Raw genomic sequence first — 56,110 nt, forward strand, 5'->3', positions numbered from 1 at the left:
CTGCGCAGCACCGGTGATCATGTTTTTAACATAGTCGGCGTGGCCCGGGCAGTCTACGTGTGCGTAGTGGCGAGTCGGGGTGTCATACTCAACGTGAGAAGTGTTGATGGTGATACCACGAGCTTTTTCTTCTGGTGCGTTATCGATCTGGTCGAAAGCACGAGCAGCACCGCCGTAGGTTTTAGCCAGTACGGTAGTGATTGCAGCAGTCAGGGTAGTTTTACCATGGTCAACGTGGCCGATAGTACCAACGTTGACGTGCGGTTTTGTACGTTCAAATTTTTCTTTAGACACGGCTATATTCCTTACTATAGTGCTCTCCCCTTCGGAGAGAGCACGGGACTTAGGTTTTAATCCTGTGGATTACTTACCACGGGCTTCGATAACGGCCTGAGCAACGTTGTTCGGCGCATCATCATACTTCAGGAATTCCATAGTGTATGATGCACGACCTTTGGTCAGAGAACGCAGCTGAGTTGCATATCCGAACATTTCAGACAGCGGAACTTCAGCGTGGATCTTAACGCCAGTTACTTCGGATTCCTGACCACGCAGCATACCGCGACGACGGCTCAAGTCACCAATAACGTCACCGGTGTTCTCTTCAGGAGTTTCTACTTCAACCTTCATGATCGGCTCAAGCAGAACTGGTTTTGCTTTCTTAAAGCCTTCTTTAAAGGCAATAGACGCAGCCAGTTTAAACGCCAGTTCAGAGGAGTCAACGTCGTGGTAAGAACCGAAGTGCAGACGAACACCCATGTCTACAACCGGGTAACCAGCCAGAGGACCAGCTTTCAGCTGCTCCTGGATGCCTTTATCAACGGCAGGGATGTATTCACCAGGAATTACACCACCTTTGATGTCGTTGATGAACTCGTAACCTTTAGGGTTAGAGCCCGGCTCCAGTGGGTACATGTCGATCACAACGTGACCGTACTGACCGCGACCACCAGACTGCTTAGCGTGTTTACCTTCAACATCGGTAACTTTCGCGCGAATCGCTTCGCGGTAAGCAACCTGAGGTTTACCTACGTTCGCTTCAACGTTGAATTCACGCTTCATACGGTCAACGATGATGTCCAGGTGCAGTTCACCCATACCAGCGATGATGGTCTGGTTAGATTCTTCATCAGTCCATACGCGGAATGATGGGTCTTCTTTCGCCAGACGGCCCAGAGCCAGACCCATTTTTTCCTGGTCAGCTTTGGTTTTTGGTTCTACTGCGATGGAGATTACCGGCTCAGGGAATTCCATACGCTCCAGAATGATCGGGTGATCCGGGTCACACAGGGTGTCACCAGTGGTCACGTCTTTCAGACCGATAGCAGCAGCGATGTCGCCCGCACGAACTTCTTTGATCTCTTCACGTTTGTTAGCGTGCATCTGTACGATACGGCCAAAACGTTCACGCGCCGCTTTCACGGAGTTCAGGATGGTGTCACCGGAGTTAACCACACCAGAGTAAACGCGGAAGAAGGTCAGGTTACCCACGAATGGGTCGGTAGCAATTTTGAACGCCAGCGCAGAGAACGGCTCGTCATCACTTGCGTGACGCTCAGCCGGAGTATCTTTACCGTCGTCCAGGATGCCGTTGATCGCAGGAACGTCAACCGGGGATGGCAGGTAGTCAACTACCGCATCCAGCATCGCCTGAACACCTTTGTTCTTGAACGCAGAACCACAGGTTACCAGGATGATTTCGTTGTTCAGAACGCGCTGACGCAGAGCAGATTTAATCTCTTGTTCAGACAGTTCTTCACCACCCAGGTATTTCTCCATCAGCTCTTCAGAAGCTTCTGCTGCGGATTCGATCAGGTTCTGGTGCCATTCGTCAGCCAGATCCTGCATCTCTGCCGGGATATCTTCGTATTCGAAGGTAACGCCCGCATCTGCTTCGTTCCAGTTGATGGCTTTCATTTTCACCAGGTCGATAACGCCGGTGAAACCTTCTTCAGCACCAATTGCCAGCTGAAGCGGAACAGGGTTCGCGCCCAGACGGGTTTTGATCTGGCCAACAACTTTCAGGAAGTTAGCACCCATACGGTCCATTTTGTTAACGAACGCGATGCGTGGAACTTTATATTTGTTTGCCTGACGCCATACGGTTTCAGACTGTGGCTGAACACCACCAACTGCGCAATAAACCATTACCGCGCCGTCAAGAACACGCATGGAACGTTCTACTTCGATGGTGAAGTCAACGTGCCCTGGGGTGTCGATGATGTTTACGCGATGCGGTTCGTACTGCTTAGCCATACCTGACCAGAATGCAGTAGTCGCTGCGGAGGTGATAGTAATACCACGCTCCTGCTCCTGTTCCATCCAGTCCATGGTGGCTGCGCCGTCATGAACTTCACCGATTTTATGGTTTACACCGGTGTAGAACAGAATACGTTCGGTAGTAGTGGTTTTACCGGCGTCGATGTGCGCACTGATACCGATGTTACGGTAGCGTGCGATGGGTGTTGTACGAGCCATTTGATTCCTCGTTTATATCTTTAGGCGTTCAGTTAAGTTACCCAGAGCGGGCGGCTTCTCTGAAGCGCCCGCCTGGTGACTACGACTCCGAAGGGATTACCAACGGTAGTGTGCGAACGCCTTGTTGGCTTCTGCCATACGGTGAACGTCTTCACGTTTCTTAACTGCGGTACCTTTGTTTTCCGCAGCGTCAGAAAGTTCGTTCGCCAGACGCAGAGCCATGGATTTATCACCGCGTTTACGAGCAGCTTCAACGATCCAACGCATTGCCAGAGCATTACGACGAACCGGACGAACTTCAACTGGAACCTGATAAGTAGAACCACCAACGCGGCGAGACTTAACTTCTACAGTCGGGCGCACGTTGTCGAGAGCGACTTCGAAGGCTTCCAGTTCATTTTTACCAGAACGCTGAGCCAGGGTCTCCAGCGCGCTGTATACGATTGCTTCTGCGGTAGATTTTTTACCATCTACCATCAGGATATTTACAAATTTTGCCAGCAGTTCTGATCCGAATTTCGGATCTGGAAGAATTTTACGCTGACCAATGACGCGACGACGTGGCATGGGATTACTCCGTTGTTAATTCAGGATTGTCCAAAACTCTACGAGTTTAGTTTGACATTAAGATAAATCAGTTTGGCCTTACTTAACGGAGAACCATTAAGCCTTAGGACGCTTCACGCCGTACTTGGAGCGAGCCTGCTTACGGTCTTTAACACCTGAGCAGTCCAGCGCACCACGAACGGTGTGGTAACGAACACCCGGAAGGTCTTTAACACGACCGCCACGGATCAGGATCACGGAGTGCTCCTGAAGGTTGTGACCTTCACCACCGATGTAGGAAGTCACTTCGAAACCGTTAGTCAAACGCACACGGCATACTTTACGCAGTGCGGAGTTTGGTTTTTTAGGAGTGGTGGTATATACACGAGTACATACGCCACGTTTCTGCGGGCAGGCTTCCAGCGCAGGCACGTTGCTTTTTGCAACTTTGCGTGCACGTGGTTTGCGTACCAGCTGGTTAACTGTTGCCATTAAATAGCTCCTGGTTTTAGCTTTTGCTTCGTAAACACGTAATAAAACGCCCTCATACAATATGAGGACGCGAAATTTTAGGGCTACGTCGAAAAGGTGTCAAGAAATATACAGCGATCTCAAATCACCAGTTCATTTGACTGGCGTGCGTCACAGTAAGATTGACGAAATCAGTATAGCCAACCACGTCAATTTTGGCTGAAATTTGACCAGAAAGACCCCGCGCATCCAGATCCTCTTTCAGCGCAGAGACTGTTATGGGGGCATTACCGAGGATTTCAACAAAACGGCTGCCTTCAATCGCCGCAAGCACGCCATCCTGGATCAGCAGCAGATCATCACCTTCGCGCAGCATGCTCAGTAACGTGTCGATATCGCATTGCCACGGTGAACGGCTCAGGGTGTGGAGCATAACAGCCTCAGAAAGTCAGAACGGTATCGTAGTGAGAGAGTTGTTCGCGCAGCGCAGCAGATGTCAGGATCGTCACGTCCAGCACGAACGGTGTTTTCTCGTTTAACCCACGAGCGGTCAGCGAGTCGGCACACACATAGAAGGTTTCAATGTCATAGAGCGGCAGAACTTTAAAGGTCGCAATGTAATCGCGCGCAAGAATGGCCTGCGGTTGTTGGCCTGCCAGAAGTTGGAATACGCCATCGCCTAAAAAGAACACGCCGATGTCTTCGGTTAAAGCCGATGTCGCGAGCAATGCATCCAGCCCTTCCCGACCTGAAGCGCTGCCATGCGGCGCAGAAGTAAAAACAAACGCTACGCGCTTCATCAAAATTGTACCACTCTGTCGCAGGTCAATGCCGCCTGTGCCAGGGCACCTAGCCCGCTGAGCGAAAAGCCCGGTTGCAGGTTAGCCCCCGCCAGACCAAGGCGTTCAGCTTCGGACGCATCCGTCACGCCGCGACGCAGTGCCGCCGCGACGCAGATATGCAGGTCGACGCCCTGGGTTTCATTTAATTTTTGCCAGGCGCGCACAAGGTCAAACTCATCGCTCGCCGGAGACGTAAACTGGTTCGCGTTATATACGCCTTCGCGATAGAAGAAGACGCTTGCCAGTTCATGACCGGCATCAAGCAGCGCATGGGCAAACTGTAGCGCGCTGCTGGCCTGCTGAGTACCGTACGCCGGGCCCGTCACCATTAATGCATAACGCATTACTTATCTTGTCCCAGGAAGTCGCCGCTTTTGAACTGGCGAATATAAAGGTAAACCGTGTGTTTGGAGATATTCAGGCGATCGGCCACCTGGTTGATGGCATCTTTGATATCAAAAATCCCTTTCTCATAGAGGTTAAGGACGATCTGACGATTCTTGGCGTTGTTGGATACGTTGCGATCGGCATTCACCTCTTCAATGGTGAACTCCAGCGTCTGCGTCACGAGATCTTCAACCGAAGAAGCAAAGTTCACCGATGAGCCCACGTCCGGTGTTTCTGGCGGAATGAAGGTGCTCATGATTTGCGAAAATGGCACATCAAGGTTCATATTGATGCACAGCAAACCGATCACCCGGTGTTCACGGTTTCGTATCGCAATAGTTTCTGATTTCATTAGCACGCCGCTTTTGGCGCGGGTGAAATAGCATTTTGAGACGCTGCTGTCCGCGCCGGTCATGTCATGCAACATACGCAATGCAAGGTCGGTGATTGGCGAACCAATTTTACGGCCAGTGTGCTCACCATTCGCAATGCGGATAGCGGAACACTTAAGATCTTGCAGGGAATGCAATACGATTTCGCAGTGGGAACCAATGAGCATCGCTAACCCGTCCACTACCGCTTCGTAGGATTTCAGAATATCGAAGTCGGTCTGGTCAAATGGACGTTGATCCAGCAAATCAAGTTCACTGGTTTCGTTGGTTAAAAGCGACCTGGACATGAAAAAAACACTCCTTTTCAGGAGCCTGTCGTTAGGTTTTCAGGGCAGGCTCATTATCTACACGGACAACTAAATTAATACAGCGTGTATAACGCTTTCCAGTGTTAATTATATCTGCCCTGCAATAAAAAAAACCGCCGCCTGTAAAGGCGGCGGTTTTTTTCAGAATTACTTCTTAGCAGCTGCGGCTTTGTCGTCAGCCGGTGCGTCTGTTTTTGCATCCGCTTTTGGTGCCGGTTTGATGTCCAGCAGTTCTACATCAAATACCAGCGTGGAGTTAGCCGGGATACCCGGAACGCCGGTTTTGCCGTAAGCCAGATCCGGTGGGATGACCAGCTTGATTTTACCGCCTTTCTTAATGTTCTTCAGGCCTTCGGTCCAGCCCGGGATCACACCGTCCAGACGGAAGGAGAGAGGCTCACCACGAGTATAAGAGTTATCAAACTCTTTACCGTCGATCAGCGTACCTTTGTAGTTCACCACAACGGTGTCGCTGTCTTTAGGCGCGTCGCCGGTACCTTCTTTCTCAACTTTATAGATCAGGCCAGTAGAAGACGTTTTAACGCCTTTCTCTTTCGCAAACTTGTCGCGGTAGGCTTTGCCTTTCGCTTCGTTGTCTTTAGCGTCTGCTTCCATTTTGGTCTGAGCGGCGCCTTTCACGCGCGCTTCAAACGCTTGCAGAGTCTGCTCGATTTCCTGGTCAGACAGTTTGCTCTTGTCTGCGAACGCATCCTGAACCCCTGCGATCAGCTGGTTTTTGTCCAGTTTGATGCCCAGTTTCTCTTGTTCTTTCAGAGAGTTTTCCATGTAACGACCCAGAGACGCGCCAAGTGCGTAGGCGGATTTCTGGTCGTCATTTTTGAATGCCGCTTTGCTGTCTGTAGTCGCAGCAGGCTTCGCAGCAGTATCAGCAGCGAAAGACAGCGGCGCATTGAGCGCTACAGCCATGGTGGTCGCCAGCAGCGTAACTTTAAACAGTGATTTCATCCATATCTCCAGGACCTGAGGTCTCTCACCCCAGTGTTAAACGTAAATGAGTGACGTACTATAAAACGTTGTGGAAGAAATCTACAGACAGACTCCCCCGAATGTCGCTTCTTTTCAGACTATTTTTGTTTAAATAAGTTTCTTGTCAGGGAGATGGATACTGTACTTAAGGAAAAAGTCAGCTAAACTTCGCCGCCGCTGGTCCATTATGGCGAATGAGAGATTAACGAGGTGAATGATGAAGGATACAACGATCGAAGCGAGACTGGCTGAGCTGGAAAGCCGCCTGGCTTTTCAGGACATCACCATCGAAGAACTGAACCAGACCGTGACGGCCCATGAGCTTGAAATGGCAAAACTGCGCGATCACATGCGCCTGCTGACGGAAAAGCTGAAGGCCACGCAGTCGTCAAACATTGCCTCTCAGTCAGAAGAGACGCCACCACCTCATTATTGAGGCGTAAAAAAAGCGGGATTATCCCGCTTTTTTATTTTCCGGAGTACGGAATCAGTGGCAACCGCAGCCGCCGTTACCGCAACCACCTTTACCGTGGCCGTGATCATGACCATGGTCATGGCCGTGACCACCGCAGCAGCCGTCGTGGCCGTGATCGTGATCATGGTCGTGACCGTGCGCACCGTGAACGTGGCCATGAGCCAGCTCTTCTTCGGTCGCTTCACGGATCGCAACAACTTCTACGTTGAACTTCAGGTTCTGACCCGCCAGCATGTGGTTGCCGTCAACCACAACGTGGTCGTCTTCAACTTCTGTGATTTCAACCGGAACCGGACCCTGGTCAGTTTCCGCCAGGAAGCGCATGCCAACCTGCAACTCGTCAACGCCCATGAATACGTCTTTAGGAACGCGCTGAACCAGGTTGTCGTCATACTGACCGTAAGCGTCGTTCGCGCCGACAGCAACGTCGAATTTGTCGCCAACTTCATGGCCTTCCAGCGCCGTTTCCAGGCCGGAAATCAGGGAACCGTGACCATGCAGGTAGTCCAGCGGCGCACTCACCGGAGACTCATCAACCAACACACCGTCTTCTGTACGTACCTGATAGGCCAGGCTGACCACCAGGTCTTTTGCTACTTTCATGATATCTCCTGAGCGTGGGAAAATTGCTGGCGCAGATTGTAGCGGAAATCTGCACCCGTGTACCCTTAAGCTTAAAAAAACTCAGAGCATATCGCTAGTCTGGATGAAAAATGCCGATCACTTGCTCTTCTTTGCGAACGTGATCGCGGGCTTCTTTGTCGGCCTCACGCATCTGGTGACCGCACTTAACACATTCAACGATATCGATATTATTTTCACGCCACATGGCCAGCGTATCTTGCGCCTGGCAGGAAGGGCATTTTGCGCCCGCGATAAAGCGTTTACGTACAGCCATCTTTCGTTACCCTTTATTCAAATTCATCCCAGCCGTCGAGCTGGCGTCGTTCCTGTTGCATCTCACGCTGGAAGATCTCCTCCAGTTCGCGACGCGCTTCCCGCACGCGGGAGATCTGCGCCGTGTCGCTGTGCACGGGCATCAGTTCACGCAGCATGCGCATATCCAGCCGGCGGAAATGCATCTGAGCGCGTTGCGCCTGGTGGGGATGCATGCCCAGCGAAACCAGCGCTTTGCGTCCCAGCTCCAGCGCGCTGGAGAAGGTTTCTCGGGAGAAGTGTTTCACACCCGCCTGCAAAAGTTCGTGAGCTTCAACACGTCCACGCGCACGCGCCAGAATATGCAGATGCGGGAAATGCTGCTGGCACAGCTCCACCAGCTTCATTGTATCTTCCGGATCGTTGCAGGTGATGACGATGGACTCCGCAGCCTCTGCGCCCGCCGAGCGCAACAGCTCAAGCTGCGTCGCATCGCCGTAGTACACTTTATAACCATATTTGCGCATCAGGTTGACGGCGCTGATATCGCGCTCCAGCACCGTGATGCGCATTTTGTTCGCCATCAACAGGCGACCAATCACCTGTCCGAAGCGGCCGAAACCGACGACGATCACCTGCGGCTTATCGTCTTCCACCCACGGCGCTTCGTCTTGATCGTCAGCGGGATTCAGGCGGCGCGACAGCAGTTTGTCCACCAGCTTCATCAGCAGCGGCGTGGTCATCATCGACAGCGTGACCGTCACCAGCAGCAGCGCCATCTGGTCATCTTTGAACAGCTTCTGAGACGACGCCGTGGAAAACAGCACGAACGCAAACTCTCCGCCCTGGCTCAACACGCTGGAAAACTGCATTCGTTCCGAGCTGCGTAGCCCGTAAATCCTCGCGAGGACATACAGCACCAGCGTTTTCACCGCCACCAGCACGGCGACACTCGTAATAACCCACAGCAGATGGGTATAGAGCACGCCAAGATTAAGCGCCATGCCCACTGAGATAAAGAACAGCCCTAACAGCAGCCCCTTAAACGGATCGATAGCGGTCTCCAGCTCGTGGCGATACTCACTTTCTGCAAGCAGCACCCCGGCGATAAATGTCCCGAGCGCCATCGACAGCCCCAGCGCATCCATAAACAGCGCTGAGCCAAGCACCAATAGTAACGTTGCGGCGGTGAATACCTCACGCACGCCGGATGCCGCAATAAAGCGGAACACCGGACGCAGTAAAAACCGTCCGCCGATCAGCATCCCGGCGAAGGCCAGCACCTTCATGGAGATCTTCATCCAGTCGAAATGATCGTCTCCGGATCCTGCCAGCAGCGGCACCAGCGCCAGCGCCGGGATCACCGCTAAATCCTGGAACAGCAGCACCGAAAAACCCAGTTGCCCTGCCTCGTTGCGGTTCATCCCTTTGTCGCGCATCAGCTGTAGCGCCATCGCCGTCGACGACATCGCTAGACCGATCCCGCCAATCACCGCGGCCTGCCAGGAAAACTGCGTCAACATCAGCAGTCCCGCGAGAATGGCCGCGCTGAGTAACACCTGCGCCGCCCCGACGCCAAAAATAGATTGACGCAGCTGCCACAGCTTGGCGGGGTTCAGCTCAAGCCCGATGATAAACATCAGGAAGACCACGCCCAGTTCGGAGAAGTGGAGAATTTCATCCACATCGCTGATAAACCCAAGCCCCCAGGGGCCAATGGCTATCCCCGCCAGCAAATAACCCAGCACCGCGCCAATGCCGAGACGTGCGGCAAGCGGGACCGCGACGACGGCGGCAAACAAAAACAGCACCCCGGCAAGGAGTAAATTCGAACCGTCCATTAGCGTCCTCCCGCCGGAATCGGTGACGCCAGCCATTCTCCATAGGCCCTGGCATGGCTCGCCAGCGCTTTCGGATCCTGCCGCCGCGCCCAGTAGACAATTATCGGGCTCATCCAGTGCATACGGCACATCGCCGCCGTCAGCTCAAACGGTCGCAGGATATCGCTCATGGGGTAACGGTTCAGCCCGTCGTGACGGTAAGCGCTTTCCGGCTCACCGGTAGTAATGACACTCCGCCAGTACTTTCCCGCCAGCTGGTTGCCCCCCACCCCGCTGGAGAAGCCCCGGCTCAGCACGCGATCCAGCCACTCTTTCAGCAGCGCCGGACAGCTGTAGGTATAAAGCGGATGCTGGAACACGATCACGTCGTGCTGACGCAGCAGCTCCTGCTCGTAAGGAATATCGATAAAGAAATCGGGATAGTGCGCGTAGAGATCGTGCACCGTGACGTTACTGAGCTGTGTGGCCGGCTTAAGCAGCACCCGGTTTGCCACCGAGTCCTGTGATTCCGGATGGGCATACAGCAGCAGCACTTTCGCTGTCTGAGACATCACCCCCCTCCCGGTTCTGTTTTTGTGTATTGTTGTCGTTTTGGGCTACCATGGCGGCCCGGTGGGAAAAATGGCCCACACCTTACATTATCATAATGACAAATTAACATAGTCGGAACATACGGCGCTTCTATGATTGTTTTCTCCTCGTTACAAATTCGTCGCGGCGTGCGCGTCCTGCTCGATAACGCCACTGCTACCATCAACCCGGGCCAAAAAGTGGGCCTGGTCGGCAAAAACGGCTGTGGTAAATCCACGCTGCTGGCGTTGCTGAAAAACGAGATTAGCGCGGATGGCGGTAACTTCACCTTCCCGGGAAACTGGCAGCTCGCCTGGGTGAACCAGGAGACGCCCGCCCTAAGCGAACCGGCCCTCGACTATGTTATCGACGGCGACCGTGAGTACCGTAAGCTCGAGGCTGAACTCAACGCCGCTAACGAGCGCAACGACGGTCACGCCATCGCCACCGTTCACGGCAAGCTGGACGCCATCGACGCCTGGACCATCCGCTCCCGCGCCTCCAGCCTGCTGCACGGTCTGGGCTTCAGCAACGAACAGCTTGAACGCCCGGTCAGCGACTTCTCCGGCGGCTGGCGTATGCGCCTCAACCTGGCGCAGGCGCTAATCTGCCGCTCCGACCTCCTGCTGCTCGATGAACCGACCAACCACCTCGATCTTGATGCGGTTATTTGGCTGGAGAAGTGGCTTAAGAGCTATCAGGGCACTCTGATTCTCATCTCCCACGACCGCGACTTCCTCGATCCGGTGGTGGATAAAATCATTCATATCGAACAGCAAAGCCTGTTCGAGTACACCGGCAACTACAGCTCTTTCGAGCGCCAGCGCGCGACGCGCCTTGCCCAGCAGCAGGCGATGTATGAAAGCCAGCAGCAGCGCGTGGCGCACCTGCAAAGCTTTGTGGATCGCTTCAAGGCCAAGGCCTCAAAAGCCAAGCAGGCCCAGAGCCGCATCAAGATGCTGGAACGCATGGAGATGATCGCTCCCGCGCACGTGGATAACCCGTTCCACTTCAGCTTCCGCGAGCCGGAGAGCCTGCCGAACCCGCTGCTGAAAATGGAAAAAGTGAGCGCGGGATATGGCGATCGCATTATTCTCGACTCTATCAAGCTCAACCTGGTACCAGGTTCACGCATTGGTTTGCTGGGGCGTAACGGTGCCGGTAAATCGACGCTGATCAAGCTTCTGGCGGGTGAACTTAACCCGGTCAGCGGCGAAATCGGCCTGGCGAAAGGCATTAAGCTTGGCTACTTCGCCCAGCATCAGCTGGAATTTTTACGTGCGGATGAATCCCCTATTCAACACCTTGCGCGCCTGGCGCCGCAGGAGATGGAGCAGAAACTGCGCGACTACCTCGGCGGCTTCGGCTTCCAGGGTGATAAAGTCACCGAAAACACCGAGCGTTTCTCAGGCGGTGAAAAAGCCCGACTCGTGCTGGCGCTGATCGTCTGGCAGCGTCCAAACCTGCTGCTGCTTGATGAACCAACCAACCACCTCGATCTCGACATGCGTCAGGCACTAACCGAAGCGCTGATTGCGTTCGAAGGGGCGCTGGTTGTCGTTTCGCACGACCGCCACCTGATCCGCTCCACCACCGACGATCTCTACCTGGTGCACGACGGCAAGGTTGAACCGTTCGACGGCGATCTGGAGGACTACCAGCAGTGGCTGACGGACGTGCAGAAGCAGGAAAACCAGCCGGACGAGTCGGCGAAAGACAACGCCAACAGCGCCCAGGCGCGTAAAGACCAGAAGCGCCGTGAAGCGGAACTGCGCACCCAGACGCAGCCGCTGCGTAAAGAGATTGCCCGTCTCGAAAAAGAGATGGAAAAGCTCAACGCCACGCTTGCGGCCGTCGAAGAGAAGCTGGGCGACAGCGAACTGTACGATCAGAGCCGCAAAGCGGAGCTGACGGACTGCCTGCAAACTCAGGCGAAAACCAAATCCAGCCTCGAAGAGTGCGAAATGGCATGGCTGGACGCGCAGGAACAGCTGGAAGCGATGCTGCAAGCCGACTAACACGCCGGGAGGGTTATGGGTTTCGATACCACGAGCGAGATTACATTCCGTAAGCTCAGCATCTTCATGACGTTCATGGAGAAGGGCAATATCGCACGTACCGCCGAAACGCTCGGCCTGAGCGGTGTCAGCGTGCACCGCGCGCTGCATACCCTCGAAGAGAACGTCCGCTGCCCGCTCTTTGCTCACAAAGGGCGTAACCTGATTGCCCTCCCCTCCGCGTGGACGCTGCTGGAGTATTGTCAGGAGGTGATGCAGGTGATGGAGCGCGGGCTGGAAGAGTCGCGCAAGATTGCCGGTATCGGCCAGGGACGGTTGCGCGTCGGCACGCTCTACTCTCTGACGCTGGAAACCGTGCCGCGCCTGATTATGGGCATGAAGCTGCGCCGTCCGGATCTGGAGATGGATCTGACGATGGGCTCGAACGAAACCCTGCTCCATATGCTGGATGAGGGATCGCTGGATGCGATTTTAATCTCTATCTCCGAAAGCGACATTGACCGTAACAGCCTCGAAGTGCTGCCCCTGTTCCATGACGATATTTTCCTTGCCGCACCGGCCTCTGCCACGCTGAATACCCGCGCCCCCGCCGATCTGCGTGACTATAAAGATCAGAAGTTTGTCGCCCTCGCGGAAGGGTTCGCCACTTACGCCGGGTTTCAGGAAGCGTTTCATATTGCCGGTTTCGAGCCGGAGATTGTGACGCGCGTGAACGATATCTTCTCAATGCTGAGTCTGGTGCAGGCGGGGGTCGGGTTTACGCTGATGCCGGGCAGGATGAAGAAAGTGTACGAAAATTCGGTGCAGCTACTGAAGCTGGCACAGCCGTACCAGATGCAGCAGCTGATTGCGATCGTCTTTGCCCGCAACCGCGAGCAGGATCCGAGCCTGCGGGCCTTGGCCGCGGAAGGGCGGATGTATGCGCGTAGTTTGCAGGATAGTGCCTGAGGTTATTGCCCGGTAAGGCGCAGCCGCCACCGGGCAAAAAGTCACCGCTGAAGCCGCCCCGCCAGATGCACCGCCACGTCCACCCCGCTGCGCTCCAGCGAAATGGATTCGCCTTCCCACGCGGCCTGGCGCGTCAGGCAAGTTAATATACCTCCCGGCGGCATCTCAATCGCCAGCCGCGCTTCACGCTCGTTAGCGGAAATCACCGCCTCCTGCCAGCGCACGGTTCGCGCCATGTTCATCGCTAAATCATCAGCGATCCTTTCCGGCTGCCAGAGCACGCGCCCGGTACTGCCGCTCAGGTACGCGCAACGTGGGCGTGAAAGCGTGACCGATTCAAACGCTGCGGCCAGCTTCTTCGCCGGTTCCGCCAGCAGCGCGCAGTGCGACGGTACGCTGACCGCCAGTCGTTTGGCCTTGCTCGCCCCTTTCGCCAGCGCGCGCTCCGCCACCTGCGCCATGCCGTCATCGGTTCCGGCAATCACGATCTGCGTTTCGGCGTTCAGGTTAGCGATATAGGTTCCTGTCCCCTGAATAAGGTTTTCCACCTGCGCAAGAGTCAACCCCATTATCGCCGTCAGGCCGTAGCCATGGGGATACGCCTGCTCCATCAGATCGCCGCGCAGCGCCACCAGCTTCAGCGCGTCCGTAAAGTCCAGCGCACCGGCGACAACCGCCGCGGGATAAGCGCCAATGGACAGCCCGCTGACGATATCCGGCGACACGCCGCGACGTTCCAGCTCGCGCGCCCAGGCCACGCCGGCAATCAGCAGCGAAAGCTGAACCGCGCGGGTGTGGGTTAACGAGGATGCACTGTCCAAGGTCTCAACTTCCGCCCCCAGCACAGCACGGGCCTGCTCCAGCTCCGTTCCCGGCAGGTTTTGCAACATACCTTCATGCTGTGTGCCCTGCCCCGGAAAGGTAAACAGTATTTTCATTACTCCTCCCTGTGCCATGGATCCGCCACCAGACGTGGTCCACATTGCGTTTTTAGCAGCGTTTTGCCGTCGCGTAACCATTCCGCCAGCGCGAATCCGCCCACGGGCGTATCCACCTGCGTATCCGCCCGGCACAACGCGCGGCTGAGCTGAGCCTGCCAGCCAGTAAACGCCTCAGGGGAAACGGCGCGCGGGGCGCGGATGAGCAGATCGAGATCGCTGTCGGCGTGGATCAACGGAATGCCGGTCGCCAGCGCGTAACCCGTACTACCGGTTATTCCCCACGTCCACGGCCACGACTGCTGCGCAAGCTGAAGCGCCACCTGAACCGGCGGCTGGGTGATAAACGGCGAACGCAGCAGGTCGGCGGCAACGCTCAACTCTTCGGGCGACACCACGCGCAACACGTTCTCGGGCTTCACCCATCCGGCCGCCCGCTGGTCGCGACGTAAACCGCGCACGCCAACGGGAATACGGCCTTCATTATCATCATCACGCCGCACCACTACCGGCAGCCCGGTATGCCAGGCCGCGTCCACCCAGGATTCGGTAATCCCTTCCAGGGCGTCGCGCGCGGTAAGCCAGATGAGGTCGTGTGGGCGTAATGTTGTGGTCATGATTACATTCCTGAAGTCAGCGAGATAAACAGCGGCAGCGACAGGATACACAGTACGGAGCTTAACAGCAGCACGGCTTCAGCATCCGGCGACTGCACGCCAAAGCGGTTACCGAACACCACGCCGAAGAAGCCCGCAGACAGCGCAATCATCAGGATGGCGGTGATCGCCACGGAGCCGTGCAGACCGAAGATTAAAACGATACCCCAGGCGATCGCTGGCTGGATCAGCAGCTTGGCGATAGTGGAAGCGATCACCATGGTGTTGATCTGAAGTTTACGCGCGGAGAGGATCACCCCGGTCAGGAACAGCGCCGCTGCGGTCGCAGACAGTCCCAGCGGTTTAATCGCCGCCAGCACCAGCTCCGGCATGTTGATGCCGATAGCGGACAGGATCACACCCAGCAGCGGGCCCATTACGATCGGTTTTTTAATGGAGCGCCACATCAGCACCGGCAGCATGGAAAGCGTTGAACCCGAGTTATTGCCTTCGGCGCGCGCTTTCTCACGCTCCAGAATCAGCAGGCAGAACGGGGTCATCAGCACTGAACCACAGGCGATGGAGACCGCCACGGACAGTGACGTTGAAGAGCCTTCGCCCAGCACGCTGCCCAGAATCGGCAGGCCAAGCGCCGCATAGTTTGGCAGGGCGACGGTAAGCGTCAGCACGGCCGCATCCTGCGGGGATTTTTTAAACACTTTTGTCGCGAGGAAGTAGATAACCGCATAGGTGATCCACATCGCCAGGGTGAGCACCAGGATCAGCGGCGACTGCGCCACGATGCCGGTCCAAGGGGTTTGCACGGTGGCGCTGAACAGCGCAGCCGGGAGTGCAAAATCCATCACGAAGATATTCAGCAGGGAAACATTTTTGTTATCGACCATCTTTGCCTTACCGGCCAAGAATCCCAGCAGCATGATGACGAAAATCGGTGCAAGAGCATGAACAATTACGTAAGTCATAAATCACCTGTAGTAAAAAAGTTTAAGCACTGGCGCGATGTTTATTATTTTCAGGATGCAGGTCCCCGCGTGGACGCGACGGGTGCGCCCACGGGGTGATGCATCTGGCAGGTCTTTTTTTTACTTACCAGCTGGCTCGCATGCGTTCACGTACGAGCGCCGAGCTGCGGCGGTTGTCAGCACCCAGACGGTTTTTCAACGTGGTGTCCTGACGAGCGTCACTGATGGCCTGTTGCAGGGTGTTTTTCACCCGCGTCAGATCGCTTTCGGAAGGGGCATCCGGATTGCTGATATCCAGCAGGTCGGAAAGCAGCCCCAGCGTGGCGTAGTTGCTGATGTCGTACGCCATTGGTGGAATGGTTGCCGCCAGTTTTTCCAGCGCCTCAACGGTACGCAGCGTAATGCGCGCCGCAGACTCTTTGCCCATGGCGTGGATCAGCACGCCTTTATCGTTGAAGGCAATCAGACGGTTAGCCTGGTAGCCATGCGCCAGAAACGCGCCGGACATAGCCTTACCGACGATAAGACCAATCACCGGATGACCCGCCAGCCGCGCACTGGCATAGGCGGCAGCGGCGCCGGCCAGCGCCTGGTGGATGCCAAACGCCTCTTCGCGACGGCCATAGGCCTGGCTTGGGACGTCGATTACCGCCACAATCGGGCGCTTCACGGCTTTATCTGCATCAGCGGCGACGGTTTCGCTGACCACTTTTGCCAGCGTCCATCCTTCCAGCAGGCCGACTTCACCCTGCGCCGCGCGCGGGAAGTGGTTGTTGGCATCCGGCACCACGGCGACAAAACGCACCGTTTCACCGTGCAGGTCACCGTCTGCGGCCTGCACGGACGGGCATAACCCCTCCAGACGTTTGGCGTTCGGGGCGAGGGTTTCCAGCCAGAGTTCGCCACGGCTAATTGAGTTAGTCATCATTTCACCTCCCGGGCAAAAAGCGCTTTAATCTGTTCGGCATCGGCCTGTTTGCGGGTGTCGAAATTCGTCAGACGGTTCAGGTAATCGTCGTAATTATCGGTGCGATGTTTCGCCGGTACGCCTTTGGCGATGGCTTCGTTCATCGCGGCTTTCACCGCGTTCACGCCGTCGCCCACCAGCACATCCACCAGCCCGCTTTCATAGCGCACTTCGCCGCCGGTCATGCTCCAGATAAACGGACGGTCGCGGGAGTCATACTCTTCAATGCCCGCTTCCTGCTCAATAACCTGCGGGCCGTTGAGGCCAAGACGCGCTTCGCGGGTCACAATCAGGTAGCTGCACAGCGCCGCGGCGATAGACATCCCGCCGAAGCAGCCCACGGTCCCGGCGACAATCCCGACGACCGGGGTATAGCGACGCAGGTCAACGATCGCGGCGTGGATATCGGCAATCGCCGCCAGGCCAAGGTTGGCTTCCTGCAAACGTACGCCACCGGTTTCGAGGCACAGTACCGCCTGTGTCGGAATGCCGTTGCGGTTATCTTCCGCCGCCAGCTCCAGCGCCGCCGCCATTTTGGCGCCGGACACTTCGCCCATGCTGCCGCCCTGGAAGGTGCCTTCAATCGCCACCACCACCGCAGGCTGCCCGTTGATGGTCCCTTTCGCGACGACCATGCCGTCATCGGCCTGAGGAACAATCCCCTGTGGCCCAAGCCACGGAGAGATAATGCCTTCAAACGGATCCAGCAGTTCGCGGTAGCTGCCGTCGTCGAGCAGCGCCTGCGCGCGCTGGCGCGCTTTTAGTTCGATAAAGCTGCTGTCATCACGCATGGTTCACCCCTTCAAAAACCTGTTCGATACGAATGCGTGCCACGCCCGGCGTCGCGCCGAAGTCGTGGATGGTCAACTTACCTGCGGGCAGGCTGCTGACGGTTTGCAGGCGGTTGAATAACGCCTCCCAGCGCCCGCGGCTGTTGTCGACGGAGGTGGTGATATCAATGGTTAAGGTCTGGCCCGGTTCGGCGGTGAAAAGCACCTCCATATCCCCGGAACCGACTACCCCTGCCAGCGCCCTGCCGCTTACTTCGCGGCTGGCGGGCACGGTCAATGTGATTTTTTCCATAACATCCTCTTAATGCTTTGAATAGGGCGTTTCGACGCGGTCAAGAAACAGCGTGGCGGCAAGCAGGTCTGCGGCTCCGCCCGGCGAGGCGTTAAGCGACAGCATCTGACGGTCTAACCGCGCCAGCGCCTGCTGCCCCGCGAGCGTTGCGCATCCTCCGGCGTTCAGCACCGCACGGGCGCCGTTCTGCATGGCGTCCAGTCCCTCCATGCCGGCGCGCGACAGCACGCAGGTGTCGGTGAGCGAGGTCATGATCGCCATCAGCGCGTCGAGTCTGGCGTGCGTTTCGCTGCTGCCGTTGAGACGGCTGAGGCGAAGCTGCGGCAACGCGCGCTGCATGATGTGCGGAAACGCCTGCTGAGCCTCTTCACGCGCGCCCGGTACACGGTAGCGGTGCGTGACGCGTAACCCCTTACTGAACACTTTCGGCGCCGCGTCATCCGGCAGCTTCGCCAGCTGAGCGGCGGTGTTCGCGACGGTTTGCGCCCGGGCGTCGCCGCCCAGCATCGCCACCGCGCTCACCAGCAGTCCCAGCGCCCAGATCGCGCCACGGTGCGTGTTCACGCCGTCGGTAGCGGCCATCATCTGCCGTTCACCTTCGCGACCCAGGCGGCCAACGGTTTGCCGGAGGGCAATATCCGCCGGACGCTGCCAGCTCTGCTGCGCCAGCGCCTGAAACGTGGGGGTCAGGCTGTGAGCGGAGCGCTCCATCAGCGCAAGCGATAAATCGTGGTGCGCGCCGTTCCCCCGGCTGTCCACCAGACCGGGCTTCGGGCTTAAACGTGCTTCGTCAATCAGACACTGCGTGGCGGTTCGCGCCAGCCATTCGGCACCGCCTTCAACCTTAATCTGGGGCAGACGTTTCATTACCAGCTCCGGAATTTCGCAGGTGGGTTGTAAAGACCGCCGGACCATTCCACCAGGTCCGCGACGCTACCGGCCGCCAGCAGCGAACGGGTGGCGTCGGTACGGCGAATGCCCATATCTTCCGGATACATAACCTTGCCGCTCTGGCGCAGTTCCGCCACGCGTTTGGCGTCAACGCCCAGACCGATATCGGTGATACCCGCCACGGCGGCGACCATGGCGCGACGCTCTTCCAGATCTTTCGCCCGGTAGAGGTACGCAATGCCCTCTTCCGTCAGCACGTGGGTGACGTCATCGCCGTAAATCATGACCGGCGCCAGCGGCATACCGGAGGCTTTCGCGACGTCAACGGCGTCGAGTTTTTCCACGAAGGTTGGCTTCACGCCCGCCTGGAAGGTTTCCACCATCTGCACAACCAGCTTTTTACCGCGCTGCATCGGGTCAGGCTCGGTGATCATGTTCAGCCAGGCCGGTGTGGCGTGGCGACGACCGTGCGGATCGTGGCCCATGTTTGGCGCGCCGCCGAAGCCGGAAAGACGGCCGCGGGTCACGGTTGAGGAGTTAGCGTAACCATCAACCTGTAGCGTGGAGCCGATAAACATATCGACCGCGTACTGACCAGCCAGCTGACAGAAGGCGCGGTTAGAGCGCATGGAGCCGTCAGCACCGGTAAAGAACACGTCCGGACGGGCGCGGATGTACTCTTCCATCCCCAGCTCGCCGCCGAAGCAGTGGACGCTCTCTACCCAGCCGCTTTCGATGGCCGGGATCAGCGTTGGATGCGGGTTCAAAGTCCAGTGTTTACAGATTTTGCCTTTGAGTCCGAGCTGTTCGCCGTAGGTTGGCAGGAGGAGTTCAATTGCGGCGGTGTTAAAGCCAATTCCGTGATTCAGGGACTGCACCTGGTGTTCAGCGTAGATGCCTTTAATGGCCATCATCGCCATCAGGATATGCTCTTGTTTGATCAGGCGCGGGTCGCGCGTGAAGAGCGGTTCGATAAAGAACGGCCTGTCGGCAACCACCACGTAATCGATCCAGGAACCCGGAATATCCACACGCGGCAGGTCGCACTCATCGTCCACCAGCTCATTCACCTGTGCGATGACGATGCCGTCGCGGAACGCGGCGGCTTCTACCAGCGCCGGGGTATCTTCGGTACTTGCCCCAGTGTAGAGGTTACCTTTCCGGTCCGCTTTAAACCCGGCAATCAGCGCCACGTTTGGCGACAGATCGACGTAGAGACGTGAGTAAAGTTCGATGTAGGTGTGAATTGCCCCGATTTCGAGCTGGCCGTCTTCCAGCAGCTGCGAGATACGCAGGCTCTGCGTGCCCGAGAAAGAGAAGTCCAGCTTGCGGGCAATGCCTTTCTCAAAGATATCCAGATGTTCGCTGCGGCCCACGCTCGGCATGATCATATGCAGGTCGTGCACGATTTGCGGGTTCACTTCGGCCAACGAACGGGAAAGGAAATCCGCCTGCTTCTGGTTGTTGCCTTCCAGAACGACTTTGTCGCCTGGTGCGATCAGTTTTTCCAGCATGGCGACAAGGTCGCCGGTTGGCAGGACCTTGCCCTGCACCGGTACAGACGCCAGACGACGCGCTTTCTCACTGCGTCGGGTGTTCCATTGCCGGGTGGGTATTTGCCCAGATAACATTATTAACCTCCTGATTCAGCACATCATTCTGATTGCTTAACGTTGAGTAAAGTGTGCGCTCTGGTGAGAAAGGCATCAATTAAGCGTAGGATGTGATCATTAGCCTGAGAGTAATAATCACGGTAAGAAAATGTGATCGGGATCAGTTCATGTTTCGGAAAAACGGGCTAAACGGGGTACAATTCGGAAGGTATAGTTAATTACTGACAAGAATCAGCATCGCCCTTATGACCCAAATCATTCCCTCAGACTTCGACATTGCAGCCGAAGAGAGCGCAGAGTTCGTACCCATGCGCGGTGTGGCTAACCCTCACCTGCAAACCATGCTGCCGCGCCTGATCCGCCGCAAGGTACAGTTCACCCCGCACTGGCAACGCCTGGATTTGCCGGACGGCGATTTTCTGGATCTCGCCTGGAGCGAAGATCCGGATCGGGCCAGACACAAACCCCGTCTGGTGGTGTTTCACGGTCTGGAAGGCAGCCTGCACAGCCCTTACGCACACGGTCTCATTGAGGCGGCGAAAGCCCGCGGCTGGCTTGGGGTAGTGATGCATTTTCGCGGATGCAGCGGCGAGCCAAATCGTCAGAAACGCATTTATCACTCGGGTGAAACCGAGGACGGTACCTGGTTCCTGCGCTGGCTGAGAGACCATTTTGGCGAGGTGCCAACGGCCGCGGTGGGGTATTCGCTGGGGGGCAATATGTTGGCTTGCCTGCTGGCGAAGGAGAGCGACGCCGTACCGCTGGATGCGGCGGTCATTGTCTCTGCGCCATTTATGCTGGAGCAGTGCAGCTATCATATGGAAAAGGGATTTTCACGGGTCTATCAACGCTACCTGCTCAACCTGCTAAAAGCCAACGCCGCGCGCAAGCTGAAGGCCTATCCGGATACGCTGCCCGTGACGCTGCAACAGCTCAAACGCGTAAAGCGCCTGCGCGAGTTTGATGATTTGATCACCTCAAAAATTCACGGCTTTGCCGATGCGATTGACTATTACCGTCAGTGCAGCGCCATGCCTTTACTGAATCAAATCACAAAACCCACGCTGATTATCCACGCCAAAGATGATCCGTTTATGGATCATCACTCGATTCCGGCGCCCGATCGTCTGCCGGCCAACGTGGAGTATCAGCTCACCCAATTCGGCGGACACGTCGGCTTTGTTGGCGGCACGCTGCGTCGGCCTAAAATGTGGCTTGAGACGCGTATTCCCGACTGGTTAACGGCTTATCTGGACGGTAAAAAATGATTATTCCCTGGCAGGATCTCTCTCCCGACACGCTCGATAATCTGATTGAAAGCTTTGTCTTGCGCGAAGGCACCGATTATGGTGAACATGAACGTTCGCTTGAACAAAAGGTCAACGATGTTAAGCGCCAGCTTAAAAGCGGCGACGTGGTGCTGGTATGGTCCGAACTGCATGAGACGGTCAATATCATGCCCCGCAACGCGTTTCACGGCTGATCTTTACACTTTTCCAGTCAGGGAGTTGCTATGTCTGCCAGACATCCGGTTATTGCCGTTACGGGTTCGAGTGGGGCGGGAACCACTACCACCAGCCTCGCCTTCCGCAAGATCTTCGCCCAGCTGAATTTACGGGCGGCAGAGGTAGAGGGCGACAGCTTTCACCGCTACACGCGTCCGGAGATGGATATGGCCATCCGCAAGGCGCGCGATCTGGGTAAGCACATCAGCTACTTCGGCCCGGAGGCGAATGACTTCGGCCTGCTGGAGCAAACCTTCCGCGAATACGGGCAAAGCGGCACCGGACAGTCCCGCAAGTATCTCCACACCTACGATGAAGCTGTGCCCTGGAATCAGGTCCCCGGCACGTTCACGCCCTGGCAGCCGCTGCCGGAACCGACTGACGTGCTGTTTTACGAAGGATTGCACGGCGGCGTGGTGACGCCTCAGCATGACGTGGCCCGCCATGTGGATTTGCTCGTGGGAGTGGTGCCGATTGTTAACCTGGAGTGGATCCAGAAGCTGACGCGTGACATGAGCGAACGCGGTCATTCGCGAGAGGCAGTAATGGACTCGGTGGTGCGCTCCATGGAAGATTACATCAACTTCCTGACGCCTCAGTTCTCCCGAACCCACATTAACTTCCAGCGCGTCCCCACCGTGGACACCTCCAACCCGTTCGCCGCAAAAAGCATCCCTTCCCTGGACGAGAGCTTTGTGGTGATCCACTTCCGCAACCTGGATGGCATTGATTACCCCTGGCTGCTGGCGATGCTACAGGGTTCGTTTATTTCGCACATGAATACGTTAGTGGTGCCGGGCGGAAAAATGGGGCTGGCAATGGAGCTGATCATGACACCGCTGGTGCAGCGGCTAATGGAAGGAAAGCAGATCGCGTAACGCCTGTTGCCGGATGGCGCTTCGCTTATCCGGCCTACGTTCACGCAGTTGTAGGCCCGGTAAGCGCAGCGCCACCGGGCTTTGTTTTAAGCCTCGATCACTTCATACGAATGGGTGATGTTTACCGCTTTCTCCAGCATCAACGCCACAGAGCAGTACTTCTCCGCAGAGAGATCTACCGCGCGGGACACCGCAGCATCTTTCAGCGCTTTACCGGTGACAACAAAGTGCAGGTTGATATGCGTAAACAGGCGTGGCGCCTCTCCGCGACGTTCTGACGTCAGCTTCACTTCACAATCGGTCACGTCATGGCGGCCTTTTTGCAGGATCGATACCACGTCGATCGCGCTGCATCCCCCTGCCGCCATCAGCACCATTTCCATTGGGCTTGGGGCTTTATCGCCGGAGTTGCCATCCATCAAAACCTGGTGCCCGGAAGCAGACTCGCCCAGGAACGTTAACCCTTCAACCCATTTCACACGCGCTTGCATATTCACTCACTCCAACGTTGCATTTTTTATGACAGATTACGTGTACGTTACATTTCTCGCAACGGAAGGCGACCTGCATCATGCTGAAGCGAGACACCAGGAGACACGCGGCGAAAGCTATGCTAAAACACTCTGGATGCTACAGTAATACATTGACGTTACACATGTATGCAGAGGACATCAAACTTTACTGGCTGCGAAACGTTACGACAGCCGACTTCCCAGGTATGGGTAAGAATTCGATTGCAACCCCAGAGTCCGGATGCATCTTATGACTCTGGTGACAGCTTATAACAGAGGATAACAGCGCATGGTGCTTGGCAAACCGCAAACAGACCCGACTCTCGAATGGTTCTTGTCTCATTGCCACATTCATAAGTACCCATCAAAGAGCACGCTGATTCACCAGGGTGAAAAAGCGGAAACGTTGTATTACATCGTTAAAGGCTCGGTGGCCGTGCTGATCAAAGATGAAGAAGGGAAAGAGATGATCCTTTCTTATCTGAACCAGGGCGATTTTATCGGTGAACTGGGCCTGTTTGAAGAAGGCCAGGAACGTAGCGCCTGGGTTCGTGCAAAAACAGCATGTGAAGTGGCTGAAATTTCTTACAAGAAATTCCGTCAGTTGATTCAGGTGAACCCTGACATCCTGATGCGCCTTTCTTCCCAGATGGCACGCCGTCTGCAAGTGACCTCTGAGAAGGTGGGTAACCTCGCTTTCCTGGACGTGACCGGTCGTATCGCGCAGACGCTGCTGAATCTGGCGAAACAGCCAGATGCAATGACCCACCCTGACGGTATGCAAATTAAAATTACCCGTCAGGAAATCGGTCAGATCGTCGGCTGCTCCCGTGAAACAGTGGGCCGTATCCTGAAGATGCTGGAAGATCAGAACCTGATCTCTGCCCACGGTAAAACCATCGTGGTCTACGGAACCCGTTAATTTCGGTCAAACGGCGTGCCGCCGCAGGGTGGCACGCCGTTTTTGTCTCTACTTCCCATGTGGCGCAGGCTGATCTATCACCCGGAAGTTAACTACGCACTGCGACAAACGCTGGTGTTGTGCCTTCCCGTGGCCGTGGGCCTGATCCTCGGGCATCTTCAGCAAGGCCTGCTGTTTTCCCTCGTGCCCGCCTGCTGCAACATTGCCGGTCTGGATACGCCGCATAAACGCTTTTTCAAACGTCTGATTATTGGCGGCTGCCTGTTTGCCGGCTGTAGCCTTGCCGTGCAACTCTTACTGGCCCGCGACATACCTCTGCCGCTGATCCTGACCGTGCTGGCGATGACGCTCGGCGTCACCGCCGAAATCAGCTCGCTGCACGCCCGCCTGCTTCCCGCGTCGCTGATTGCCGCCATCTTTACCTTAAGCCTTGCGGGCAATATGCCGGTGTGGGAGCCATTGCTGATCTACGCCCTCGGCACGCTGTGGTACGGGCTATTTAGCTGGTTCTGGTTCTGGCTGTGGCGGGAACAGCCGCTGCGCGAATCCCTGAGCCTGCTCTACGTGCAGCTTGCTGAATACTGCGAAGCAAAATACACCCTGCTCACTCAACATACCGACCCGGAAAAATCCCTGCCGCCGCTGCTGGCGCGCCAGCAAAAGGTGGTGGATCTGATCAGCCAGTGCTATCAGCAGTTGCACATGCTTGCCGCCAATAAAAATCATGAATACAAGCGGCTGCTGCGAACCTTCCAGGTCGGGCTGGATTTGCAGGAGCATATCTCCGTCAGCCTTCATAATCCGGAAGAGGTGCAAAAGCTGGTGGAGCGCAGCCATGCGGAAGCGGTGATCCGCTGGAACGCGCAGACCGTCGCGGCGCGCCTGCGGGTACTGGCTGACGATATCCTCTATCACCGCTACCCGACGCGCTTTAACATGGACAAACAGCTCGGCGCGCTGGAAAAGATTGCGCGTCAGCACGCGGATAACCCTGTCGGGCAGTTTGCCGCCTGGCATTTCAGCCGCATCGCTCGCGTGTTGCGCACCCAGCGCCCGCTTTATGCCCGGGACCTGATGGCCGATAAGCAAAAACGGCTGCCGCTGCTGCCCGCCCTCAAAAGCTATCTTTCACTGAAGTCTTCCGCCCTGCGCAACGCCGCACGGATCAGTGTCATGCTGAGCATCGCCAGCCTGATGGGAATGGCCCTGCACCTGCCGAAGCCCTACTGGATCTTAATGACCGTGCTGTTTGTTACCCAGAACGGCTATGGGGCCACGCGGGTACGTATTCTGCATCGGGCGGGCGGCACGATGGCGGGGCTGATTATCGCGGGCGTGACGCTGCACTTCCACGTGCCGGAGGGCTATACCCTGGCCGGTATGCTGGCGATCACGCTGGTGAGCTATCTGATCATCCGCAAAAACTACGGCTGGGCGATGGTGGGCTTTACGGTGACGGCGGTATATACCCTGCAACTGCTCACGCTTAACGGGGAACAGTTTATTATTGCCCGGCTGGTCGATACGCTGATTGGCTGCCTGATCGCCTTTGGCGGCATGGTCTGGCTGTGGCCGCAGTGGCAGAGCGGACTGCTCAGGCAGAACGCCCACGACGCGCTGGAAGCGGACCAGCAGGCCATTCGCCTTATCCTGAGCGATGACCCACAGCCTTCTCCGCTGGCCTACGAGCGCATGAAGGTCAATCAGGCGCATAACGCCCTGTTCAACTCCCTTAACCAGGCCATGCAGGAGCCGGGCTTTAATGCGCACTACCTGGCCGATATGAAGCTGTGGGTAACCCACAGCCAGTTTATCGTCGAACACATCAATGCCATGACTACGCTGGCACGCGAGCACACGATGCTGACGCCGGATCTGGCGCAGCGCTATTTGCAGTCGTGTGAAATTGCGTTGCAGCGCTGTCAGCAGCGTCTGGAGTATGACGCGCCGGGCGAGTCAGGGGATTCGAACATTCTGGAAGCGCCGGAGACGCTGACCCACGGGCCGATGAGCACCCTTGAGCAGCATTTACAGCGCGTGCTGGGTCACCTGAACACCATGCATACCATTTCGTCGGTGGCATGGCGTCAGCGCCCGCATCACGGGATTTGGTTAACGCGTCGGTTAAAACGAACCGCGTATTAGCCGCTGACGATCTTCGCGACCGCCGCGGCAAAACGGGTTAACCCGTCTTCGATGTCTTTGTCCTCCACCACCAGCGATGGCGCAAAGCGCATCACGTCCGGCCCGGCGTTGAGCACCATGACGCCTTCGTGCGCGGCGGCGTGCAGGAAATCGCGCGCGCGGCCTTTGTACTGCGGCTTCAGCTCGGCGCCGATCAGCAGCCCCATCCCGCGGATGTCGCTGAAGACATCAAACTGTTCGTCAATCTGCTGGAGATGTTTCACAAACAGGTCGCGTTTCGTATTCACGCCATTCAGGACGTCCGGCGTATTAATGATGTCGAACGCCGCGCCCGCCACGGCGCACGCCAGCGGATTACCGCCGTAGGTGGAGCCGTGGGAGCCAACGTGGAATGCGGAAGCGATATCCTGGGTAGTGAGCACCGCACTGACCGGGAAACCGCCGCCGAGCGCTTTGGCACTGGTCAGAATATCCGGCGTTACGCCGTAGTGCATATAAGCGAACAGGTCTCCGGTACGCCCCATCCCACACTGCACTTCATCAAACACCAGCAGCGCCTGGTGCTCGTCGCACAGCTCGCGCAGCCCTTGCAGGAATTCCGGGGTTGCCGCGGTCACGCCGCCTTCCCCCTGAACAGGCTCCACCACCACTGCGCAGGTGTGATCGTCCATCACCGCTTTCACCGCGTGCAGATCGTTAAACGGCACGTGGATGATGTCGGCCGGTTTCGGGCCAAACCCGTCGGAATACTTCGGCTGGCCGCCCACGGAAACGGTAAAGAATGAACGACCGTGGAAGGCGTTATGGAAGGCGATGATTTTGGTTTTGTACGGGCTATGACGCGTGGTGGCGTAGTAGCGCGCCAGCTTAAAGGCGGTTTCGTTGGCTTCAGTGCCGGAGTTCATAAACAGCACGCGTTCGGCGAAGGTGGCATCGATGATCTTACGCCCCAGACGCAGCGCCGGTTCGTTGGTGAACACGTTGCTGGTGTGCCACAGCGTTTCGCCCTGCGTTTTCAGCGCGTCCACCAGCGCAGGATGGCAATGGCCCAGCGCCGTCACCGCAATACCGCCCGCGAAATCAACATACTCGTTGCCCTGCTGATCCCAGACGCGGCTGCCTCTCCCTTTCACCGGGATAAACTCAGCCGGTGCATAAATCGGCAGGATCACTTCGTCGAATGTCGCGCGGGTAATTGCTGGTTGTTCAGTTGCCATGTCATGACCATCCATTTTTATGTCACAGTTATTGTGAAAATATAATCACAAAATATGCATAAAAAATCACAACAAGGCAACAGATATTCAGCGATTAAGGAAATTGGCCAGCAGCGCGTGCCCCTGTTCGCTGAGAATGCTTTCCGGGTGGAACTGCACCCCTTCCAGATCGTACTCGCGATGGCGAATGCCCATGATCTCCTGCGTCTCGCTCCAGGCGGTGACCTCAAAGCAGGCCGGCAGGGTCGGCGGATCAATGATCAGAGAATGGTAGCGCGTCACGGTTAACGGATTGTTTAGCCCCAGGAATACGCCCTCACCGTTGTGCGTGACCGGAGAGGTTTTGCCGTGCATGACTTTCGCGGCACGGACAATGGTCGCGCCAAAGACCTGCGCAATGGCCTGATGGCCCAGGCAGACGCCCAGAATCGGCAGTTTGCCCGCATAGTGGCGGATCGCCTCCAGCGAGATACCGGACTCCGACGGGGTACACGGCCCCGGCGAAATCACGATTTTCTGGGGCGCCAGGGCGTTAATGTCAGCCAGCGCGATCTCATCGTTACGGCGGACAACCACCTCTGCCCCCAGCTCACAAAAATACTGGTAAAGGTTCCAGGTAAAGGAATCATAGTTATCAATCAGCAGAATCATGGCGGCTCCTGAAAAAATGGCCGCCCTATTTTACGCAGATTCCCGCGCTTCGCTCACAACTTTGGCAAAGATGGCGTTCAGGGCGGTCAAATCGCCCATCGCCCCGCTCTGATTGGCAGATGCCCAGTCGTCCGGGTTGATACCCTGCCAGTTCAGGACGTAGCCCGCATGGATAGCCAGTTGTTCAAAGAAGATCCGCTGGGCCACGCCATTACCGCTCATAAACGGGTGTAGCATGTTGATTTCACAGTAGTAATGACTAATCCTGTCTGTAAACTCCTCTTTCTCCAGGCCAACCAGATATTTATCGCTTTCCAGCGAAGCCATTAGCTCATTTCCCACCTTCTCGATGTATTCGAAATGGCAAAAAGGAATATCACCCTTGGAAATATCGGCGGTGCGCAGTTCCCCCGCCCCTTTCATTTCGTTGCGGAATAAATGGCGGTGAATAAGGCACAGCTGGGGTAAACCCGGTGCAGATGGCCCCAGATCCAGCGTCTCGATATCGGGTTCAGCGGGACCCTTGCCTTTTTCAAGGAGGCAACTGGCCTGAAAATTGACGTTACGTTGTTGCTCCCAGAGACGGGATTTTTGCTTGTCGGTGAGTTTTTTCACTTAACGCCTCCCTGAATAGTCCGTTTGCCACAAGTATAAGCAGCAAAACGCGCTTTCGCCGGGAGGGCGGAAAGACACGGGCAAGATATGCCCGTGTGAGGGAACGATTACGGCAGCACTTTCGCGGAAAGAATGACCACAGGCTTAGACGGCACATTTTGGTATGGACCGACATCGTGAGTCTGAACCTGAGAGATCTTATCCGCCACGTCCATGCCTTTCACCACTTTGCCGAACACCGCGTAGCCAAAGTCGCGCTGGCCATGGTCCAGGAAAGCGTTATCGGCCACGTTGAGGAAGAACTGGCTGGTGGCGCTGTCTTTATCCGCCGTACGCGCCATAGAGATGGTGCCGCGCTTGTTCAGCAGGCCATTATCCGCTTCGTTTTTGATTGGCGGGTTAGGCTGTTTCTGCTGCATCTGCTCATTAAAACCGCCACCCTGGATCATAAAGCCCGGGATTACACGGTGGAACGTGGTGTTGTTATAAAAACCACTGTTCACGTAGTCGAGGAAGTTTTTCACAGAAACAGGGGCTTTCTGACTATTCAGCTCCAGCTCAATGTTCCCCGCAGAGGTAGTCAGCAGGACGTGGGGGTCTCCTTTGGCTGCCAGCGCAGCAGGGGAAACGGCAGAAAGAGCAAACACAGCTGCGACAGCCGCCAGTGTTGATTTGAGCATGAGAATTCCTTAACAAAGCGCAGTATAAAAAGCGAATGGCTTGATTCTAAAGAGCAGTATGAACTCAGACCAGCCTTTTACCTAATTTTACCAAATTGAAACAATTATTACCGCGCAAACGATTGTTCGCCCCACAACGAAATGTGATCTGCATCACGTTAAAACCTGCAATTACGCTCAAATTTTTCTTAAAAGATTTAATTAGATCACTTTCGCGACTAAAATCTGCCCGCTCAAACGCAGTCATTGCGTTTTTCTTTACATTTAACAGGCCAGACATGACTAACAGCAATCGCATCAAGCTCACATGGATCAGCTTCTTCTCTTACGCCCTGACCGGCGCGTTGGTGATCGTCACCGGGATGGTGATGGGAAATATCGCAGACTACTTCCAGCTGCCCGTTTCCAGCATGAGCAACACCTTTACCTTCCTGAACGCGGGGATCCTGATCTCTATTTTCCTGAATGCCTGGCTGATGGAAATCGTGCCGCTGAAAACCCAGCTGCGGTTCGGCTTCGTGCTGATGGTTGCCGCCGTGGCGGGCCTGATGCTGAGCCATAGTATCGCCCTCTTCTCTGCCGCCATGTTCGTACTGGGTCTGGTGAGCGGGATCACCATGTCGATCGGTACGTTCCTGATCACCCATATGTATGAAGGCCGCCAGCGCGGCGCGCGCCTGCTGTTCACCGACTCCTTCTTCAGTATGGCCGGGATGATTTTCCCGATGGTCGCCGCGTATCTTCTGGCGCGCAGCATTGAATGGTACTGGGTGTATGCCTGTATTGGTCTGGTTTATGTTGCGATCTTTATCCTCACCTTCGGCTGCGAGTTCCCTGTGCTGGGCAAAAAAGCGCAGACTACGTCCGAACCAGTTGCGAAAGAAAAATGGGGTATCGGCGTACTGTTCCTCTCCATCGCCGCGCTGTGTTACATCCTCGGCCAGCTGGGCTTTATCTCCTGGGTTCCGGAATACGCAAAAGGTTTGGGCATGAGCCTGAACGACGCGGGTAAACTGGTGAGTGATTTCTGGATGTCTTACATGTTTGGCATGTGGGCGTTTAGCTTTATCCTGCGCTTCTTCGACCTGCAACGTATTCTGACCGTCCTGGCGGGTCTGGCAACCGTACTGATGTATCTGTTCATCAACGGTTCCCCGGAACATATGCCGTGGTTCATCCTGACCCTCGGCTTCTTCTCCAGCGCGATTTATACCTCGATCATCACCCTTGGCTCACTCCAGACCAAAGTGGCCTCGCCAAAGCTGGTGAACTTCGTGCTGACCTGCGGCACTATCGGCACCATGCTGACCTTCGTGGTCACGGGCCCGATTGTTGCGCACAGCGGCCCGCTGGCGGCGCTTCATACCGCTAACGGTCTTTACGCCGTCGTGTTCATCATGTGCTTCGTGCTGGGCTTTGTCACCCGTCACCGCCAGCACAACCCGGTAACCGCTACCCACTAATCGCCGTAACCCCTTTACCTGGTGTAAAGGGGTTTTTACCCTTCTCCTCCGCCCAGCCCGCCGATTCGCAAAAACCCCATAAAATTTGTGCAAAAAACAACCAAGCACAAAAATCGAACAATATCCGCCACTTATAAAAAACCTGACAAATCATAGATATACCCCCTAAGGGGTAGGTGAAGGCGTATTTGATTTGCATCAATAAGTGCCCCTGCTGAATCGTTAAGGTAGGCAGTAATAGAAAAGAAATCGAGGCAAAAATGAGCAAAGTCAGACTCGCTATCATCGGTAACGGCATGGTCGGCCACCGCTTTATTGAGGATCTTCTCGATAAAGCCGATGCTGAGCAGTTCGATATTACCGTGTTCTGTGAAGAACCCCGCAAGGCGTACGACCGTGTGCACCTGTCTTCCTACTTCTCTCACCATACCGCCGAAGAGCTCTCTCTGGTGCGTGAAGGGTTCTACGAGAAGCATGGCGTAAAAGTGCTTGTAGGCGAACGCGCTATCACCATCAACCGTCAGGAGAAAGTGATCCACTCCAGCGCCGGACGTACGGTTTTTTACGATAAGCTGATCATGGCGACGGGCTCGTATCCGTGGATCCCGCCTATTAAAGGTTCGGAAACCCAGGATTGCTTCGTTTACCGTACCATTGAAGACCTTAACGCTATTGAATCCTGCGCACGTCGAAGCAAACGCGGTGCAGTTGTCGGCGGCGGTCTGCTGGGTCTGGAAGCGGCAGGCGCACTGAAAAACCTCGGCGTTGAAACCCACGTCATCGAATTTGCCCCGATGCTGATGGCTGAACAGCTGGACCACATGGGTGGCGACCAGCTACGCCGTAAAATCGAAAGCATGGGCGTGAAGGTTCACACCAGCAAGAACACCAAAGAGATCGTACAGGAAGGCACCGAAGCGCGAAAAACCATGCGCTTTGCCGACGGCAGCGAGCTTGAAGTGGACTTCATTGTCTTCTCCACCGGTATTCGCCCGCGCGACAAGCTGGCCACCCAGTGCGGTCTGGCCGTTGCGCAGCGCGGCGGGATCATCATTAACGATACCTGCCAGACCTCCGATCCGGATATCTACGCCATCGGCGAGTGCGCCAGCTGGAATAACCGCGTCTACGGTCTGGTGGCGCCGGGGTACAAAATGGCGCAGGTCGCCGTTGACCATATCCTCGGCAGCGAAAACGCCTTTACCGGTGCAGACATGAGCGCCAAGCTGAAGCTGCTCGGCGTGGACGTGGGCGGTATTGGCGATGCGCATGGCCGCACCCCGAACTCCCGCAGCTATGTTTATCTGGACGAAAGCAAAGAAGTCTACAAACGTCTTATCGTCAGCCAGGACAACAAAACGCTGCTCGGTGCGGTGCTGGTGGGCGATACCAGCGACTTCGGTAACCTGCTCCAGCTGGTGCTGAACGCCATCGAGCTGCCGGAAAACCCGGACGCGCTGATCCTGCCAGCGCACGCCTCCAGCGGTAAGCCGTCCATCGGCGTGGATAAACTGCCGGACAGCGCGCAAATCTGCTCCTGCTTCGACGTGACCAAAGGCATGCTGATCTCCGCCATCAACAAAGGCTGCCACACCGTTGCGGCGCTGAAGGCGGAAACCAAAGCCGGGACCGGCTGCGGCGGCTGTATTCCTCTGGTCACCCAGGTGCTGAATGCAGAGCTGGCAAAACAGGGCATCGAAGTGAATAACAACCTGTGCGAGCATTTCGCTTACTCTCGCCAGGAGCTGTACCACCTGATCCGCGTGGAAGGCATTAAGTCTTTCGACGAACTGCTGGAGAAACATGGTCAGGGCTACGGCTGTGAAGTCTGTAAACCGACCGTTGGTTCCCTGCTGGCATCCTGCTGGAACGAATATGTGCTCAAACCAGAGCACACCCCGCTTCAGGACACCAACGATAACTTCCTGGCCAATATTCAGAAAGACGGAACCTACTCAGTGATCCCGCGCTCTGCCGGAGGGGAAATTACCCCGGAAGGGCTGGTCGCCGTGGGCCGTATCGCCCGCGAGTTTAACCTGTATACCAAGATCACCGGCTCCCAGCGTATCGGCCTGTTTGGTGCGCAGAAAGATGACCTGCCGGAGATCTGGCGTCAGTTGATTGAAGCAGGCTTCGAAACCGGCCACGCGTACGCCAAGGCGCTGCGTATGGCGAAAACCTGCGTAGGCAGCACCTGGTGCCGCTACGGCGTAGGCGACAGCGTGGGCTTCGGCGTAGAGCTGGAAAACCGCTACAAAGGCATCCGTACTCCGCACAAAATGAAGTTCGGCGTCTCAGGCTGTACCCGTGAATGTGCAGAAGCGCAGGGTAAAGATGTGGGTATCATCGCTACCGAAAAAGGCTGGAACCTCTACGTCTGTGGTAACGGTGGGATGAAACCTCGCCATGCCGATCTGCTGGCGGCGGATCTCGATCGCGATACGCTGATCAAATATCTCGACCGCTTCATGATGTTCTACATTCGTACCGCCGATAAGCTGACCCGTACCGCGTCCTGGCTGGATAATCTGGAAGGCGGTATCGACTACCTGAAGTCGGTCATTATTGACGACAAGCTGGGTCTGAATGAACAACTGGAATCAGAGATGACTCGCCTGCGCGAGGCGGTGATCTGCGAGTGGACCGAAACCGTGAACACGCCAGCGGCGCAGACGCGCTTCAAACACTTTATCAACAGCACCCAGCGCGATCCGAACGTGCAGGTGGTGCCGGAGCGCGAACAGCATCGTCCAGCGACCCCGTATGAACGTATTCCGGTAATGCTGGTGGAGGAAAACGCATGAGCCAGTGGGTAAACATCTGCAATATTAACGACATTCTGCCAGCAACCGGCGTCTGTGCTCTGCTGGGTGACGAGCAGGTGGCGATTTTCCGCCCTCGCCACGATGAACAGGTCTTTGCCATCAGCAATATCGACCCGTTCTTCGAGGCCAGCGTGCTCTCCCGTGGACTGATTGCGGAGCATCAGGGCGAGCTGTGGGTTGCCAGCCCGTTGAAAAAGCAGCGTTTCCGCTTAACCGACGGGCGCTGCATGGAAGATGAGAGCTTCTCGGTCAAACACTACGACGTCCGCGTGAAGGATGGCGAGGTGCAGCTCAAAGCGTAACCCCCCGCCTTTTCAATAGGAAAGGCTTATGACCCCTTATGGGTAACGGCAGGAAAACCGTATGTTCTGTACGATTCCTGCTGTTATCCTGACGTCAATTCTTTCCCCGCCATGAATGCTGTGAGGTAACGTCGTGGATCACCTGCCGATTTTTTGTCAATTACGCAACCGCGACTGCCTGCTCGTGGGCGGCGGCGATGTGGCTGAACGCAAGGCGCGCCTGCTGTTAGAGGCGGGCGCCCGACTGACCGTTAACGCTCTCAACTTCGCCCCACAGTTTGACGTCTGGGCGCAGGAAGGGATGCTCACGCGGATACAGGGCGAATTTGATGAATCCCTGCTGGATACCTGCTGGCTGACCATTGCCGCAACGGATAACGATGACGTTAACCAGCGCGTCAGCGACGCCTGCGAAGCGCGCCGCATCTTCTGTAATGTGGTGGATGCGCCGAAAGAGGCGAGCTTTATCATGCCGTCGATTATTGACCGTTCACCGCTGATGATTGCAGTGTCGTCCGGTGGCCGCTCGCCCGTTCTTGCTCGTCTCCTGCGGGAGAAACTGGAAGCCGTGCTGCCGCAGCATCTTGGTCAGATTGCCCATTACGCCGGGCAGCTGCGTTCCCGCGTGAAGCAAACCTTCGTAACCGTGGGCGAACGCCGTCGCTTCTGGGAGAAGTTCTTTGTCAACGACAGGCTGGCGCAGTCGCTGGCGAATCAGGATACGAAAGCGGTTGCAGAGACGACCGAACAACTCCTCTCTGAACCGCTGGATCATCGCGGTGAAGTGGTACTGGTGGGCGCTGGTCCCGGCGATGCGGGCTTGCTGACGCTGAAAGGTCTACAGCAGATCCAGCAGGCGGACATCGTTGTGTATGACCGTCTGGTCTCTGATGACATCATGAACCTGGTACGCCGCGATGCCGATCGCGTGTTCGTCGGCAAACGGGCTGGTTATCACTGCGTACCGCAGGAGGAGATCAATCAAATCCTGCTGCGGGAAGCGCAAAAAGGTAAGCGCGTCGTGCGCCTCAAAGGGGGCGATCCGTTTATCTTTGGTCGCGGCGGCGAAGAGCTGGAAACCCTGTGCAACGCGGGTATTCCGTTCTCCGTGGTCCCGGGCATTACGGCGGCGTCCGGCTGTTCTGCCTATTCCGGCATTCCGTTAACCCATCGCGACTATGCTCAGAGCGTACGCCTGGTGACGGGTCACCTGAAAACCGGCAGCGAGCTTGACTGGCATAATCTGGCCGCTGAAAAGCAGACGCTGGTCTTCTATATGGGGCTAAACCAGGCTGCCACGATTCAGGCGAAACTGCTGGAGCACGGCATGGAAGCAGATATGCCGGTTGCGCTGGTGGAAAACGGTACCGCCATTACACAGCGCGTAGTCGATGGCGTGTTGACGCAGCTTGGCGAGCTGGCACAACAGGTTGAAAGCCCGGCGCTGATCGTGGTGGGCCGCGTGGTAGCGCTGCGCGAAAAGCTGAACTGGTTCTCCAGCCACTAACGCATAAACTCCCTCCCGGGAGTAGTCTTTAAGCGGACTACTCCCTTCTTACCTCAGTCGATAACATACCGCCCGCAAAATGGAACTTTTCCATTTATTCCCTCGTTTTACATCCAATTTTCGATTTTTTGACAAGGAATACGTATGTTCAAACTGGCAAAAGCTGCCGTTCTGGTCGGTCTGTTAACAACTCTGACGGCCTGCACCGGTCACGTGCAAAATACTAAAAATAATTGCAGCTACGATTACCTGCTGCACCCGGCGATCTCCATTTCGAAGATCATTGGCGGTTGCGGCCCGGCGGCACAGCAGTAAGCGTTTTTCAGGCGTAAAAAAACCGGGGATGACCCGGTTTTTTCGTTTAGGGAAGTGTGGCCTGATGCCCTCACCCTGACCCTCTCCCACAGGGAGAGGGAACAAACCCTAAAAACGATAACGTGGTTACCATTTTGCTTTTACCTACGGTTTCGCCACAAACCCAATCGCGTCGTACACCGCTTTCAGGGTTTCCGACGCGCGCGCGCTGGCTTTTTCCGCGCCCTCTTTCATCACTTTTTGCAGGAAAGCTTCGTCGTTACGGTAACGGTGATAGCGCTCCTGCAACTCGGTCAGCATGCCGGAAACGGCGTCTGCCACTTCGCCTTTCAGGTGGCCGTACATCTTGCCTTCAAAGTGTTTTTCCAGCTCAGGGATGCTCTGTCCGGTCACACCGGAGAGAATGTCCAGCAGGTTAGACACGCCCGCTTTGTTCTGCACGTCGTAGCGCACCACTGGCGGCTCGTCAGAGTCGGTCACCGCACGCTTGAGTTTTTTCACCACCGATTTCGGATCTTCCAGCAGGCCGATAACGTTATTGCGGTTATCGTCAGACTTGGACATCTTTTTGGTCGGCTCCAGCAGCGACATCACGCGCGCGCCGGATTTCGGAATAAACGGCTCAGGCACTTTAAACACGTCACCGTAAAGCGCATTGAAGCGCTGGGCAATATCGCGGCTCAGCTCCAGGTGCTGTTTCTGGTCTTCACCCACCGGCACCTGGTTGGTCTGGTACAGCAGAATGTCGGCGGCCATCAGCACCGGATAATCAAACAGACCGGCGTTGATATTTTCAGAGTAGCGGGCAGACTTATCCTTGAACTGCGTCATGCGGCTCAGCTCACCGAAGTAGGTGTAGCAGTTCAGCGCCCAGCCCAGCTGCGCGTGCTCTGGCACGTGAGACTGAACGAAAATGGTGCTCTTCTCTGGGTCGATACCACAGGCCAGATATAACGCCAGCGTATCGAGCGTCGCTTTGCGCAGCTTCTCGGGATCCTGACGCGCGGTGATAGCATGCAAATCCACGATGCAATAAATGCAGTGGTAGTCATCCTGCATGCTTACCCACTGACGTAACGCACCCATGTAGTTACCAATGGTCAGTTCACCTGAAGGCTGTGCGCCACTAAAAACGATGGGCTTAGTCATTATTCAATTCCTGATGTTCACTGTGCGAGAGCCCGAGTGCGGGCAACAAATCTTTGAAGTGATCGAACACAACGTCCGGCTCACTCAGCGTAATGGCCTCACCGTAGTTGTAGCCGTAGGTCAACCCAACCGACGGACAGCCTGCCGCTCTGGCAGCCAGAATATCATTGCGGGAATCCCCGACAAAGAGCAGCTCCGCAGGCGCTAAGGATAATTTTCCTGCCACCAGCAACAGCGGTTCCGGATGCGGCTTTTTATTCTGCACGTCATCGCCGCCCACAATCACGGAGAAGTATTTCGCGATATCCAGCGCTTCCAGCAGAGGCGCAACGAACGGTGTCGGCTTGTTAGTCACCAGCCCCAGCGGGATGCCTTTCGCGTGAAGCGCATCCAGCGTCTCAGCGACCTCCGGGAACAGGAAACTACCCTCTTCGACGGTCTCTTCGTAGAAACGGTCAAACAGTTTGCGCAAAATACGCTGCTGCTCATCCTGGGGAATATCAGCATGGTCAACACTCGGTTTCCCTTGCGCGGAACGCTGCGAGGCGCGCTCCTGACGAGCCCAGGTCAGCGCGCGCTCCATTAGTACGTCCGCACCGTTACCAATCCACGTCACAACGCGCTCTTCGCCCGCAACGGGAAGCTCAAGGGCATACAGCGCCCGATCGACGGCGCGGGTTAATCCTGGCGCGCTGTCGACCAGCGTGCCGTCGAGGTCAAATGCTACACCCCGAATAGCCTGCAATTTATCCATGACTTACCTTCGCCAGTTCACGGCGCATTTCATCAATGACTTTTTTGTAATCCGGTTGATCGAAGATGGCGGAGCCTGCGACGAACATATCCGCCCCTGCCGCCGCAATCTCCCCGATGTTGTTGACCTTCACGCCGCCGTCCACTTCCAGGCGAATATCATAGCCAGACTCATCGATACGGCGGCGCACTTCACGCAGTTTCTCGAGGGTCTGCGGGATAAACGACTGACCACCAAAGCCCGGGTTGACGGACATCAGCAGGATCACGTCCAGCTTATCCATCACGTAATCGAGATAGCTTAGCGGGGTCGCCGGGTTAAAGACCAGCCCCGCCTTACAGCCGTTCTCTTTGATCAGCTGTAATGTGCGGTCAACGTGCTCGGAGGCTTCCGGGTGGAAAGTGATGATGCTGGCACCCGCCGCGGCGAAGTCAGGCACGATGCGGTCAACCGGTTTCACCATCAGATGCACATCTATAGGCGCGGTGATCCCGTAGTTACGCAGGGCTTTAAGCACCATTGGACCGATGGTCAGATTGGGAACGTAGTGGTTATCCATAACGTCGAAATGGACGACATCCGCGCCAGCCGCGAGAGCTTTGGCAGTGTCTTCACCCAGGCGGGCAAAATCGGCCGACAGAATTGAGGGGGCAATCAAAAACTGTTTCATCCGCATCTCCTTGAAATGTGTTTACCGGCGGGCATAGGCTCAGGGTCGATAAAGCGCCAGAAGTTCGTCCACCTTTTTACGTGTGCCGCCGTTGCTGCTAATGCTACGCCGCACTTTCACCTGAAAATGCTTCGCGGCTTTGTACCATTCGCGCGTATCAGGCGTGTCGTGATTCGAAATTAACACCGGAATTCTTTTACTGACCAGCTTTTCCGCCATTTCCGCCAGACGCGCCTGCTCGGCCGGGCTGAAGCTGTTGGTATGGTAGGCGGTGAAATTTGCCGTGGCGGACAGCGGCGCGTAAGGCGGGTCACAGTAGACCACCGAATTCACGCCCGCGAGCTCCATGCACTCTTCATAGGAGAGACAGTAGAACTCGGCATTCTGTGCTTTTTCAGCAAAGTGATACAGCTCGTCCAGCGGGAAATAGGGACGCTTATAGCGGCCAAACGGCACGTTAAACTCGCCACGCAGATTATACCGGCACAGACCGTTGTAGCCATGGCGGTTGAGATAAAGAAACAACAGCGCGCGACGGAACGGATCCTGGCTCTGATTAAACTCAGCGCGGAACTGATAGTAGACGTCCGGGTTGTTGTTCTCTGGCGTAAACAGCTTCCGCGCCTCTTCCACGTACTCATCGGTACGCAGTTTGACGATGTTATAGAGGCTGATGAGGTCGCTGTTAATATCCGCCAGGATATAACGAGAAAAATCGGTATTCAGGAACACCGACCCAGCCCCTACAAAGGGCTCGATTAGACACTCACCTTTCGGCAGGTGCTTTTTAATATCATCGAGCAGGGGGTATTTCCCCCCTGCCCATTTCAGAAAAGCGCGATTTTTTTTCATGCTGACTAACTGATTACACCTTCTCCGGCTGTGGAGAAAGCTCCGACAGCATCCTGCGCTTTAAACATTACTTCAGATCGGCCTGCACCTGATGAATCGGCTTCGCCCACGGGTTTTTCGCCTGCACATCGGCTGGCAGCGTGGAAACGGCACGTTTTGCTTCATCTTTGGAGGCATAAATACCACTCACCAGCACATACCACGGCTGACCGTTACGGGTCGTCTGATAAACCACGTAGTTTTTCAGATTCGATTTCTTCGCCCAGGCGTTGAGGTTGTCATAGTTAGACGAACTGCTCAGCTGAAGGGTGTAGTTGCTGGAAGAGGCCGACTGCAAAGAACCCACGTTACCCGTCGTTTTACCTGTTGCAGCGCCCGTTTTGGCTGCGGGAGCCGCAGGTGTTGTTGCAGCAGGTGCGGTTGTGGTCGCCGTTGCTTTCGGTGCAGTGGTGGCCGCAGGCGTTGGCGCTTTAACCGGCTGGCTTACCGCAGGTTTTGTCTGCGCTGGCGCTTTCGTTTCTGGCGCTTTTGCCACGGTCTGCGGTTTCGTCTCACGCTTTGGCTCAATCACAGCCTGCTTACGCTCCTGACGTGGCGCAGTCTGCGTCTGGCGAGGTTTGGTTTCCGTTGCCGCCGTTTGCTGCTGGGCATTGCTGCCATGCACTGGCGCAACGGTGGCGGGTTCAGTTGGCAGCGTGGAGTTCACCACGGCAGCGTTAACCTGCTCCTGATTCTGCGGCTGCATCAGCGCGTTGTTCAGATCGCCCTGAACTTCAACACGCTGTTGGCCTTCAGGCGTCGCAGGCGCCTGGCCCTGAGTCGGGGTAGCTGAGACCGGCGGCAGAGAGATATCCTGACCTGCGCTGGTGTTACCGGCGGTCTGCTCTGCGGAAGTGGTACCCGGCGCAGGCTGAGCGCCATTCGCCTGGTTGCTCGCATCATTACCAGACAGGTCGATGCTCTTCTCGGCAGACGCCGTCTGCTCGGTAGAATTGGTAGAAGGTGCTTTTAGCGCGGAACCAATGCCGACAATCAGCAAGACCAGCACCAGAACGCCAAGGCCCATCATGATGTACTGACGGGAGGCCGGTTTTGCCGCTGCCGCTTTTTTACGTTTGCGCGGACGACGTTCAACAGGCTGCTCAACCATTAACTCTTCTTCGGATTCATACTCCTCGTCTTCACGCTCATTTCGCGCGTTACGGCTACGCGAAGGGCGACGATCGTCTGCATCCAGATCGACATCGTCAAAGTTGATCTGCGGCTCGTTATCACGTTCTGAAGATTGACGAGAACGACCAGTACGACGATCGCTGGGATCGGGTTTCAGCTCGTCTTCTGGTTTGAATTCATCCATTTAACACCCCACTCAAAGGCTTCTGCCAACGACTCTGCATTTACCTGAAGCTAAAACGACCACCTGTTACAGCGGTCTGACCTTTCTAGTTGTTACGCCTGCTGACAATCAGCAATAGCGCCAAGTACGACTTCGTGCGGCACTCCGCCGCGCACTTCACTTTTCCCTATCGCAAGCGGGAGTACCAGACGCATCTCACCTGCCAATACTTTTTTATCGCGCATCATGTGGGGAAGGTACGCCTGCGCAGACATTTCCTGCGGACCACTCACCGGCAAGCCAGCACGTTTAAGCAACGCGATAATACGTGCTGTCTCTTCCGGCATGAACTGCCCCAGACGTTCAGAGGCACGTGCAGCCATGACCATACCGGCAGCGACAGCTTCACCGTGAAGCCAGTTACCGTAGCCCATTTCAGCTTCGATCGCGTGACCAAACGTATGCCCCAGATTCAGTAAAGCACGTAAGCCGTTTTCACGCTCATCTGCGGCAACGACTTCCGCTTTCAGCTCACAACAACGGCGAATACAGTAGGCCATTGCCTGCCCATCGAGGCGCAGCAGCGCATCCATATTCTCTTCCAGCCAGGAGAAGAACTCACCGTCAAGAATAATGCCGTATTTGATCACTTCTGCAAGGCCGGACGCCAGTTCACGCGCTGGCAAGGTTTTCAGACAGTCGAGATCCACCACCACCGAGGCAGGCTGGTAGAACGCGCCAATCATGTTTTTGCCGAGCGGATGGTTAACCGCCGTTTTACCGCCTACAGAAGAATCGACCTGTGACAGCAACGTGGTAGGAATTTGAATAAAGCGCACACCGCGCTGGTAGCTGGCGGCTGCAAAACCGGTCAGATCGCCCACAACGCCGCCGCCCAGGGCAAGCAGCGTTGTATCACGACCGTGCGGTTTTTGCAGAAGTGCGGTAAAGACGGTATCCAGTACCGTCAGGCTTTTGTACTGCTCGCCATCGGGCAGAATCACACTGTCGACCTTCACGCCGGCCTGCTCAAGCAGGTGACGTACACGGTCGAGATAAAGCGGAGCCAGCGTCTCGTTGGTGACCAGCATCGCCCGATCACCCGCTTTCAGTGGTAAGAAGGAAGCTGGGTCGTTAAACAAACCAGCCGCGATGGTGATAGGGTAACTACGTTCCCCGAGAGTAACTGTAATCCTCTCCATGACGCGACATCCACCTTAAATGCTTTTACCCGCAGGCGAGTGTATATAAAGCCAGAATCAGTTGCTTTCCAGCATATGAATAATCTGGTTTGCAACCACTTTAGCGCTTTGATCGTCAGTACGAATGGTCACATCAGCAATCTCTTCGTACAGAGGATTGCGTTCATCGGCCAAAGCTTCCAGAACTTCACGTGGCGGTGTTTCAACCTGCAACAACGGGCGCTTTTTATCACGCTGCGTGCGTGCCAGCTGTTTTTCGATGGTCGTCTCAAGATAGACCACTACGCCACGGGCGGAGAGACGGTTGCGGGTTTCGCGAGATTTTACAGAGCCGCCGCCAGTTGCCAGCACAATGCCCTGTTTTTCCGTGAGTTCGTTGATCACTTTTTCTTCTCGGTCACGGAAACCTTCTTCGCCTTCTACGTCGAAGACCCAGCCCACATCCGCTCCGGTTCGTTTCTCAATCTCTTGATCAGAATCGTAAAATTCCATATTGAGTTGTTGAGCTAACTGACGCCCAATAGTGCTTTTGCCGGCACCCATAGGCCCAACCAGAAAGATATTGCGTTTCTCTGCCATTTTTTCGGTACTACTAAGACTATTCGTTAATGGTAATCCCCGCTGCGCAGACACCTGGCGTAGCAGGACATGAACTGAAACCTCATTTGCAATAGAGCGAGAGTCAGACGAAAAATTATCTCAATACTCCGGCTTGTTTGGCAACTGATTAAATCATCGTTCCCGGCGCATAAGGAAATAAGACGTAAGTCCAACTCAAATCGGTACTCCTTGTATGCTAATTCATGCCCCACGTCAAACATCTGCAACAAACTGAATGCAAAATCATTGCGGGGATCGTTACCCATTAATGAATACTGACCAGACGTGGCGTGATAAACACCACTAACTCGCGCCGTTCGTTATCTTTTCCGTCATGGCGGAACAACTGTCCCAGCCACGGGATGTTGCCCAGCACAGGCACGCTATCGCGTCCGGTTTTATTCTTTTGCGAAAAGATCCCGCCCAGCGCGAGCGTTTCCCCACTTTTTACCTCAACCTGCGTTTCGATCTCCTGCTTATCGATCGCCAGCGTTTCGCCGTCTGCCTGTTGCAGCACCTGGCCGGGCATATTTTCACTGATATGCAGTTTCAGGCGCACGCGACCGCCCGGCAGAACCACCGGCGTGACCTCCATGCCTAATACCGCCTCTTTAAATTCAACGGATGTCGCCCCGCTCTCGCCGCTGGAAACCTGATACGGAATTTCGCTGCCCTGCTTGATGCTGGCCGGCTGCATGTGCGACGCCAGCAGCCGCGGGCTGGCGATGATATCCACCTGCTGCTTTTGCTCAAGCGCCGACAACTCAAGATCCAGCATCCTGCCGTTGATGCGCCCGATGTTAAACCCTGCGTGGGTGGTTGCACTGGCCACCGACAGGTCCGTACCCAGCGTCGTGACCTGGCCCACCTTACCGGCCTCCGTTGCGTCAGCGAGGTTCCATTTCACCCCCAGTTCACGCAGGCTTTTTTCACTGATGGTCACAATCTGCGCCGCCAGCTCCACCTGCTCGACGGGCAGATCCATCTGTGCTGCCCAGCGCTGAAGCATATCCACCACCGTCTGGTTATCCCTGACCAGAAAGCGGTTGGTTCGCTTATCGACGGAGAGACTGCCTTTCGGGCTTAAGAGTTTTTCCGCCGCTTTTTGCAATTCGGCCGCATCCGCATAAGCAAACGGAATGCTGTGAGAGTGCAGCGGGGCGTCGAGCAAACGCTGGGCCCGCTCCTGCTCTTTACGCGTCTGTTGCTCCCGTTGCCAGGCCGCCGTATGCACATAAAATATGCCGCCCTTTTCCTGCAATACCAGCCCGGCGCTGTTCACTACCGTCTGAAGCGCCTGCCTCCAGGGCACCCGCGTTAAATTCAGCGAAAGCGAGCCGCTGACATCCGGCGACACCACCAGATTGCGGTCCTCCTGCGCGACCAGCGCCTGTAAAACCTGCACCACCGGGACATCATCCACCAGCAGGGTGACCGGTTTTGGCGTCGCGGCCCACAGGGGATAGCTGAGTGCCGCCAGTAACAGCCCTGTCCTTATCTTCACTTTTTTTCGTTCCTTCTCGTTGCCATGTCCATTGCTTCGGCTCGCACATCTCGCCGACATCCACGGTCAGTTGTTGTTTGTCTATCGCGATAACGCGCCAGCCTGTCGGTAACCGCATCTGCGTTTTTACCCTGTACCAGCGTTTCTGTCCGTCCTGCATAAAGCCAATATCCCTGCTGCCGCTGACGACTCCCTGATATCGCCACTGGCTGAGCTGCCCGGCTGCGCAACGCTCTTCCGGCACAGAGAAGGGATCTCGCATCCCGGTCAGGAAAAGTGGAGAAAGCAGGATCAGCAACCGGGCTTTACTGCGCATGACCGATCTCCAGTTGCAGGTTGAGGCGTAGCCGTTTGCCCTGCGGGGTGATGGAAAACGCACTCACCCGCACGTTCTCAAGCGCCAGCCGGGAAAAGAGCGCCGGAACCTCGTCCCATGAGGCATCCAGCGCCAGCTCTCCCCCACTTTGCTGCGGCTTCCAGTACACCAGCCTTGCCTCCTCACGCTGGAATGCCAGGGGAGAAAAGGGCCGCGAGGGCGTCACTTGCGTAACCACAACTCGACGTCCGGCCTCTGGCCACAGCGAGGCGTTGAGTCGCTTCGCACTGCTGGCCTGCGCCTGAATATCGGCGTAATGCAGAGCAGCGGGCCTGAGCAGCAGTCCCCAAATTGCCAACGCAACAAGCCCCGACGCGATAAACCAACAAAGCACGCGCCGGGAAGGACGTGCATCACTCCAGCGTTGATACCAGATATCCACTGGCTACCTCCGGCTATGCAGCTGAAAAGAGAACATCCATCGCCCCTGACTATCCTGTTGCAGTTCGCCAGCCGGTCCGGGGTTAAACCCCGTCACCCTTTTCAGGGCATCGGTCATGGCGGCGAGCGCGGGCAGTGAGGTGGTATAACCGGTCAGCGTCAGCGAGGGGGGCTGATAACGCAGCGTCGTCAGCCAGGCCTGCCGGGGCATTGCGTCAGCAAGGGATTCCAGCGCGGGTTGCCATGCCACTGGCTCAGACGGCAGAGAAGGGGGGGTCAGCCCCGCAGATTGCGGCTGACGCGCTTTCAAGACCTTCTGCACCGCACGCATCCCCGCCAGTTCGCTCTGCAACGCCTGCAACGCGAGCGTTTTTGTCACCCGCAGACTGACGCCTCCCGCCAGCATTACCAGTAAAGCGGCGGTAAACAGCAAGCCCCAGAAACGCAGGTGCTGAATACGAAGTTGCCGACGCCAGGGTAAAAGATTGGGCATGCTCATTACGGCACCTCGCTCATGGCCAGCGCCAGGGCGACGGTGTAATCCGCACCGCATTCTGGAAGCGGCGGCTGACACAATTTCACTACTTCCCAGGGATCGCGAGCAGCATCAAACACGGCGATATCACAAGGAGAAAGCGCAAGCAGCGCCGCCAGCTCATTCACGTTCGCCGCTTCCGTGGTGTAACGCCGCCCCCACTGGTGACGCATCGCCCATAGCCACTGGTGTTCATCTCTCCAGGCCACGCACCGGGCGGGAGCAACAGCAGAGAGAAGATTAACCAGCGCACCGGCATCCGGGGCGATTGCGGCCAGACGCAAACGCAGCGCTTTCGCCAGCGACAACAGGGTATCGACCTCTCTGTTCTGCGCTGCGGTAACATGAAATGTGTTGCTGAACGTATCCTGCGCGTAGTCAAAGCAGAGCGTATCGGCAGGCATCTCCAGCTCTCGCGCTAATGTGGCGCCTACCCAGGTGAGTTGTTCACTGTCACGCAAGGTAACGGATGGACGAGGCAACGCGCGTTGCAGAACACGTGTTGACGGAAATGAGAGAAATACCCGATGCGAGTGCGGCAATGTTTTCCGCCAGCCGCGTAAGGCATTAACCAGTTGTTCTGGGTTAAGTATTTTTCCCTCCCCGATAATGGCATCTGACAGCGGCACCGCCCACCAGCGCCGTAAACGCCAGCCCGCCCGCTCTCTGGTCAGCGCGACAGCAACTACCTTATCCTGTTGAATATGAACGCCTGTTTGCCACGTTTTAAAAGCCATGCTTCACGATCTCCTTATCGCCCGTCAGAGTGACGGCTATATCAATGAATCAGGCTTGCCTTTATACTACCGCGCGATTGTTTAGAAACTGCCCAGGCTAAACCAAATGGGAAATCTCCGGTGAAGTTCGTAAAGTATTTATTGATCCTTGCAGTCTGTTGCATTCTGCTGGGAGCAGGCTCGATTATTGGTTTGTACAAATATGTCGAGCCGCAACTCCCTGATGTCGCCACACTTCGTGATGTGCGGCTTCAGATCCCTATGCAGGTCTATAGCGCCGACGGTGAACTGATGGCGCAATACGGCGAGAAACGTCGTATCCCACTGACCTTAAATCAAATTCCACCCGTGATGGTGAAGGCGTTTATCGCTACCGAGGATAGCCGTTTTTACGAGCACCACGGTGTCGATCCGGTCGGTATTTTCCGTGCGGCAAGCGTAGCGCTGTTCTCCGGTCATGCCTCTCAGGGGGCAAGTACCATTACCCAGCAGCTGGCGCGTAACTTCTTCCTCAGCCCGGAAAAGACGCTGATGCGTAAGATCAAAGAGGTGTTCCTCGCGATCCGCATTGAGCAACTGCTGAGCAAAGACGAGATCCTGGAGCTTTACCTCAACAAGATCTATCTGGGCTACCGCGCCTATGGCGTAGGGGCAGCGGCTCAGGTCTATTTTGGTAAGCCGATCGATCAGCTCACGCTAAGCGAAATGGCGACCATTGCCGGCCTGCCAAAAGCGCCATCTACGTTTAACCCGCTCTACTCGCTGGATCGCGCCACCGCGCGTCGTAACGTAGTGTTGTCGCGTATGTTGAGCGAAGGCTACATTAGCCAGTCTGATTACGATCGGGCGCGCAGTGACGTTATTGACGCCAATTACCATGCACCGGAAATCGCCTTCTCTGCACCGTATCTCACTGAAATGGTTCGCCAGGAGATGGTGAGTCGCTACGGTGATAAAGCGTATGAAGATGGCTATCGCGTCTATACCACCGTGACCCGCAAGGTGCAGCAGGCAGCCCAGCAGGCGGTGCGTAATAACGTGATGGATTACGATATGCGTCACGGCTATCGCGGCCCGTCCAACGTGCTGTGGAAAGTGGGCGAAGGGGCATGGGACAGCAAAAAAATCACTGACTCCCTGAAAGCGCTCCCGGCCTATGGGCCGCTGCGTCCGGCGGTCGTCACCCAGGCCGATCCCCAGGAAGCGGTGGCGATGATGGCCGATGGCACATCCGTATCGCTGCGCATGGAGGGTGTCCGCTGGGCGCGTCCGTACCGTTCTGACACCCTTCAGGGACCTACGCCGCGCAAAGTGACCGATGTGGTACAAACCGGACAACAAATCTGGGTACGTCAGGTAGGTGATGCCTGGTGGCTGGCGCAGGTGCCGGACGTCAACTCGGCTCTGGTCTCTATTAATCCGCAAAACGGTGCCGTGATGGCGCTGGTTGGCGGGTTCGATTTCAACCAGAGCAAGTTTAACCGCGCGACCCAGGCGCTGCGTCAGGTCGGTTCAAACATCAAACCGTTCCTGTATACCGCAGCGATGGATAAGGGACTGACGCTCGCCAGCATTCTCAACGACGTGCCAATCTCCCGCTGGGATGCCGGTGCGGGGTCTGACTGGCAGCCGAAGAACTCACCGGCGCAATACGCTGGCCCTATCCGTCTTCGTCAGGGGCTTGGTCAGTCTAAAAACGTGGTCATGGTTCGCGCGATGCGTGCGATGGGCGTTGATTATGCGGCAGAGTATCTGCAACGCTTCGGCTTCCCGGCGCAAAACATCGTACATACCGAATCTCTGGCACTCGGCTCCGCGTCCTTTACGCCGCTCCAGGTCGCGCGCGGCTATTCGGTGATGGCGAACGGCGGCTTCCTGGTCGATCCGTACTTCATCAGCAAAATCGAGAACGATCAGGGCGGCGTGCTGTTTGAAGCGAAACCGAAAATCGCCTGCCCTGACTGCGATATTCCCGTGATTTACGGCGACACGCCAAAATCCAATGTCCTGGAAAACAAGGATATGGAAGATGTGGCGATCTCGCAGGAACGTCAGAGTCTGACGGTACCGCAGCCTCAGCTGGAACAGGCCAATCAGGCGCTGGTCGCCCAGAGTGGCGCGCAGGAGTATGCCCCACACGTGATCAGCACGCCACTGTCGTTCCTGATTAAGAGCGCACTGAACACCAACATCTTTGGCGAACCGGGCTGGCAAGGCACCGGCTGGCGAGCGGGCCGCGATTTGCAGCGTCGCGACATCGGCGGTAAAACCGGGACAACCAACAGTTCAAAAGATGCCTGGTTCTCAGGTTATGGCCCGGGCGTTGTCACCTCCGTCTGGATTGGTTTTGACGATCACCGCCGCGATCTGGGACGCACCACCGCCTCTGGCGCGATTAAAGATCAGATTTCCGGTTACGAAGGCGGCGCGAAAAGTGCGCAACCAGCCTGGGATGCATACATGAAAGCCGTTCTCGAGGGCGTACCAGAGCAGCCGCTAACGCCTCCGCCGGGCGTTGTGACGGTGAATATCGACCGCAGCACCGGACAGCTCGCGAATGGCGGTAACAGCCGTGCCGAGTATTTCATCGAGGGTACGCAGCCAACCACGCAGGCAGTGCATGAGGTGGGGACAGAGATCATTGATAACGGCGAGACGCACGAGCTGTTCTGACGCCAACAAAAAAGCCGGGTGGCGACTACGCCTGACCCGGCCTGCAAAGTCCATGCAAAACGGCAACCTTCGGTTGCCGTTTTTAATGGTGACGCTACAAACGCCCCTGCCCCTTCAGCCACTCACGCACCAGGAACAGTGCGCTCACGTTGCGCGCCTCGTTAAAGTCAGGATCTTCCAGCAAATCCATCAGATGAGCCAGCGGCCAGCGAACCTGCGGCAGCGGTTCCGGCTCGTCTCCTTCCAGCGATTCAGGATAGAGATCTTCCGCGACAACAATGTTCATTTTGCTGGAGAAATAGGATGGCGCCATGCTCAGCTTTTTCAGGAACGTCAGCTCTTTCGCGCCAAAACCGACCTCTTCTTTCAGCTCCCGGTTTGCCGCTTCAAACACCGTTTCGCCCGGATCGATCAGTCCTTTGGAGAAGCCCAGCTCGTAGGATTCTGTGCCCACGGCGTATTCACGAATGAGGATCAGGTGCTCGTCAACGATGGGCACGATCATCACCGCTTCACGCGAGGAGGGGCGCATACGCTCATAAACACGACGCACACCGTTGCTGAACTCCAGATCCACGCTTTCGACATTAAACAGACGCGATTTTGCGACGGTTTCAACATTCAGAATGATGGGCTTTTGTAAGGGTTTGGTCATCTTGACGGGTCTTTGCTGGGTGAACTGGCTTTATTGTGCGATACGCCGCACGGTTTCGGCAATGTCAATTGCTCTTTATTTACATTTATGCAACGTAACTTTTGGTGATTCTCATTTCAAAACAAATGTCAAGAGGTTGAAATGTTTCCAGGAATTTGCTGATATCGCGCCGGAACAGGCTTTGTTATCATTATCGGTCACTGGGATGCGCGTCAACATGCTCAAGTTAGACTCCATACTTGCCGATAGCCGACCACAGAATCTCATTCATTGTATAAAGGTGCGACTGACAACACCTGTAAGAAGATAAGTAAGATGGGGAAAGCATGAGCACCATTTTGATTTTTCTCGCTGCTGTGCTGGCCTGCGCGTCGATTGCGGTGTGGGTATTCAGGCGCCGCGTACATCGCCGTTATCGGCTGCCCTTTTTAAACGCGTTCGCCGGGGCAAACACGCGTAAGCTTTCGCCAGAGGAACGCAACACCGTTGAGCATTATCTCGACACGCTTAACCGATCCCGGCTTTCGCCTGGCCCTACCGGCGCCAGCGCCGCCCCCGTATCGCTCAACCTGAACGCTCAAAGCGACACCGTTCTGTGCGTGACGCGCTCCATTACCCGCTACGGCATCACCACCGACGATCCCAACAAGTGGCGCTACTATCTCGATTCTGTTGAAGTGCACCTGCCTCCCTTCTGGGAGCAATATATCAACGATGAAAATAGCGTTGAGCTTATCCATACCGATACGCTGCCGCTGGTTATTTCTCTTAATGGTCATACCCTGAGCGAATATGTTCAGGAAGCGCCGCGCTTTGCGCTGGAACGCGCGAGCGGAACGCAGGCCTCTATTCGCGGTGAAGAGACAGAGCAGATTGAATTGCTGAACATCCGCCAGGAGACGCATGAAGAGTACGTACTGAGCCGCCCGGATGGCATTCGCGAAGCAGTGTTGATTGTTGCCTCATTCTTTCTCTTTTTCATCTGCCTGCTGACGCCGGACGTGTTTGTTCCGTGGCTCGCAGGTAGCGCAGTGCTGCTTCTTGCAGCCGGACTGTGGGGCATATTTGCTCCGCCGGCAAAAACATCGTTACGCGAGATTCACTGCCTGCGCGGAACCCCAAAACGCTGGGGGCTGTTTGGCGAGAACGATCAGGAACATATCAATAATATCTCGCTCGGGATCATCGATCTTATCTATCCGCGCCACTGGCAGCCGTGGATTGCGCAGGATTTAGGCCATAAAACCGATATCGATATTTATCTCGACCGCCACGTTGTACGCCAGGGACGTTACTTATCCCTGCACGACGAAGTGAAAAACTTTCCGCTACAGCACTGGCTCCGCAGCGCAGTAATTGCCGGTGGAGCGGCGTTAATCTTCGTCATGCTGCTGCTTTTCGTGCCGCTGGACATGCCAATTAAATTTACCCTGTCGTGGTTCAAAGGGGCGCAAACCGTGGAAGCCACCAGCGTGCAACAGCTCGAAGAAGCGGGTGTACGCGTGGGTGATACGTTGCGTCTGAAAGGCACCGGGATGTGTAATATCCACACGCCGGGCACCTGGAACACGCGTCAGAACTCACCGTTCTCGCCGTTCGACTGCTCTCAGATCATCTGGAATGATGCCTCCCCGCTGCCGCTGCCGGAATCGGATGTCGTCAATAAGGCCACCGCGCTTACCCAGACGATTAATCGCCAGCTCCATCCGAAACCGGATGAGGATTCTCGCGTCAGCCCTGCCCTGCGTTCAGCGATACAGAAGTCGGGTATGGTGCTGCTGGACGACTTTGGCGAAATCGTCCTGAAAACAGAGGATCTTTGCTCAGCTCAGGATGACTGTATCCGGCTGAAGAACGCGCTGGTCAACCTTGGCAACAGCAAAGACTGGGACACGCTGGTGAAACGCGCCGAAGCGGGACGCCTGGACGGTGTGAACGTACTTTTGCGTCCGGTCAGCGCAGAGTCGCTGGATAACCTGGTGGCGACCTCTACCGCCCCCTTCGTAATGCGTGAAACCACCCGTGCGGCTCAGGCGCTAAACAGCCCGGCGCCCGGCGGATTTGTGATTGCCAGCGATGAAGGCAGCGACCTGGTGGATCAACCCTATCCGCAGGTTTCGCTGTATGACTACCCTGCCCAGGAGCAGTGGAGTGAATTTCAGCGACTGGCGCAGATGCTGATGCGGACGCCATTCAGCGCGGAAGGCATCGTCACCACCCTCTTTACCGACGCCAACGGTACGCGTCATATCGGCCTGCACCGTATGCCGGATAGCGCTGGCCTGTGGCGCTATGTAGGGACATCCCTGCTGCTGATTGCGATGCTGGCGTGCATTGTCTGGAATGGTTATCAGGCCGTACGCCGCTATCAGCGTTCCCGCACGCGGCTGGCAGAAATCCAGGCCTACTACGAAAATTGCCTTAACCCGAAACTGATCTCCTCTTCCGAGAGCCTGATCGGATAACGTCCCTGCGCGACAAGTTGTGCTACCCTGTCGCGCACGTTTCTTCTGGCTGGAGTTCCCCCTTATGCATCTTGATATCGACTGGCAGGCGGTCGATACCGTCCTGCTTGATATGGACGGCACACTGCTCGATCTCGCCTTTGATAACTATTTCTGGCAAAAGCTGGTCCCGGAAACATACGGTGAACAGCAGGGGATCTCCCCGGCGGAAGCGCAGGAATTCATTCGTTCGCAATATAGCGCGGTGCAGCATACGCTAAACTGGTACTGTCTTGATTACTGGAGCGAGCGACTCGGTTTGGATATTTGTGCCATGACCACCGCCCAGGGCGCCCGCGCCGTATTGCGCGACGATACGGTTCCGTTCCTGGATGCGTTAAAAGCCTGCGGTAAGCGCCGCATTTTGCTGACGAATGCGCATCCCCATAATCTGGCCGTGAAGCTGGAACATACCGGTCTTGCTTCACACCTTGATTTATTGCTTTCCACCCACACATTTGGTTATCCGAAAGAGGATCAGCGCTTGTGGCATGCCGTGATGGAAGAGACCGGTTTACAGCCGGAACGGACGCTGTTCATTGACGACAGCGAACCAATTCTGGACTCTGCGGCTGCTTTTGGCATTCGCTATTGTCTGGGCGTGACCAATCCCGATTCCGGCCTGGCTGAGAAAAGCTATTTGCGACATCCGGGGCTGAACGACTATCGCCGGATGATCCCCTCACTCACCGTGAAGGAGACGCCATGAAAGAAAAACCCTCTGATGGGGTAAGACTGGATAAATGGCTGTGGGCCGCCCGTTTTTACAAAACGCGCGCCCTTGCCCGTGAAATGGTTGACGGCGGAAAAGTGCATTACAACGGCCAGCGCAGTAAACCAAGCAAGCTGGTTGAACTGAATGCCACATTGACGCTGCGCCAGGGCAACGATGAGAAAACGGTGGTGGTGAAAGCCATTACCGAACAGCGGCGGCCCGCAACCGAAGCCGTTTTGCTGTATGAAGAGACGGCTGAAAGCATAGAGAAGCGCGAGAAAACCGCGCTGGCGCGCAAAATGAATGCGCTTACGATGCCTCACCCGGACCGGCGACCGGATAAAAAAGAGCGCCGCGATCTGATGAAATTTAAACACGGTGAGAACGAGTAACCCTCACCCGCACGAGAGATGAAAATGGCCCAACACGACCAATTACACCGCTATCTGTTTGAACAATTCGCCGTGCGCGGCGAGCTGGTCACCGTTTCCGAAACCTGGAAACAGATTCTGGAAAATCACAACTACCCGCTGCCGGTGAAAACCCTGTTGGGCGAACTGCTGGTTGCCACCAGCTTGCTGACCGCCACGCTGAAATTTGCAGGCGATATTACCGTCCAGTTGCAGGGCGATGGTCCGATGTCGCTGGCGGTGATCAACGGCAATAACCAGCAGCAGATGCGCGGCGTGGCGCGCGTTCAGGGCGATATCCCTGAAAATGCCGATCTGAAAACACTGGTCGGTAATGGCTATCTGGTTATCACCATCTCGCCTGAAGAAGGTGAGCGCTATCAGGGCGTTGTCGGTCTGGAGGGCGATACGCTTGCCGCCTGCCTGGAAGATTACTTCATGCGTTCCGAACAGCTGCCAACCCGCCTGTTCATCCGCACCGGTGAAGTGGATGGCCAGCCAGCTGCCGGCGGTATGCTGCTCCAGGTTCTGCCTGCGCAGGATGCGCAGACTAATGATTTCGAGCATCTGGCAACGCTGACGGAAACCATCAAAGCGGAAGAGTTGTTCACCCTGTCGGCGACGGACGTGCTGTGGCGTCTGTACCACGAAGAAGAAGTGACGGTTTACGATCCGCAAGCGGTGGAATTCAAGTGCACCTGTTCCCGCGAGCGTTGCGCGGGCGCGCTGAAAACCCTGCCGGATGAAGAGATCGACAGCATCATGGCGGAAGACGGTGAAATCGATATGCACTGTGATTACTGCGGTACGCACTACGTGTTCAATTCGATGGATATTGCGGAGATCCGCAATAACGCCTCCCCGGCGGATCCGCAGGTTCACTAATACCCTTCCCTCACCCCATCCAGTTCCCTCTCCCTGTGGGAGAGGGTTAGGGTGAGGGCAAAAAACCTCGCTAAAGCTGAATCGTTTTCTCTATGTAACTCTTACGTAATTTTCTTACATGTATGCGATTACATTCACATTCCTTCCGATTAAACCACCAACCTTTAACCTTTTAAGAACATTTTCCCCAACCAAAAAGCGATTCCTGCGATAATCTGCCCGCCCTGTGACTGGAGTCGCAGCGTTTTCCGTTAGTAAGGGTTTTGACCAGATACGTAAATCTATGAGCCCCGTCGCGGTTAACATCCCCAGAAAAACCCTACAATTTCAGGCAGTACATATTGGCTAAGGAGCAGTGATATGCGTGTTAATGGTTTAACCCCGCAAGATCTCAAGGCTTATGGTATTCACGACGTCCAGGAAGTGGTCTACAACCCCGATTACGATACGCTGTATCAGGAAGAGCTCAATCCAGCACTGGAAGGTTACGAGCGAGGTGTGTTGACGAACCTTGGTGCTATCGCCGTCGATACGGGTATTTTTACAGGTCGTTCGCCGAAAGATAAGTATATCGTCCGAGACGACACCACCCGCGATACGCTGTGGTGGGCTGATAAAGGCAAAGGGAAGAACGATAACAAACCGCTCTCCCCGGAGACCTGGCAGCATCTGAAAGGGCTTGTCACCCATCAGCTTTCCGGCAAGCGCCTGTTTATTATCGATGCGTACTGCGGTGCGAACGCCGACACCCGCCTTTCCGTACGGTTTATCACTGAAGTGGCCTGGCAGGCGCATTTCGTGAAGAACATGTTCATTCGTCCGACCGATGAAGAGCTGCAAGACTTCACCCCTGACTTTATCGTAATGAACGGCGCGAAATGCACCAACCCGCAGTGGAAAGAGCAGGGTCTAAACTCCGAAAACTTCATTGCCTTCAACCTGACCGAACGTATCCAGCTGATCGGCGGTACCTGGTACGGCGGCGAAATGAAGAAAGGGATGTTCTCGGTTATGAACTACCTGCTGCCGCTGCGCGGTATCGCCTCTATGCACTGTTCGGCGAACGTCGGTGAAAAAGGTGACGTGGCGGTGTTCTTCGGGCTTTCCGGCACCGGTAAAACCACCCTGTCCACCGATCCAAAACGTCGTCTGATTGGCGATGACGAACACGGCTGGGACGATGACGGCGTATTTAACTTCGAAGGCGGCTGCTACGCGAAGACCATTCGTCTGTCTGAAGAGGCAGAGCCGGATATCTACCACGCGATTCGCCGCGATGCGCTGCTGGAAAACGTTACCGTACGTGCCGATGGCTCTATCGACTTCGACGATGCCTCGAAAACGGAAAACACCCGCGTCTCTTACCCGATCTACCACATCGAGAACATCGTGAAGCCGGTGTCGAAGGCGGGACATGCCACGAAGGTGATTTTCCTGACGGCGGATGCGTTCGGCGTGTTGCCACCGGTTTCCCGCCTGACGGCAAGCCAGACGCAGTACCACTTCCTCTCCGGCTTTACCGCTAAGCTGGCGGGTACCGAGCGCGGCGTGACCGAGCCAACCCCAACCTTCTCCGCCTGTTTCGGCGCGGCGTTCCTGTCGCTGCACCCAACGCAGTACGCTGAGGTGCTGGTGAAACGTATGCAGGCATCCGGCGCACAGGCGTACCTGGTAAACACGGGCTGGAACGGTACGGGCAAACGTATCTCCATCAAAGATACGCGCGCCATCATTGACGCGATTCTGGATGGTTCGCTGGATAACGCCGAGACCTTCACGCTGCCGATGTTCGATCTGGCGATCCCGACGGCGCTGCCGGGCGTGGATACGCGTATCCTGGATCCGCGCAACACCTATGGTTCACCGGAACAGTGGCGTGAGAAGGCAGAATCGCTGGCGAAACTGTTTATCGAAAACTTCGAGAAGTATACCGATACGCCGGCAGGTGCTGCGCTGGTGAGTGCAGGACCGAAGCTGTAGCTCTTCTCCCTCTCCCTGTGGGAGAGGGCCGGGGTGAGGGCATCAGGCCGCAGAGGTCGTATGTTGTCGGGTGGCGGCTTCGCCTTACCCGACCTACAAAAAAGGTGGCTTTTGCCACCTTTTTTTAACTCTCTTTCACCTGCCCTCGCAAAACCGGCACCGGCAACCACGCACGAATGCTCAAACCACCCCGCTCGCTGGTGCCAATTTCCAGCAGTCCGTTATGGTTATCAATAATACGCTGCACAATCGCCAGCCCTAAGCCGGTTCCGCTGGTGCTGCGCGCGCTGTCGCCGCGCACAAACGGTTGAAACAGGTGCTTACGCTGCTCAGGCTTAATGCCCGGGCCATCGTCTTCCACCTGGAACCAGGCGCGGTTGAGCTCCGTACCGCTGCTGACTTTGATCCAGCCGTTGCCGTAGCGCGCCGCGTTGACCACCATATT

At 56.1% G+C, this 56,110-nt stretch carries 59 protein-coding genes (1 of these 59 cut by a window edge); 19 read left to right on the plus strand and 40 right to left on the minus strand.

The window, feature by feature from the left end; genetic code table 11:
- The 9 genes from G6Q29_RS18005 to fkpA form a co-directional block, all read right to left on the minus strand.
- A partial coding sequence (locus G6Q29_RS18005) for a GTP-binding protein (RefSeq protein ID WP_000031685.1) occupies window positions 1-294 on the minus strand: 294 nt, incomplete at its 3' end.
- 69 nt (window positions 295-363) lie between these two features.
- Window positions 364-2,478 (minus strand): elongation factor G, encoded by a 2,115-nt coding sequence (gene fusA, locus G6Q29_RS18010; RefSeq protein WP_006812195.1) that lies wholly within the window; start codon window positions 2,476-2,478, stop codon window positions 364-366.
- 96 nt (window positions 2,479-2,574) lie between these two features.
- Window positions 2,575-3,045 carry a 30S ribosomal protein S7 gene (gene rpsG / locus G6Q29_RS18015; protein ID WP_003861706.1) on the minus strand — a complete coding sequence of 157 codons (471 nt, stop codon included), beginning with the start codon at window positions 3,043-3,045 and terminating at the stop codon, window positions 2,575-2,577.
- Between the two features lie 96 nt (window positions 3,046-3,141).
- Window positions 3,142-3,516 (minus strand): 30S ribosomal protein S12, encoded by a 375-nt coding sequence (rpsL, locus tag G6Q29_RS18020; protein WP_000246815.1) that lies wholly within the window; start codon window positions 3,514-3,516, stop codon window positions 3,142-3,144.
- Window positions 3,517-3,640: 124 nt separating this feature from the next.
- Window positions 3,641-3,928, minus strand: coding sequence for a sulfurtransferase complex subunit TusB (gene tusB / locus G6Q29_RS18025; protein ID WP_165466506.1), 288 nt, complete (start codon window positions 3,926-3,928; stop codon window positions 3,641-3,643).
- 7 nt (window positions 3,929-3,935) lie between these two features.
- Complete coding sequence (gene tusC, locus G6Q29_RS18030; protein ID WP_165466507.1) at window positions 3,936-4,295, minus strand: sulfurtransferase complex subunit TusC; 360 nt, start codon at window positions 4,293-4,295, stop codon at window positions 3,936-3,938.
- Window positions 4,295-4,681 (minus strand): sulfurtransferase complex subunit TusD, encoded by a 387-nt coding sequence (gene tusD, locus G6Q29_RS18035; protein ID WP_165466508.1) that lies wholly within the window; start codon window positions 4,679-4,681, stop codon window positions 4,295-4,297. The genes tusC and tusD overlap by 1 nt, the downstream gene beginning before the upstream one ends.
- Entirely contained in the window at window positions 4,681-5,403 is a 723-nt protein-coding gene (locus tag G6Q29_RS18040) for a helix-turn-helix transcriptional regulator (protein WP_003861697.1), read from the minus strand. Before G6Q29_RS18040 ends, tusD begins: the two co-directional genes overlap by 1 nt.
- A 168-nt stretch (window positions 5,404-5,571) precedes the next feature.
- Window positions 5,572-6,390: an FKBP-type peptidyl-prolyl cis-trans isomerase gene (gene fkpA, locus G6Q29_RS18045; protein WP_003861695.1), complete on the minus strand. Its 819-nt coding sequence runs from the start codon at window positions 6,388-6,390 to the stop codon at window positions 5,572-5,574.
- A gap of 238 nt (window positions 6,391-6,628) precedes the next feature.
- On the opposite strand from fkpA, the gene G6Q29_RS18050 reads away from it, so the two are divergent.
- Window positions 6,629-6,847, plus strand: a complete 219-nt coding sequence (locus G6Q29_RS18050; protein WP_153908164.1) for a protein SlyX — start codon at window positions 6,629-6,631, stop codon at window positions 6,845-6,847.
- A gap of 51 nt (window positions 6,848-6,898) precedes the next feature.
- On the opposite strand, the gene slyD is transcribed toward G6Q29_RS18050, so the two are convergent.
- The 4 genes from slyD to kefG all read right to left on the minus strand — a co-directional run bounded on the left by slyD (window position 6,899) and on the right by kefG (window position 10,154).
- A complete protein-coding gene (slyD, locus tag G6Q29_RS18055) occupies window positions 6,899-7,489 on the minus strand; it encodes a peptidylprolyl isomerase (RefSeq protein WP_003861691.1) in 591 nt (196 codons plus the stop codon).
- 94 nt (window positions 7,490-7,583) lie between these two features.
- Window positions 7,584-7,784 (minus strand): YheV family putative zinc ribbon protein, encoded by a 201-nt coding sequence (locus G6Q29_RS18060; protein WP_003861689.1) that lies wholly within the window; start codon window positions 7,782-7,784, stop codon window positions 7,584-7,586.
- A 13-nt stretch (window positions 7,785-7,797) separates the two neighbouring features.
- Window positions 7,798-9,603, minus strand: a complete 1,806-nt coding sequence (gene kefB, locus G6Q29_RS18065; RefSeq protein ID WP_165466509.1) for a glutathione-regulated potassium-efflux system protein KefB — start codon at window positions 9,601-9,603, stop codon at window positions 7,798-7,800.
- Window positions 9,603-10,154: a glutathione-regulated potassium-efflux system ancillary protein KefG gene (gene kefG, locus G6Q29_RS18070; protein ID WP_006812200.1), complete on the minus strand. Its 552-nt coding sequence runs from the start codon at window positions 10,152-10,154 to the stop codon at window positions 9,603-9,605. Before kefG ends, kefB begins: the two co-directional genes overlap by 1 nt.
- A 132-nt stretch (window positions 10,155-10,286) precedes the next feature.
- On the opposite strand from kefG, the gene G6Q29_RS18075 reads away from it, so the two are divergent.
- Both G6Q29_RS18075 and G6Q29_RS18080 read left to right on the plus strand, forming a co-directional pair.
- Entirely contained in the window at window positions 10,287-12,191 is a 1,905-nt protein-coding gene (locus G6Q29_RS18075; protein ID WP_165466510.1) for an ABC transporter ATP-binding protein, read from the plus strand.
- A 15-nt stretch (window positions 12,192-12,206) separates the two neighbouring features.
- Window positions 12,207-13,139 carry a LysR substrate-binding domain-containing protein gene (locus G6Q29_RS18080; protein ID WP_165466511.1) on the plus strand — a complete coding sequence of 311 codons (933 nt, stop codon included), beginning with the start codon at window positions 12,207-12,209 and terminating at the stop codon, window positions 13,137-13,139.
- 41 nt (window positions 13,140-13,180) lie between these two features.
- Here G6Q29_RS18080 and mdcH read toward each other — a convergent pair whose 3' ends face one another.
- The 8 genes from mdcH to mdcA all read right to left on the minus strand — a co-directional run bounded on the left by mdcH (window position 13,181) and on the right by mdcA (window position 20,228).
- On the minus strand, window positions 13,181-14,077 hold the full coding sequence (gene mdcH / locus G6Q29_RS18085; RefSeq protein WP_165466512.1) for a malonate decarboxylase subunit epsilon: 897 nt from the start codon (window positions 14,075-14,077) through the stop codon (window positions 13,181-13,183).
- A complete protein-coding gene (locus G6Q29_RS18090) occupies window positions 14,077-14,694 on the minus strand; it encodes a malonate decarboxylase holo-ACP synthase (RefSeq protein ID WP_165466513.1) in 618 nt (205 codons plus the stop codon). Before G6Q29_RS18090 ends, mdcH begins: the two co-directional genes overlap by 1 nt.
- A 2-nt stretch (window positions 14,695-14,696) precedes the next feature.
- Window positions 14,697-15,656, minus strand: a complete 960-nt coding sequence (locus G6Q29_RS18095) for an AEC family transporter (protein WP_165466514.1) — start codon at window positions 15,654-15,656, stop codon at window positions 14,697-14,699.
- A gap of 124 nt (window positions 15,657-15,780) precedes the next feature.
- A complete protein-coding gene (gene mdcE / locus G6Q29_RS18100; RefSeq protein ID WP_165466619.1) occupies window positions 15,781-16,581 on the minus strand; it encodes a biotin-independent malonate decarboxylase subunit gamma in 801 nt (266 codons plus the stop codon).
- Window positions 16,581-17,414, minus strand: coding sequence for a biotin-independent malonate decarboxylase subunit beta (locus G6Q29_RS18105; RefSeq protein WP_165466515.1), 834 nt, complete (start codon window positions 17,412-17,414; stop codon window positions 16,581-16,583). Before G6Q29_RS18105 ends, mdcE begins: the two co-directional genes overlap by 1 nt.
- Window positions 17,407-17,706 carry a malonate decarboxylase acyl carrier protein gene (gene mdcC / locus G6Q29_RS18110; protein WP_000411786.1) on the minus strand — a complete coding sequence of 100 codons (300 nt, stop codon included), beginning with the start codon at window positions 17,704-17,706 and terminating at the stop codon, window positions 17,407-17,409. Before mdcC ends, G6Q29_RS18105 begins: the two co-directional genes overlap by 8 nt.
- A gap of 9 nt (window positions 17,707-17,715) precedes the next feature.
- A complete protein-coding gene (locus tag G6Q29_RS18115) occupies window positions 17,716-18,573 on the minus strand; it encodes a triphosphoribosyl-dephospho-CoA synthase (protein WP_165466516.1) in 858 nt (285 codons plus the stop codon).
- Window positions 18,573-20,228, minus strand: coding sequence for a malonate decarboxylase subunit alpha (mdcA, locus tag G6Q29_RS18120; RefSeq protein ID WP_165466517.1), 1,656 nt, complete (start codon window positions 20,226-20,228; stop codon window positions 18,573-18,575). Before mdcA ends, G6Q29_RS18115 begins: the two co-directional genes overlap by 1 nt.
- A 227-nt stretch (window positions 20,229-20,455) precedes the next feature.
- Here mdcA and G6Q29_RS18125 point away from each other — a divergent pair, with 227 nt between their 5' ends.
- From G6Q29_RS18125 to G6Q29_RS18135, 3 genes are read left to right on the plus strand one after another with little or no spacing between them, the layout of a single operon-like run.
- Window positions 20,456-21,478, plus strand: a complete 1,023-nt coding sequence (locus G6Q29_RS18125) for a hydrolase (RefSeq protein WP_165466518.1) — start codon at window positions 20,456-20,458, stop codon at window positions 21,476-21,478.
- The gene (locus G6Q29_RS18130) at window positions 21,475-21,693 is read left to right on the plus strand and encodes a YheU family protein (protein WP_014171926.1); all 219 of its coding nucleotides are present in this window, start codon (window positions 21,475-21,477) and stop codon (window positions 21,691-21,693) included. The genes G6Q29_RS18125 and G6Q29_RS18130 overlap by 4 nt, the downstream gene beginning before the upstream one ends.
- A 30-nt stretch (window positions 21,694-21,723) precedes the next feature.
- On the plus strand, window positions 21,724-22,593 hold the full coding sequence (locus G6Q29_RS18135; RefSeq protein ID WP_165466519.1) for a phosphoribulokinase: 870 nt from the start codon (window positions 21,724-21,726) through the stop codon (window positions 22,591-22,593).
- Window positions 22,594-22,679: 86 nt separating this feature from the next.
- On the opposite strand, the gene G6Q29_RS18140 is transcribed toward G6Q29_RS18135, so the two are convergent.
- On the minus strand, window positions 22,680-23,084 hold the full coding sequence (locus tag G6Q29_RS18140; RefSeq protein WP_165466520.1) for an OsmC family protein: 405 nt from the start codon (window positions 23,082-23,084) through the stop codon (window positions 22,680-22,682).
- A gap of 310 nt (window positions 23,085-23,394) precedes the next feature.
- Between G6Q29_RS18140 and crp the strand changes: the two genes are divergently transcribed.
- Together crp and G6Q29_RS18150 are read left to right on the plus strand one after the other, a co-directional pair.
- Window positions 23,395-24,027: a cAMP-activated global transcriptional regulator CRP gene (crp, locus tag G6Q29_RS18145; protein WP_000242758.1), complete on the plus strand. Its 633-nt coding sequence runs from the start codon at window positions 23,395-23,397 to the stop codon at window positions 24,025-24,027.
- A 57-nt stretch (window positions 24,028-24,084) separates the two neighbouring features.
- Window positions 24,085-26,172, plus strand: a complete 2,088-nt coding sequence (locus G6Q29_RS18150; RefSeq protein ID WP_165466620.1) for a YccS/YhfK family putative transporter — start codon at window positions 24,085-24,087, stop codon at window positions 26,170-26,172.
- Here G6Q29_RS18150 and argD read toward each other — a convergent pair.
- The 4 genes from argD to ppiA all read right to left on the minus strand — a co-directional run bounded on the left by argD (window position 26,169) and on the right by ppiA (window position 29,335).
- The gene (gene argD, locus G6Q29_RS18155) at window positions 26,169-27,389 is read right to left on the minus strand and encodes a bifunctional acetylornithine/succinyldiaminopimelate transaminase (RefSeq protein ID WP_207309805.1); all 1,221 of its coding nucleotides are present in this window, start codon (window positions 27,387-27,389) and stop codon (window positions 26,169-26,171) included. The genes G6Q29_RS18150 and argD overlap by 4 nt on opposite strands.
- A gap of 87 nt (window positions 27,390-27,476) precedes the next feature.
- Complete coding sequence (gene pabA / locus G6Q29_RS18160) at window positions 27,477-28,040, minus strand: aminodeoxychorismate synthase component 2 (protein ID WP_165466522.1); 564 nt, start codon at window positions 28,038-28,040, stop codon at window positions 27,477-27,479.
- 30 nt (window positions 28,041-28,070) lie between these two features.
- On the minus strand, window positions 28,071-28,655 hold the full coding sequence (locus tag G6Q29_RS18165; RefSeq protein WP_165466523.1) for a putative adenosine monophosphate-protein transferase Fic: 585 nt from the start codon (window positions 28,653-28,655) through the stop codon (window positions 28,071-28,073).
- A gap of 107 nt (window positions 28,656-28,762) precedes the next feature.
- On the minus strand, window positions 28,763-29,335 hold the full coding sequence (gene ppiA / locus G6Q29_RS18170; RefSeq protein WP_165466524.1) for a peptidylprolyl isomerase A: 573 nt from the start codon (window positions 29,333-29,335) through the stop codon (window positions 28,763-28,765).
- A gap of 278 nt (window positions 29,336-29,613) precedes the next feature.
- Between ppiA and tsgA the strand changes: the two genes are divergently transcribed.
- The 5 genes from tsgA (at window position 29,614) to G6Q29_RS18195 (ending at window position 35,747) form a co-directional block, all read left to right on the plus strand.
- Window positions 29,614-30,798, plus strand: a complete 1,185-nt coding sequence (gene tsgA, locus G6Q29_RS18175; RefSeq protein WP_165466525.1) for an MFS transporter TsgA — start codon at window positions 29,614-29,616, stop codon at window positions 30,796-30,798.
- Window positions 30,799-31,058: 260 nt separating this feature from the next.
- Complete coding sequence (nirB, locus tag G6Q29_RS18180; protein ID WP_165466526.1) at window positions 31,059-33,602, plus strand: nitrite reductase large subunit NirB; 2,544 nt, start codon at window positions 31,059-31,061, stop codon at window positions 33,600-33,602.
- On the plus strand, window positions 33,599-33,925 hold the full coding sequence (gene nirD / locus G6Q29_RS18185) for a nitrite reductase small subunit NirD (RefSeq protein WP_063841658.1): 327 nt from the start codon (window positions 33,599-33,601) through the stop codon (window positions 33,923-33,925). The genes nirB and nirD overlap by 4 nt, the downstream gene beginning before the upstream one ends.
- Window positions 33,926-34,058: 133 nt before the next feature.
- A complete protein-coding gene (gene cysG, locus G6Q29_RS18190) occupies window positions 34,059-35,432 on the plus strand; it encodes a siroheme synthase CysG (RefSeq protein WP_165466527.1) in 1,374 nt (457 codons plus the stop codon).
- A 144-nt stretch (window positions 35,433-35,576) separates the two neighbouring features.
- Window positions 35,577-35,747, plus strand: coding sequence for a YhfL family protein (locus G6Q29_RS18195; RefSeq protein ID WP_003861638.1), 171 nt, complete (start codon window positions 35,577-35,579; stop codon window positions 35,745-35,747).
- A 144-nt stretch (window positions 35,748-35,891) separates the two neighbouring features.
- Here the strand turns inward: G6Q29_RS18195 and trpS are convergent, their stop codons facing one another.
- The 12 genes from trpS to G6Q29_RS18255 form a co-directional block, all read right to left on the minus strand.
- Window positions 35,892-36,896, minus strand: coding sequence for a tryptophan--tRNA ligase (gene trpS, locus G6Q29_RS18200; RefSeq protein WP_015571430.1), 1,005 nt, complete (start codon window positions 36,894-36,896; stop codon window positions 35,892-35,894).
- Window positions 36,889-37,650: a phosphoglycolate phosphatase gene (gene gph, locus G6Q29_RS18205; RefSeq protein ID WP_165466528.1), complete on the minus strand. Its 762-nt coding sequence runs from the start codon at window positions 37,648-37,650 to the stop codon at window positions 36,889-36,891. Before gph ends, trpS begins: the two co-directional genes overlap by 8 nt.
- Window positions 37,643-38,320, minus strand: a complete 678-nt coding sequence (gene rpe / locus G6Q29_RS18210; protein WP_165466529.1) for a ribulose-phosphate 3-epimerase — start codon at window positions 38,318-38,320, stop codon at window positions 37,643-37,645. Before rpe ends, gph begins: the two co-directional genes overlap by 8 nt.
- Window positions 38,321-38,359: 39 nt before the next feature.
- The gene (gene dam, locus G6Q29_RS18215) at window positions 38,360-39,172 is read right to left on the minus strand and encodes an adenine-specific DNA-methyltransferase (protein ID WP_006812227.1); all 813 of its coding nucleotides are present in this window, start codon (window positions 39,170-39,172) and stop codon (window positions 38,360-38,362) included.
- A gap of 67 nt (window positions 39,173-39,239) precedes the next feature.
- A complete protein-coding gene (gene damX, locus G6Q29_RS18220) occupies window positions 39,240-40,529 on the minus strand; it encodes a cell division protein DamX (protein ID WP_165466530.1) in 1,290 nt (429 codons plus the stop codon).
- 92 nt (window positions 40,530-40,621) lie between these two features.
- Window positions 40,622-41,710, minus strand: coding sequence for a 3-dehydroquinate synthase (gene aroB, locus G6Q29_RS18225; RefSeq protein ID WP_165466531.1), 1,089 nt, complete (start codon window positions 41,708-41,710; stop codon window positions 40,622-40,624).
- A gap of 57 nt (window positions 41,711-41,767) precedes the next feature.
- On the minus strand, window positions 41,768-42,289 hold the full coding sequence (aroK, locus tag G6Q29_RS18230) for a shikimate kinase AroK (protein ID WP_003861630.1): 522 nt from the start codon (window positions 42,287-42,289) through the stop codon (window positions 41,768-41,770).
- A 286-nt stretch (window positions 42,290-42,575) separates the two neighbouring features.
- The gene (hofQ, locus tag G6Q29_RS18235; RefSeq protein ID WP_165466532.1) at window positions 42,576-43,814 is read right to left on the minus strand and encodes a DNA uptake porin HofQ; all 1,239 of its coding nucleotides are present in this window, start codon (window positions 43,812-43,814) and stop codon (window positions 42,576-42,578) included.
- Window positions 43,726-44,130, minus strand: a complete 405-nt coding sequence (locus tag G6Q29_RS18240) for a HofP DNA utilization family protein (protein WP_165466533.1) — start codon at window positions 44,128-44,130, stop codon at window positions 43,726-43,728. The genes hofQ and G6Q29_RS18240 overlap by 89 nt, the downstream gene beginning before the upstream one ends.
- Window positions 44,120-44,488 carry a DNA utilization protein HofO gene (locus G6Q29_RS18245; RefSeq protein ID WP_242637228.1) on the minus strand — a complete coding sequence of 123 codons (369 nt, stop codon included), beginning with the start codon at window positions 44,486-44,488 and terminating at the stop codon, window positions 44,120-44,122. Before G6Q29_RS18245 ends, G6Q29_RS18240 begins: the two co-directional genes overlap by 11 nt.
- Before the next feature lie 87 nt (window positions 44,489-44,575).
- Window positions 44,576-45,070: a PilN domain-containing protein gene (locus G6Q29_RS18250; RefSeq protein WP_165466535.1), complete on the minus strand. Its 495-nt coding sequence runs from the start codon at window positions 45,068-45,070 to the stop codon at window positions 44,576-44,578.
- Window positions 45,070-45,843, minus strand: coding sequence for a DNA utilization protein HofM (locus G6Q29_RS18255; RefSeq protein WP_165466536.1), 774 nt, complete (start codon window positions 45,841-45,843; stop codon window positions 45,070-45,072). The genes G6Q29_RS18250 and G6Q29_RS18255 overlap by 1 nt, the downstream gene beginning before the upstream one ends.
- A gap of 120 nt (window positions 45,844-45,963) precedes the next feature.
- Between G6Q29_RS18255 and mrcA the strand changes: the two genes are divergently transcribed.
- Entirely contained in the window at window positions 45,964-48,516 is a 2,553-nt protein-coding gene (gene mrcA / locus G6Q29_RS18260; protein ID WP_165466537.1) for a peptidoglycan glycosyltransferase/peptidoglycan DD-transpeptidase MrcA, read from the plus strand.
- A gap of 94 nt (window positions 48,517-48,610) precedes the next feature.
- On the opposite strand, the gene nudE is transcribed toward mrcA, so the two are convergent.
- Window positions 48,611-49,171, minus strand: a complete 561-nt coding sequence (nudE, locus tag G6Q29_RS18265) for an ADP compounds hydrolase NudE (RefSeq protein WP_165466538.1) — start codon at window positions 49,169-49,171, stop codon at window positions 48,611-48,613.
- A 326-nt stretch (window positions 49,172-49,497) separates the two neighbouring features.
- On the opposite strand from nudE, the gene G6Q29_RS18270 reads away from it, so the two are divergent.
- The 5 genes from G6Q29_RS18270 (at window position 49,498) to pckA (ending at window position 55,665) form a co-directional block, all read left to right on the plus strand.
- Window positions 49,498-51,636, plus strand: a complete 2,139-nt coding sequence (locus G6Q29_RS18270; protein ID WP_165466539.1) for an intracellular growth attenuator family protein — start codon at window positions 49,498-49,500, stop codon at window positions 51,634-51,636.
- A 64-nt stretch (window positions 51,637-51,700) separates the two neighbouring features.
- Window positions 51,701-52,384, plus strand: a complete 684-nt coding sequence (yrfG, locus tag G6Q29_RS18275) for a GMP/IMP nucleotidase (protein ID WP_165466540.1) — start codon at window positions 51,701-51,703, stop codon at window positions 52,382-52,384.
- Complete coding sequence (gene hslR, locus G6Q29_RS18280; protein WP_006812238.1) at window positions 52,381-52,782, plus strand: ribosome-associated heat shock protein Hsp15; 402 nt, start codon at window positions 52,381-52,383, stop codon at window positions 52,780-52,782. The genes yrfG and hslR overlap by 4 nt, the downstream gene beginning before the upstream one ends.
- 18 nt (window positions 52,783-52,800) lie before the next feature.
- A complete protein-coding gene (hslO, locus tag G6Q29_RS18285) occupies window positions 52,801-53,685 on the plus strand; it encodes an Hsp33 family molecular chaperone HslO (protein ID WP_006812239.1) in 885 nt (294 codons plus the stop codon).
- Between the two features lie 360 nt (window positions 53,686-54,045).
- Complete coding sequence (gene pckA, locus G6Q29_RS18290) at window positions 54,046-55,665, plus strand: phosphoenolpyruvate carboxykinase (ATP) (protein ID WP_165466541.1); 1,620 nt, start codon at window positions 54,046-54,048, stop codon at window positions 55,663-55,665.
- A 124-nt stretch (window positions 55,666-55,789) separates the two neighbouring features.
- On the opposite strand, the gene envZ is transcribed toward pckA, so the two are convergent.
- Window positions 55,790-56,110: the final stretch of a two-component system sensor histidine kinase EnvZ gene (envZ, locus tag G6Q29_RS18295; RefSeq protein WP_165466542.1), read on the minus strand. The gene runs 1,026 nt beyond the window's last position; only the last 321 of its 1,347 coding nucleotides appear in the window; its start codon lies off the right edge, out of view — the gene reads right to left on this strand; it ends in the stop codon at window positions 55,790-55,792.

Source organism: Enterobacter cloacae (assembly GCF_011078175.1).
Taxonomy (GTDB): Bacteria; Pseudomonadota; Gammaproteobacteria; order Enterobacterales; family Enterobacteriaceae; genus Enterobacter; species Enterobacter cloacae_Q.

Excerpts from the sequence above, each read along its gene's own strand:
- fusA (WP_006812195.1), bottom strand. The coding sequence starts at position 2,478 with ATGGCTCGTACAACACCCATCGCACGCTACCGTAACATCGGTATCAGT.
- rpsG (WP_003861706.1), bottom strand. The coding sequence starts at position 3,045 with ATGCCACGTCGTCGCGTCATTGGTCAGCGTAAAATTCTTCCAGATCCG.
- rpsL (WP_000246815.1), bottom strand. The coding sequence starts at position 3,516 with ATGGCAACAGTTAACCAGCTGGTACGCAAACCACGTGCACGCAAAGTT.
- tusB (WP_165466506.1), bottom strand. The coding sequence starts at position 3,928 with ATGCTCCACACCCTGAGCCGTTCACCGTGGCAATGCGATATCGACACG.
- tusC (WP_165466507.1), bottom strand. The coding sequence starts at position 4,295 with ATGAAGCGCGTAGCGTTTGTTTTTACTTCTGCGCCGCATGGCAGCGCT.
- tusD (WP_165466508.1), bottom strand. The coding sequence starts at position 4,681 with ATGCGTTATGCATTAATGGTGACGGGCCCGGCGTACGGTACTCAGCAG.
- G6Q29_RS18040 (WP_003861697.1), bottom strand. The coding sequence starts at position 5,403 with ATGTCCAGGTCGCTTTTAACCAACGAAACCAGTGAACTTGATTTGCTG.
- fkpA (WP_003861695.1), bottom strand. The coding sequence starts at position 6,390 with ATGAAATCACTGTTTAAAGTTACGCTGCTGGCGACCACCATGGCTGTA.
- G6Q29_RS18050 (WP_153908164.1), top strand. The coding sequence starts at position 6,629 with ATGAAGGATACAACGATCGAAGCGAGACTGGCTGAGCTGGAAAGCCGC.
- slyD (WP_003861691.1), bottom strand. The coding sequence starts at position 7,489 with ATGAAAGTAGCAAAAGACCTGGTGGTCAGCCTGGCCTATCAGGTACGT.
- G6Q29_RS18060 (WP_003861689.1), bottom strand. The coding sequence starts at position 7,784 with ATGGCTGTACGTAAACGCTTTATCGCGGGCGCAAAATGCCCTTCCTGC.
- kefB (WP_165466509.1), bottom strand. The coding sequence starts at position 9,603 with ATGGACGGTTCGAATTTACTCCTTGCCGGGGTGCTGTTTTTGTTTGCC.
- kefG (WP_006812200.1), bottom strand. The coding sequence starts at position 10,154 with ATGTCTCAGACAGCGAAAGTGCTGCTGCTGTATGCCCATCCGGAATCA.
- G6Q29_RS18075 (WP_165466510.1), top strand. The coding sequence starts at position 10,287 with ATGATTGTTTTCTCCTCGTTACAAATTCGTCGCGGCGTGCGCGTCCTG.
- G6Q29_RS18080 (WP_165466511.1), top strand. The coding sequence starts at position 12,207 with ATGGGTTTCGATACCACGAGCGAGATTACATTCCGTAAGCTCAGCATC.
- mdcH (WP_165466512.1), bottom strand. The coding sequence starts at position 14,077 with ATGAAAATACTGTTTACCTTTCCGGGGCAGGGCACACAGCATGAAGGT.
- G6Q29_RS18090 (WP_165466513.1), bottom strand. The coding sequence starts at position 14,694 with ATGACCACAACATTACGCCCACACGACCTCATCTGGCTTACCGCGCGC.
- G6Q29_RS18095 (WP_165466514.1), bottom strand. The coding sequence starts at position 15,656 with ATGACTTACGTAATTGTTCATGCTCTTGCACCGATTTTCGTCATCATG.
- mdcE (WP_165466619.1), bottom strand. The coding sequence starts at position 16,581 with ATGACTAACTCAATTAGCCGTGGCGAACTCTGGCTGGAAACCCTCGCC.
- G6Q29_RS18105 (WP_165466515.1), bottom strand. The coding sequence starts at position 17,414 with ATGCGTGATGACAGCAGCTTTATCGAACTAAAAGCGCGCCAGCGCGCG.
- mdcC (WP_000411786.1), bottom strand. The coding sequence starts at position 17,706 with ATGGAAAAAATCACATTGACCGTGCCCGCCAGCCGCGAAGTAAGCGGC.
- G6Q29_RS18115 (WP_165466516.1), bottom strand. The coding sequence starts at position 18,573 with ATGAAACGTCTGCCCCAGATTAAGGTTGAAGGCGGTGCCGAATGGCTG.
- mdcA (WP_165466517.1), bottom strand. The coding sequence starts at position 20,228 with ATGTTATCTGGGCAAATACCCACCCGGCAATGGAACACCCGACGCAGT.
- G6Q29_RS18125 (WP_165466518.1), top strand. The coding sequence starts at position 20,456 with ATGACCCAAATCATTCCCTCAGACTTCGACATTGCAGCCGAAGAGAGC.
- G6Q29_RS18130 (WP_014171926.1), top strand. The coding sequence starts at position 21,475 with ATGATTATTCCCTGGCAGGATCTCTCTCCCGACACGCTCGATAATCTG.
- G6Q29_RS18135 (WP_165466519.1), top strand. The coding sequence starts at position 21,724 with ATGTCTGCCAGACATCCGGTTATTGCCGTTACGGGTTCGAGTGGGGCG.
- G6Q29_RS18140 (WP_165466520.1), bottom strand. The coding sequence starts at position 23,084 with ATGCAAGCGCGTGTGAAATGGGTTGAAGGGTTAACGTTCCTGGGCGAG.
- crp (WP_000242758.1), top strand. The coding sequence starts at position 23,395 with ATGGTGCTTGGCAAACCGCAAACAGACCCGACTCTCGAATGGTTCTTG.
- G6Q29_RS18150 (WP_165466620.1), top strand. The coding sequence starts at position 24,085 with ATGTGGCGCAGGCTGATCTATCACCCGGAAGTTAACTACGCACTGCGA.
- argD (WP_207309805.1), bottom strand. The coding sequence starts at position 27,389 with ATGGCAACTGAACAACCAGCAATTACCCGCGCGACATTCGACGAAGTG.
- pabA (WP_165466522.1), bottom strand. The coding sequence starts at position 28,040 with ATGATTCTGCTGATTGATAACTATGATTCCTTTACCTGGAACCTTTAC.
- ppiA (WP_165466524.1), bottom strand. The coding sequence starts at position 29,335 with ATGCTCAAATCAACACTGGCGGCTGTCGCAGCTGTGTTTGCTCTTTCT.
- tsgA (WP_165466525.1), top strand. The coding sequence starts at position 29,614 with ATGACTAACAGCAATCGCATCAAGCTCACATGGATCAGCTTCTTCTCT.
- nirB (WP_165466526.1), top strand. The coding sequence starts at position 31,059 with ATGAGCAAAGTCAGACTCGCTATCATCGGTAACGGCATGGTCGGCCAC.
- nirD (WP_063841658.1), top strand. The coding sequence starts at position 33,599 with ATGAGCCAGTGGGTAAACATCTGCAATATTAACGACATTCTGCCAGCA.
- G6Q29_RS18195 (WP_003861638.1), top strand. The coding sequence starts at position 35,577 with ATGTTCAAACTGGCAAAAGCTGCCGTTCTGGTCGGTCTGTTAACAACT.
- trpS (WP_015571430.1), bottom strand. The coding sequence starts at position 36,896 with ATGACTAAGCCCATCGTTTTTAGTGGCGCACAGCCTTCAGGTGAACTG.
- gph (WP_165466528.1), bottom strand. The coding sequence starts at position 37,650 with ATGGATAAATTGCAGGCTATTCGGGGTGTAGCATTTGACCTCGACGGC.
- rpe (WP_165466529.1), bottom strand. The coding sequence starts at position 38,320 with ATGAAACAGTTTTTGATTGCCCCCTCAATTCTGTCGGCCGATTTTGCC.
- dam (WP_006812227.1), bottom strand. The coding sequence starts at position 39,172 with ATGAAAAAAAATCGCGCTTTTCTGAAATGGGCAGGGGGGAAATACCCC.
- damX (WP_165466530.1), bottom strand. The coding sequence starts at position 40,529 with ATGGATGAATTCAAACCAGAAGACGAGCTGAAACCCGATCCCAGCGAT.
- aroB (WP_165466531.1), bottom strand. The coding sequence starts at position 41,710 with ATGGAGAGGATTACAGTTACTCTCGGGGAACGTAGTTACCCTATCACC.
- aroK (WP_003861630.1), bottom strand. The coding sequence starts at position 42,289 with ATGGCAGAGAAACGCAATATCTTTCTGGTTGGGCCTATGGGTGCCGGC.
- G6Q29_RS18240 (WP_165466533.1), bottom strand. The coding sequence starts at position 44,130 with ATGCGCAGTAAAGCCCGGTTGCTGATCCTGCTTTCTCCACTTTTCCTG.
- G6Q29_RS18250 (WP_165466535.1), bottom strand. The coding sequence starts at position 45,070 with ATGAGCATGCCCAATCTTTTACCCTGGCGTCGGCAACTTCGTATTCAG.
- G6Q29_RS18255 (WP_165466536.1), bottom strand. The coding sequence starts at position 45,843 with ATGGCTTTTAAAACGTGGCAAACAGGCGTTCATATTCAACAGGATAAG.
- nudE (WP_165466538.1), bottom strand. The coding sequence starts at position 49,171 with ATGACCAAACCCTTACAAAAGCCCATCATTCTGAATGTTGAAACCGTC.
- G6Q29_RS18270 (WP_165466539.1), top strand. The coding sequence starts at position 49,498 with ATGAGCACCATTTTGATTTTTCTCGCTGCTGTGCTGGCCTGCGCGTCG.
- yrfG (WP_165466540.1), top strand. The coding sequence starts at position 51,701 with ATGCATCTTGATATCGACTGGCAGGCGGTCGATACCGTCCTGCTTGAT.
- hslR (WP_006812238.1), top strand. The coding sequence starts at position 52,381 with ATGAAAGAAAAACCCTCTGATGGGGTAAGACTGGATAAATGGCTGTGG.
- hslO (WP_006812239.1), top strand. The coding sequence starts at position 52,801 with ATGAAAATGGCCCAACACGACCAATTACACCGCTATCTGTTTGAACAA.
- pckA (WP_165466541.1), top strand. The coding sequence starts at position 54,046 with ATGCGTGTTAATGGTTTAACCCCGCAAGATCTCAAGGCTTATGGTATT.